Annotated in this window: 52 protein-coding genes and 1 tRNA gene (1 of these 53 cut by a window edge); 19 read left to right on the top strand and 34 right to left on the bottom strand. The window is 68.0% G+C overall.

The features are described from left to right. Nucleotides 1-1,224: the 5' portion of an ABC transporter substrate-binding protein gene (locus tag FJQ57_RS11565; RefSeq protein ID WP_139980304.1), read on the bottom strand. The gene continues 6 nt to the left of window position 1, outside the view; 1,224 of the gene's 1,230 nt are visible here — the first part of the coding sequence; it begins with the start codon at nucleotides 1,222-1,224; the stop codon falls past the left edge of the window. A 318-nt stretch (nucleotides 1,225-1,542) separates the two neighbouring features. On the opposite strand from FJQ57_RS11565, the gene FJQ57_RS23595 reads away from it, so the two are divergent. Beyond that, nucleotides 1,543-1,677 carry a hypothetical protein gene (locus FJQ57_RS23595; protein ID WP_281284258.1) on the top strand — a complete coding sequence of 45 codons (135 nt, stop codon included), beginning with the start codon at nucleotides 1,543-1,545 and terminating at the stop codon, nucleotides 1,675-1,677. Between the two features lie 1,208 nt (nucleotides 1,678-2,885). Here the strand turns inward: FJQ57_RS23595 and FJQ57_RS11560 are convergent. Continuing rightward, nucleotides 2,886-3,173 carry a winged helix-turn-helix transcriptional regulator gene (locus FJQ57_RS11560; protein ID WP_139980302.1) on the bottom strand — a complete coding sequence of 96 codons (288 nt, stop codon included), beginning with the start codon at nucleotides 3,171-3,173 and terminating at the stop codon, nucleotides 2,886-2,888. Beyond that, the gene (locus FJQ57_RS11555) at nucleotides 3,170-3,574 is read right to left on the bottom strand and encodes a VOC family protein (protein ID WP_139980300.1); all 405 of its coding nucleotides are present in this window, start codon (nucleotides 3,572-3,574) and stop codon (nucleotides 3,170-3,172) included. The genes FJQ57_RS11560 and FJQ57_RS11555 overlap by 4 nt, the downstream gene beginning before the upstream one ends. A gap of 640 nt (nucleotides 3,575-4,214) precedes the next feature. Between FJQ57_RS11555 and FJQ57_RS11550 the strand changes: the two genes are divergently transcribed. Then, nucleotides 4,215-5,294 (top strand): glycosyltransferase family 4 protein, encoded by a 1,080-nt coding sequence (locus FJQ57_RS11550; RefSeq protein WP_170219394.1) that lies wholly within the window; start codon nucleotides 4,215-4,217, stop codon nucleotides 5,292-5,294. Between the two features lie 297 nt (nucleotides 5,295-5,591). Here FJQ57_RS11550 and FJQ57_RS22490 read toward each other — a convergent pair. From FJQ57_RS22490 to FJQ57_RS11495, 12 genes are all read right to left on the bottom strand, one after another. Further along, nucleotides 5,592-5,669 (bottom strand) — tRNA-Pro (locus tag FJQ57_RS22490). Between the two features lie 194 nt (nucleotides 5,670-5,863). Further along, nucleotides 5,864-6,004 carry a hypothetical protein gene (locus FJQ57_RS22485; RefSeq protein WP_170219393.1) on the bottom strand — a complete coding sequence of 47 codons (141 nt, stop codon included), beginning with the start codon at nucleotides 6,002-6,004 and terminating at the stop codon, nucleotides 5,864-5,866. Nucleotides 6,005-6,706: 702 nt separating this feature from the next. Then, a complete protein-coding gene (locus tag FJQ57_RS11540; protein WP_139980297.1) occupies nucleotides 6,707-7,006 on the bottom strand; it encodes a putative quinol monooxygenase in 300 nt (99 codons plus the stop codon). A gap of 266 nt (nucleotides 7,007-7,272) precedes the next feature. Then, nucleotides 7,273-7,680: a RipA family octameric membrane protein gene (locus FJQ57_RS11535; RefSeq protein WP_139980295.1), complete on the bottom strand. Its 408-nt coding sequence runs from the start codon at nucleotides 7,678-7,680 to the stop codon at nucleotides 7,273-7,275. A 399-nt stretch (nucleotides 7,681-8,079) separates the two neighbouring features. Continuing rightward, the gene (locus tag FJQ57_RS11530; protein WP_139980293.1) at nucleotides 8,080-8,817 is read right to left on the bottom strand and encodes a GntR family transcriptional regulator; all 738 of its coding nucleotides are present in this window, start codon (nucleotides 8,815-8,817) and stop codon (nucleotides 8,080-8,082) included. Further along, complete coding sequence (kce, locus tag FJQ57_RS11525) at nucleotides 8,817-9,728, bottom strand: 3,5-dioxohexanoate:acetyl-CoA acetone transferase (RefSeq protein ID WP_139980291.1); 912 nt, start codon at nucleotides 9,726-9,728, stop codon at nucleotides 8,817-8,819. Before kce ends, FJQ57_RS11530 begins: the two co-directional genes overlap by 1 nt. Nucleotides 9,729-9,736: 8 nt before the next feature. Further along, nucleotides 9,737-10,420, bottom strand: coding sequence for a histidine phosphatase family protein (locus tag FJQ57_RS11520; RefSeq protein ID WP_170219392.1), 684 nt, complete (start codon nucleotides 10,418-10,420; stop codon nucleotides 9,737-9,739). Then, nucleotides 10,417-11,721 (bottom strand): Tm-1-like ATP-binding domain-containing protein, encoded by a 1,305-nt coding sequence (locus tag FJQ57_RS11515; protein ID WP_139980287.1) that lies wholly within the window; start codon nucleotides 11,719-11,721, stop codon nucleotides 10,417-10,419. The genes FJQ57_RS11520 and FJQ57_RS11515 overlap by 4 nt, the downstream gene beginning before the upstream one ends. Before the next feature lie 79 nt (nucleotides 11,722-11,800). After that, entirely contained in the window at nucleotides 11,801-14,218 is a 2,418-nt protein-coding gene (locus tag FJQ57_RS11510) for a xanthine dehydrogenase family protein molybdopterin-binding subunit (protein ID WP_246081753.1), read from the bottom strand. Continuing rightward, nucleotides 14,211-14,747, bottom strand: a complete 537-nt coding sequence (locus tag FJQ57_RS11505) for a (2Fe-2S)-binding protein (RefSeq protein WP_246081752.1) — start codon at nucleotides 14,745-14,747, stop codon at nucleotides 14,211-14,213. The genes FJQ57_RS11510 and FJQ57_RS11505 overlap by 8 nt, the downstream gene beginning before the upstream one ends. Further along, nucleotides 14,744-15,634 carry an FAD binding domain-containing protein gene (locus FJQ57_RS11500; protein ID WP_246081751.1) on the bottom strand — a complete coding sequence of 297 codons (891 nt, stop codon included), beginning with the start codon at nucleotides 15,632-15,634 and terminating at the stop codon, nucleotides 14,744-14,746. The genes FJQ57_RS11505 and FJQ57_RS11500 overlap by 4 nt, the downstream gene beginning before the upstream one ends. 14 nt (nucleotides 15,635-15,648) lie before the next feature. Then, nucleotides 15,649-16,704, bottom strand: coding sequence for a zinc-dependent alcohol dehydrogenase (locus FJQ57_RS11495; RefSeq protein ID WP_139980285.1), 1,056 nt, complete (start codon nucleotides 16,702-16,704; stop codon nucleotides 15,649-15,651). Nucleotides 16,705-16,848: 144 nt separating this feature from the next. On the opposite strand from FJQ57_RS11495, the gene FJQ57_RS11490 reads away from it, so the two are divergent. Further along, nucleotides 16,849-17,679: a phosphoenolpyruvate hydrolase family protein gene (locus FJQ57_RS11490; RefSeq protein WP_139980283.1), complete on the top strand. Its 831-nt coding sequence runs from the start codon at nucleotides 16,849-16,851 to the stop codon at nucleotides 17,677-17,679. Nucleotides 17,680-17,793: 114 nt separating this feature from the next. Here the strand turns inward: FJQ57_RS11490 and budC (FJQ57_RS11485) are convergent, their stop codons facing one another. The 6 genes from budC (FJQ57_RS11485) to FJQ57_RS11460 form a co-directional block, all read right to left on the bottom strand. Then, nucleotides 17,794-18,564, bottom strand: coding sequence for a meso-2,3-butanediol dehydrogenase (gene budC / locus FJQ57_RS11485; protein WP_139980281.1), 771 nt, complete (start codon nucleotides 18,562-18,564; stop codon nucleotides 17,794-17,796). A gap of 61 nt (nucleotides 18,565-18,625) precedes the next feature. Further along, nucleotides 18,626-19,270 carry a CoA transferase subunit B gene (locus FJQ57_RS11480; RefSeq protein ID WP_139980279.1) on the bottom strand — a complete coding sequence of 215 codons (645 nt, stop codon included), beginning with the start codon at nucleotides 19,268-19,270 and terminating at the stop codon, nucleotides 18,626-18,628. Continuing rightward, nucleotides 19,270-20,052, bottom strand: coding sequence for a CoA transferase subunit A (locus tag FJQ57_RS11475; RefSeq protein WP_139980633.1), 783 nt, complete (start codon nucleotides 20,050-20,052; stop codon nucleotides 19,270-19,272). Before FJQ57_RS11475 ends, FJQ57_RS11480 begins: the two co-directional genes overlap by 1 nt. A gap of 11 nt (nucleotides 20,053-20,063) precedes the next feature. Further along, nucleotides 20,064-21,254, bottom strand: coding sequence for a glycerate kinase family protein (locus tag FJQ57_RS11470; RefSeq protein ID WP_139980277.1), 1,191 nt, complete (start codon nucleotides 21,252-21,254; stop codon nucleotides 20,064-20,066). 23 nt (nucleotides 21,255-21,277) lie between these two features. After that, nucleotides 21,278-21,796, bottom strand: a complete 519-nt coding sequence (locus FJQ57_RS11465) for a gamma carbonic anhydrase family protein (RefSeq protein ID WP_246081750.1) — start codon at nucleotides 21,794-21,796, stop codon at nucleotides 21,278-21,280. A gap of 5 nt (nucleotides 21,797-21,801) precedes the next feature. Next, complete coding sequence (locus FJQ57_RS11460; protein WP_139980273.1) at nucleotides 21,802-22,713, bottom strand: cyclase family protein; 912 nt, start codon at nucleotides 22,711-22,713, stop codon at nucleotides 21,802-21,804. Between the two features lie 225 nt (nucleotides 22,714-22,938). Here FJQ57_RS11460 and FJQ57_RS11455 point away from each other — a divergent pair, with 225 nt between their 5' ends. From FJQ57_RS11455 to FJQ57_RS11430, 6 genes are all read left to right on the top strand, one after another. Further along, nucleotides 22,939-23,847, top strand: a complete 909-nt coding sequence (locus FJQ57_RS11455; RefSeq protein ID WP_211348857.1) for a branched-chain amino acid ABC transporter permease — start codon at nucleotides 22,939-22,941, stop codon at nucleotides 23,845-23,847. After that, complete coding sequence (locus FJQ57_RS11450; protein WP_139980269.1) at nucleotides 23,844-24,893, top strand: branched-chain amino acid ABC transporter permease; 1,050 nt, start codon at nucleotides 23,844-23,846, stop codon at nucleotides 24,891-24,893. Before FJQ57_RS11455 ends, FJQ57_RS11450 begins: the two co-directional genes overlap by 4 nt. Nucleotides 24,894-25,051: 158 nt before the next feature. Continuing rightward, nucleotides 25,052-26,233, top strand: a complete 1,182-nt coding sequence (locus FJQ57_RS11445) for an ABC transporter substrate-binding protein (RefSeq protein WP_170219391.1) — start codon at nucleotides 25,052-25,054, stop codon at nucleotides 26,231-26,233. 29 nt (nucleotides 26,234-26,262) lie between these two features. Next, entirely contained in the window at nucleotides 26,263-26,985 is a 723-nt protein-coding gene (locus FJQ57_RS11440) for an ABC transporter ATP-binding protein (RefSeq protein WP_211348856.1), read from the top strand. After that, nucleotides 26,978-27,721, top strand: coding sequence for an ABC transporter ATP-binding protein (locus FJQ57_RS11435; protein ID WP_139980263.1), 744 nt, complete (start codon nucleotides 26,978-26,980; stop codon nucleotides 27,719-27,721). The genes FJQ57_RS11440 and FJQ57_RS11435 overlap by 8 nt, the downstream gene beginning before the upstream one ends. A 271-nt stretch (nucleotides 27,722-27,992) precedes the next feature. Beyond that, nucleotides 27,993-28,295, top strand: a complete 303-nt coding sequence (locus FJQ57_RS11430; RefSeq protein WP_139980261.1) for a hypothetical protein — start codon at nucleotides 27,993-27,995, stop codon at nucleotides 28,293-28,295. 184 nt (nucleotides 28,296-28,479) lie between these two features. On the opposite strand, the gene budC (FJQ57_RS11425) is transcribed toward FJQ57_RS11430, so the two are convergent. From budC (FJQ57_RS11425) to ctaF, 5 genes are all read right to left on the bottom strand, one after another. After that, a complete protein-coding gene (gene budC / locus FJQ57_RS11425) occupies nucleotides 28,480-29,250 on the bottom strand; it encodes a meso-2,3-butanediol dehydrogenase (RefSeq protein WP_139980259.1) in 771 nt (256 codons plus the stop codon). A 35-nt stretch (nucleotides 29,251-29,285) separates the two neighbouring features. Next, nucleotides 29,286-30,860: an alkyl hydroperoxide reductase subunit F gene (gene ahpF, locus FJQ57_RS11420; RefSeq protein WP_139980258.1), complete on the bottom strand. Its 1,575-nt coding sequence runs from the start codon at nucleotides 30,858-30,860 to the stop codon at nucleotides 29,286-29,288. Continuing rightward, entirely contained in the window at nucleotides 30,860-31,423 is a 564-nt protein-coding gene (ahpC, locus tag FJQ57_RS11415; RefSeq protein WP_139980256.1) for an alkyl hydroperoxide reductase subunit C, read from the bottom strand. Before ahpC ends, ahpF begins: the two co-directional genes overlap by 1 nt. 68 nt (nucleotides 31,424-31,491) lie before the next feature. After that, nucleotides 31,492-32,949: a Fe-S cluster assembly protein SufB gene (gene sufB / locus FJQ57_RS11410; protein WP_139980254.1), complete on the bottom strand. Its 1,458-nt coding sequence runs from the start codon at nucleotides 32,947-32,949 to the stop codon at nucleotides 31,492-31,494. A 78-nt stretch (nucleotides 32,950-33,027) separates the two neighbouring features. After that, nucleotides 33,028-33,423: an aa3-type cytochrome oxidase subunit IV gene (gene ctaF / locus FJQ57_RS11405; RefSeq protein ID WP_139980252.1), complete on the bottom strand. Its 396-nt coding sequence runs from the start codon at nucleotides 33,421-33,423 to the stop codon at nucleotides 33,028-33,030. Nucleotides 33,424-33,678: 255 nt separating this feature from the next. Here ctaF and FJQ57_RS11400 point away from each other — a divergent pair, with 255 nt between their 5' ends. Beyond that, nucleotides 33,679-34,575, top strand: a complete 897-nt coding sequence (locus FJQ57_RS11400; protein ID WP_139980250.1) for an AraC family transcriptional regulator — start codon at nucleotides 33,679-33,681, stop codon at nucleotides 34,573-34,575. A gap of 262 nt (nucleotides 34,576-34,837) precedes the next feature. Here FJQ57_RS11400 and FJQ57_RS11395 read toward each other — a convergent pair whose 3' ends face one another. The 6 genes from FJQ57_RS11395 to FJQ57_RS11370 all read right to left on the bottom strand — a co-directional run bounded on the left by FJQ57_RS11395 (nucleotide 34,838) and on the right by FJQ57_RS11370 (nucleotide 42,435). Beyond that, nucleotides 34,838-35,593 carry an SDR family oxidoreductase gene (locus tag FJQ57_RS11395; protein ID WP_139980248.1) on the bottom strand — a complete coding sequence of 252 codons (756 nt, stop codon included), beginning with the start codon at nucleotides 35,591-35,593 and terminating at the stop codon, nucleotides 34,838-34,840. Between the two features lie 1,073 nt (nucleotides 35,594-36,666). Then, nucleotides 36,667-38,031 carry a DHA2 family efflux MFS transporter permease subunit gene (locus tag FJQ57_RS11390; RefSeq protein WP_139980246.1) on the bottom strand — a complete coding sequence of 455 codons (1,365 nt, stop codon included), beginning with the start codon at nucleotides 38,029-38,031 and terminating at the stop codon, nucleotides 36,667-36,669. 300 nt (nucleotides 38,032-38,331) lie between these two features. Next, a complete protein-coding gene (locus FJQ57_RS11385; RefSeq protein ID WP_139980244.1) occupies nucleotides 38,332-39,045 on the bottom strand; it encodes a GntR family transcriptional regulator in 714 nt (237 codons plus the stop codon). A gap of 453 nt (nucleotides 39,046-39,498) precedes the next feature. Further along, entirely contained in the window at nucleotides 39,499-40,311 is an 813-nt protein-coding gene (locus FJQ57_RS11380; protein ID WP_246081773.1) for a metallophosphoesterase, read from the bottom strand. A gap of 816 nt (nucleotides 40,312-41,127) precedes the next feature. Then, nucleotides 41,128-41,523: an AsnC family protein gene (locus FJQ57_RS11375; RefSeq protein WP_139980240.1), complete on the bottom strand. Its 396-nt coding sequence runs from the start codon at nucleotides 41,521-41,523 to the stop codon at nucleotides 41,128-41,130. A gap of 639 nt (nucleotides 41,524-42,162) precedes the next feature. After that, complete coding sequence (locus FJQ57_RS11370; protein ID WP_139980238.1) at nucleotides 42,163-42,435, bottom strand: helix-turn-helix domain-containing protein; 273 nt, start codon at nucleotides 42,433-42,435, stop codon at nucleotides 42,163-42,165. 686 nt (nucleotides 42,436-43,121) lie between these two features. Here FJQ57_RS11370 and FJQ57_RS11365 point away from each other — a divergent pair. From FJQ57_RS11365 to FJQ57_RS22480, 4 genes are all read left to right on the top strand, one after another. Continuing rightward, the gene (locus tag FJQ57_RS11365) at nucleotides 43,122-43,622 is read left to right on the top strand and encodes a hypothetical protein (RefSeq protein WP_139980236.1); all 501 of its coding nucleotides are present in this window, start codon (nucleotides 43,122-43,124) and stop codon (nucleotides 43,620-43,622) included. A 260-nt stretch (nucleotides 43,623-43,882) separates the two neighbouring features. Beyond that, nucleotides 43,883-45,085 carry a site-specific integrase gene (locus tag FJQ57_RS11360; RefSeq protein ID WP_170219389.1) on the top strand — a complete coding sequence of 401 codons (1,203 nt, stop codon included), beginning with the start codon at nucleotides 43,883-43,885 and terminating at the stop codon, nucleotides 45,083-45,085. A 70-nt stretch (nucleotides 45,086-45,155) separates the two neighbouring features. Beyond that, nucleotides 45,156-45,350 carry a helix-turn-helix domain-containing protein gene (locus FJQ57_RS11355; RefSeq protein ID WP_139980232.1) on the top strand — a complete coding sequence of 65 codons (195 nt, stop codon included), beginning with the start codon at nucleotides 45,156-45,158 and terminating at the stop codon, nucleotides 45,348-45,350. Then, nucleotides 45,335-46,114: a hypothetical protein gene (locus tag FJQ57_RS22480; protein WP_170219388.1), complete on the top strand. Its 780-nt coding sequence runs from the start codon at nucleotides 45,335-45,337 to the stop codon at nucleotides 46,112-46,114. The genes FJQ57_RS11355 and FJQ57_RS22480 overlap by 16 nt, the downstream gene beginning before the upstream one ends. A gap of 18 nt (nucleotides 46,115-46,132) precedes the next feature. Here FJQ57_RS22480 and FJQ57_RS11345 read toward each other — a convergent pair whose 3' ends face one another. Next, complete coding sequence (locus FJQ57_RS11345) at nucleotides 46,133-48,361, bottom strand: TerD family protein (RefSeq protein ID WP_170219387.1); 2,229 nt, start codon at nucleotides 48,359-48,361, stop codon at nucleotides 46,133-46,135. A gap of 340 nt (nucleotides 48,362-48,701) precedes the next feature. On the opposite strand from FJQ57_RS11345, the gene FJQ57_RS11340 reads away from it, so the two are divergent. The 5 genes from FJQ57_RS11340 (at nucleotide 48,702) to FJQ57_RS11320 (ending at nucleotide 55,377) form a co-directional block, all read left to right on the top strand. Next, on the top strand, nucleotides 48,702-49,439 hold the full coding sequence (locus FJQ57_RS11340) for an NPCBM/NEW2 domain-containing protein (RefSeq protein ID WP_139980226.1): 738 nt from the start codon (nucleotides 48,702-48,704) through the stop codon (nucleotides 49,437-49,439). 70 nt (nucleotides 49,440-49,509) lie between these two features. Further along, nucleotides 49,510-50,145: a potassium channel family protein gene (locus FJQ57_RS11335; RefSeq protein WP_211348855.1), complete on the top strand. Its 636-nt coding sequence runs from the start codon at nucleotides 49,510-49,512 to the stop codon at nucleotides 50,143-50,145. Nucleotides 50,146-50,229: 84 nt separating this feature from the next. Beyond that, nucleotides 50,230-51,480, top strand: coding sequence for a hypothetical protein (locus FJQ57_RS11330; protein WP_139980224.1), 1,251 nt, complete (start codon nucleotides 50,230-50,232; stop codon nucleotides 51,478-51,480). A 22-nt stretch (nucleotides 51,481-51,502) separates the two neighbouring features. After that, nucleotides 51,503-52,849 carry an SNIPE associated domain-containing protein gene (locus tag FJQ57_RS11325; RefSeq protein WP_139980222.1) on the top strand — a complete coding sequence of 449 codons (1,347 nt, stop codon included), beginning with the start codon at nucleotides 51,503-51,505 and terminating at the stop codon, nucleotides 52,847-52,849. 1,754 nt (nucleotides 52,850-54,603) lie between these two features. Continuing rightward, a complete protein-coding gene (locus FJQ57_RS11320; protein ID WP_139980220.1) occupies nucleotides 54,604-55,377 on the top strand; it encodes a hypothetical protein in 774 nt (257 codons plus the stop codon). 134 nt (nucleotides 55,378-55,511) lie between these two features. On the opposite strand, the gene FJQ57_RS11315 is transcribed toward FJQ57_RS11320, so the two are convergent. Beyond that, a complete protein-coding gene (locus FJQ57_RS11315) occupies nucleotides 55,512-56,588 on the bottom strand; it encodes a DUF3644 domain-containing protein (RefSeq protein WP_342775388.1) in 1,077 nt (358 codons plus the stop codon). Nucleotides 56,589-56,715 lie beyond the last annotated feature (127 nt).

Below are 56,715 nucleotides of genomic sequence, written 5' to 3'. Positions count from 1 at the left end.
GACGGGCTTGAACATGCCGTCGACGAGCTCGCCCTTGGGGACGAGCGAGAACTCCTGCGACTCGGGGCTCGGGAAGTGGTCGTCGGGGCTCCAGGAGTGCTGCTGCCAGAAGACGAGGTCCACGTCGAGGTCGCCCTCGAGCTGCTCCTTGACCTTGCCGGCGTCCGTGGAGCCGGCTTCGCTGGCTGCGGCCGCATAGAGGTTGACGATGTCGTAGAAGATGAACGGCGACTGGACTGACTCCCGGACGCCGTCGAGCTTCTCCATCTGCTCGAAGAACCCCGTCAGCGCTTCGCTCCGCTCCTCAGGTGCCACGTAGACCTGGCTGGCGAACACCTCGGTGTAGAGGTTCTCGTTCTGCTCGTCCGTCGCCCACTCGGACGGGCCCCCGTCGGTGCTGTTGATGCCGAACCCGCCGATCGTGGGGATGTCCGTCGCACCGACGACCGAGCGTGCCTCCACCAGACGCTTGACCGGGTCGCCGATCGCCTCGAAGAAGACCGCGTCCGGGTTGCTCGAGATGGCCCGTTCGTAGGCGATGGAAAGGTCGATCTCGTCGAGCTTGAACTCTTCGATGCGCAGATCGACTCCGGTGCCCTCCAGACGTTCGGTGATCGCCTCTCCCATGGACTTCCCGTAGGGGTCATTTCCCAGGAGCGCGACGACGGACTCGGCCTCGAGCCCGGCGAGCCCGTCAGCGAGCCCGGCCTGCTGGTCGAGCGGGACTGGGGTGTAGCCGAAGTGGTAGGGGTACTCGTCGGGCTTGTTCAGCTCCGGCGAGGCCGCGTTGTTGATCGAGACGATCTTCTCGCGGGTCAGGAGCGGCGTCAGGGCGAGCGACTCGACGCTGGAGACGCCTGGGATCACCAGATCGGGTTTGTCGCCTTGCGAGAGTCGGCGCTGGAGCTCACTGACCGCACGCGTCGGGTCTCCGCCTGTGTCCAGCACCTCGAGGGTGACGGTCTCGCCATTGACGCCGCCAGCGTCGTTGACCTTCGCGATCGCCGCTTCAAGGCCCTGCGTGACGTCCCCGACGATCGTCGCCGTCGGGCCGGACTTCCCAGCGACGAAGAGGATGCTGACTTCGCCGCCCCCCTCTGCCTCCCCGCCGCCCGGCGCGCCGCAGCCGGCCAGGACGAGCGCTCCGGCTGCTGCCAGGAGAGCTGTCTGCTTGAACCCGTCGAGGCCTGCTGCCATCCGGGAGGTGAGTCTGTTGCGGTTCATCGACAGTTCCTTCTGGTCCTCTGCCCGAGCGGGTGGGATGTGACTCCGCGCACACTATTCCGAAGTTGACGTCAGTATCAAGTAAATCCTCCGCTGACCCGGCTGCAGCCGGTCCTGCTCGCGCTGGGTCCGAGCTCCGAAGCCGCCTGCGCAGCGCATGAACACCTGACCCAGACCGACCTCGCGGTCGCTCGGTGCGAGGCCGAGCGCGAACGGCTCGACCGCCTCGCCGCCGAGTACGACACCGGCTTCACCCGCCATGTCGTCCCCGCGCTCGACCGCGTCAGCGAGCAGTTCTGGGCCGGCGACCCGGACAGCGTGCTCCCCGACCTGTCGGACCTCATCCGACGGTTCGACGGCACGCCTCAGTTCGCCTCGCTGGCCGAGTTCGAGACCTTCATGGACGACCCGCTGACCACCCTCGTCCTCGACCTCGGCGGCCCCGCCCGGTAGCTCGCCAAGGCCCCGGACACGACCGGAAACGACCGGCCATGACCGGTCACGGCTGGTAGTTTCACCGGACCTTCACCGGACCTTCACCGGACCTTCACCGGACTTCGGCCCACCTGGGCCTCCAACAGCAAAGCCCCCAACCGCATTTTTCGCAGGTCAGGGGCTTGTGGTGGAGCCGCCTGTCGGAATCGAACCGACGACCTGTTCTCCGCGGGTGGGGGTGACGGACACCTCAGCCCCAACAGGGCCGCGAGGCGTCTGACCTGCACAAACTCATGATCGTGGTCGCTCCTAGGTACCGACGACGACTGGGCATCACCGGCTCCTACTGGGAGTTTCACCGGACTTTCACCGGACCTCCGCCGAGGTCGGGAATCCCTAGTGGGCGCACGGCACTCCGTCACTGATGACCGCCTCGCGCGCGGCCGGCAGGGCGGGCGTCCAGGGATGCGCGTCTCGCCGTGGGCCGGGTGCCGACAGCGCACCTGCTCCTCCCACGCGGCCGAGCGATGTCGCACCTCGTGCTGGCTGCCGCAGCCCGCCTCGGTTGTGCCCGGAACACCCTTGCCCCACCTGCTGCCGATCTCACGTCACTGGCCGCCTGTCGGTCCCTCGACCGCTGTCGGACAGGGTGCGATGGGGCCATGGAGGGAGACGTCGCGGGGGCTCTTTGGTGTTCGTTGACCACGGCTAGGACGACGTCCTTGGGGTGCGCTCACGCTTGGCCCTCTCGGGTGAGGAACGCCATGTCGATCCATTCAGCGCGCCCAGCGGCGCCACCACGCGCGACGTGCCCCCAATTCCGACATCGCCGCTCTGAGGCGTCGTGCGGCTGCAGCGGCACACCGGCTTAGTCGCTCCCTCTTGACACCCCTGGTGGCGCTGGCCGCCCCCGGCGCTGGGGGGCTCGCAGTCCCTGCGTCCGCCGCCCCGTCCGCCAGGTTTGTGCCCGTGTCCACTACTGCTGCCGCTGGGCGTGACATGTACGCCCACGCTGCCGGTACGCCGTGGTGGTCCGTTCGTCGGCTGGCTCGGACGAGCCACACCCCGACAACGGTGACCAGCCGGCAGCAGTCCATGGAAGAGCCACGCCACCCTGACGGGCAGCCGCACAGAGAGCCATCAACCAGCCACCTGGACCGCAGTCTGGCCAGACCTCCGGCCCTGAGGTCGAGTCTCTAGTCGCCGCGTAGCGGGCTCTGTCACGGTCACGGTCGCGCTTCCTGAGCACCCCAGGAACTGAGCGCGACGATCGCGTCCCTCAGGGCGAGCCCGCGATCAGTCAGCGCATAGGCGCGTGTGTTGTGCTTGAGAGGCAGACGGGACAAGACGCCGGCCGCTTCGAGCTCCCGCAAGCGGGTAGCGAGCATGTTCGTCGGCACCCCGAGGGTGCGCTGCAGGTCGCTGTAGCGCTGCGGCTCGTCGAGCAGCTGTTCCACGATGAGCAACGCCCAGCGTGCCCCGAGGACCTCCAGTGCCGCGGCTAGGTCGCTCACGCTGTCGGATCGGCGTCCGGCTTCATCCAGAACGGGGAGTAGTGGTAGCCGTCGGGATCGTCGAACTGGCGCTGGTACATGAAGGAGTAGTCGTCGGTGTCACCGATCCGCCCGCCGGCATTACCTGCGCGCTCGGTGATCTCGTCGACCGCCTCGCGGCTGGCGAGGTCGAAGGAAACGGTGACCTTGGAGGGGGTGTCGAGTCCCCCGACGAGTTCCTCGGCGCCGCCGACGCTTGCGTACATCTCTCGGCTGCCGAGCATGACGTACTGCCCGGGGGCGATCGCGAAGCACGACACGTTGTGGTCGGACATCTCGGGGTGGAGGGCCCAGCCGAGAGCTTTGTAGAAGGCGGTCGAGCGTTCGACGCTCTCGACGGGGCAGGTGATGAAGAGGCTCATGCCACCGATGCTTGTAAAAAACAAGTGCCCCGTCAAGGGCCACTGCCCGCGCGCGCTCCTGGTTCAATCACCCGAGGGGCCTGCGGCCCTACCGGTGGACCACGTTGGACGGCTCGCGGTCAGCTGCGTTCACGGGTGTCGCCGAGCGGCCAAGACCACGCGCAGTGACCGTGAGCGGCGGGCGCACGCACCACGAGTCCCGCCCGACCATGTCGATCACGACAGCGAACGGGATCGAACGTCACAGAACTGGGCCGAGGTGGATGCTGAGCTCGGCGTTGGCGCCGGTCATCGAGGGTCCTGAGTCGGATTCGGCAGACGACCTCGTGCCTGCGCTCCGCCGAGGCGCAGCACCTCGCGTCGGGGTCAGGTACAGCCGAGCCGCGGCGTGTGCGGTACGTCGCCCGGACTGCCGTCACGACGTCGTCGACTACAGTCAGCGGTGGACTGCGAGCGGCAGACCCACGTCGGCGGACTCGTCGGTAGAGGGCCTGGTGTCGGCAGCGACCCTCAGGTGGAAGCAATGCACTCACTGCCCGCGCCAAGCCCACGCCAGGGCCGTCCGATCTCGTTCGTCTGGTCACCGGGGAAGGCGTTGCCGGCCGGCACGGGCGGGTCAGAGAACTACACCGTCGGGCAGGTGCGAGAGCTCCGGCGGCGCGGTGTCCCCGCCCGGGTCGTGACAGTCGGTCTCGGCGTCGACGACGGCCGCGCGGGGTTCGACGTGCCGTTCCACACGCTCGCGACCTGGGGCGAGGTGGGCGACCTCGACGACACCGTCGTCTTCGTCAGCGAGGCGCCGCCCGTGACCACCCGGCACCCGGCCTACCAGGTCCTGCACGTCCCACCCCCCGGTATGACGGATGAGCAGAGCGCACTGCGAGTCGCCACCAGCACCCGAACGCTCATCGCGACCAGCAGGTACGCCGCGGGCCTGTGGGCCGAGTTCCTCGACGTCGACGTGCAGATCATCCACGTGGTACGCCCCTTCGCCGAGCCGGTGTTCGCCCGGACCGCGCGACCCGCGACCGTCGGCCGTCGGGTGCTGTACGCCGGCCGGTTGGCCCCCGAGAAGGGCATCTACACATTGCTGTCGATGCTGCACCACGAGCTGCTGCTGGCCGAGCCCGCTCTCCACGTCACAGTCACCCGCGCCGGCGCCGACAAGATCCAGGGCGCGATCATCGAGCAGGTCGTCGCGGCCCACCCCGGTGTGCACCTGGTCGCGGCCCGCACGACCCCGGCATCGATGGCGCAGTTGATGGTCGAGCACGACGTGGTCGTGATGCCCTCCAACAGCCAGTACTGGCACGAGACCTTCGGCATCGTCTCCCTCGAGGCCCAGCACGCCGGCTGCAGGGTCGTGGCCTCCGACGACGGCGGACTCCCCGAGACCGACTGCGGTGCCCTCGACCTGGTCGAGCCCGACAACGCTCGGGCACTGGCGCACGGCGTCCTCGCCGCCCTGGACCGCGGTCCCGTCGACGCCGCAGTACGCGCCGACAGCGCGCTCCTGTTCACCGTCGCCCAATCGGTCGACGAGATGTTGGACGCGCTGGACGCACCAGTGCTGGTAGCGCCGGCGGCGGTGATCTCGCACCTCGAGGAGCTCGTCGCCCTCCCCAGCGCGGACCTGGCCGGATCATCAGGAGGGGCTCCTCGCAGCCGCAGCCGCAGCCGCGACTCGGACCTCAGCCCCGGGCGGCCTGCGGCCCACTAGCGCACCGGCATCGGCTGGCCCTCCAAGGGGATCCGGTCACGACGAGGCCCCCGCATCGCTCAGGGTGTCGCAAGCCGTCGTCGCAGCGCGCGCAGCCCGGTCTCTTGCGGCCTCCGGGCTGCTCGCCTGGTCGCCAACGAGACCCGCCACCGCCGCCGGAACCGGACCCGCGACGATGACGCCGCCCGACGGATGGCCAACCTGGCGACGCAGGCTCGCGATCTCCTGGTTCCGTCGGCCTGCTGGGCCCCAACGACGAAGCCCCCGACCGCCTTTCCGCAGGTCGGGGGCTGGTGGTGGAGCCGCCTGTCGGAATCGAACCGACGACCTATTCTCCGCGAGTAGCCATAACCGTGGCACTGGCCGGCAAGCGGCCGATAGGCCCCTGACCTGCGGAAACGCAGGTCACGGCGTGGCTTCGACTACTGGTGACAACCGGGGGGAACCGGTTCCTACTGGGAGTTTCACCGGACTTTCACCGGACCTCCGGCAGGGCTGGCCTCTCCCTTCCGCCTTAGCCGCTTGGTGCGCCAGGCCATGCGATGCGGACTGAGCCCGATCATGAGTGGCTACGACGCGAGCGTCGAGTCGTGGTGGGCCAGCAACCGGGTCGAGCCATGGCGGGCGTCGATGCGCTGTTTGGGCCAGCCGCCAGAAAGCTGCTGCCGCTCGACCCGCGCGCTGCCGTCGTTGCCAACGTCGTCCGGCACTGGCCGCTCATGGGCGACAACGTGAAGCGCTCAGCCCGACAGCTGCCACCTGAGACGCACCGCCACCTGCGGGACCTGCCGCAGGACGAGCTGGGCCGGCAGCAGCCAGCACGTCACCCGGGTCCTGACCGTTTCCACACGAACCGCGCCGCCCCGGCCACGCTCGAGCTGGGCGCACCGGAGCCAAGGTGGGCGGGCCCGCGGCTAGGCGTCGTTGACGGGAAGGCGTAGGCCCCAGCGGCCCCGCTGCTCGCCGCGCGCCCAGGCCGGCGTCAACGAGCTGCTTGATGTGGTGCGAGGCCGTGGGCTGGCTGAGGCCCACGGGGTCGACGGGACGAGGATGGCGTCCCGCCTTCATCTTGCAGCGGTCAGGGAGAGCAGGCGGACTCGCGTGGGATTGCCCAGCGCTCTGACCGCAACCGAGAACCTTCTAATCCGTAGGGCTCAGATGGGGTGCCAGTCGTCGCCTCGACGCGCCTGCAGACGACGACTGCTCTGCACCGAAAGTACCAGGTCAGACGGCCATTTGGGCTGTGTCGTTGGATGCCGCCTCGTGTCGGGGCAGGACGTGCGTCGCAACACTGGTGCGCCACTAATGAGCCGTATTTGAGCCGCCACGAGGCGAATCCGACCGATATTGATGCGCCCGGTATTGCCGATGGTCGGGCTTTGGCATGTGAAGGGTTCGCGCCGCGGCCGGGGCTACCCCGGGGTCTTCTCGGCCAGGATGTCGATCTTCTCGATCTGGGGCTCGGAGAACAGCACACCGGTGTTGGGCCCGAGCGCTTGGCCGACACCACCGGCGAGGTGAGCATCGCGCGCCTCGTCATCGGGGAACACGTCGTAGACGCCGAACGTCGTTGGGCCGAACTGAATGGCGAACCAGGCGACGGTGCCCGGCTCGTCCATCACGATCGCGCGTGCACCCTTAAGGAACTCAGAAAGTTCCGCCTCCTTGCCTGGCAAGGCCTCAAGACGGACTAGAAGGGCTTTGGTCAACATGGACAGACTCCCTTGTCGCGATGAACGCGGCCACGGAAGAACTAGCCACACGAGGAACCTACTCCTCCGAGTACCCGAGCAGGGCGTTGCTGACCGGGTATCTGCAGCGTCTTGTCCGCCCGACCACCACGCCCTTTGAGTCTCCGCCCGACCATGCCGCACAGCGGGCTCCGCCCAACCATGCCGCACAGCGGGCTCCGCCCGACCCGACCATGCCGCGCTGCGGGCTCCGCCCGACCATGCCGCGCTGCGGGCTTGGCTGTGGGTCAGAACAACACGATGCCGATCGACGCGAGATCAACGATCGCCACAGCGACGAGCAGGAGGTAGACGAGTTGCGTGACCGAAGCTCTGCGCTTGCGGCCCCCCATCGTTGCCGTGGTGTCGGTCTTCCACCCGAGAGGGAGTTCGATCGTCTCTTCGATACGCCGGACCCTGTCACGAGCAGCCCGGTAGTAGTCATGCTGGACTCGTGTAACCAGCGCGGTGAGGATCGCCGCGAGAGCGCCTAGCGCAAACACCGGGATCGCGCCGCTACTCGTGCGGGTCGACAGGAGCACCCCAAGACCAGCGACCGCGACATTGAACGCCAGGAGGTACTGCGTACGGCTCCAGTTGTGCAGGACCTGGAAGCGATACTCCTCGACTGCCAGCTTGTAGAGCTCGAGCTTCACGTCGGGCTCGTCTGAGCCGCCCTCATGGGAGGACGAGTCCCAGGAAGCGGGGAAGGCAGTCATCTGCGCCACCGTACCTATGGAGTTGGGGGGCGTGAAGGTCGCCGTGCCGTCAGGACGAAGAAGCCGTCGCCGGGACTCCTGGTTGAACGGCTGGAGTCGGGCGTCCAATCACCCGACCATGCCGCACAGCGGGCTCCGCCCGACCATGCCGTACAGCGGGCTCCGACGCAGTGACAGCTGACGGTGTCGCGCAATGCCTCGCGACTCGACCCGACGAAGGGGAGCGGGAGACGCGTAGGGCCGCCGACGAACTTGACCAGCTGGCTTTGACAGGTCGAAGACCCCGCTGAGCGCCGTTCGTCGACGACCACGGCCTAGGACGGGTCCCGCTGACGATCAGACTTGTGCGTCGAAATGGTCTCGGAACAGCGCACTGACGTTGAGCTGGTGGTCACGGGCGTGATGGGCCGCGAGCAAGGCGTCGCCCTGCTCGAGTGCATCGAGGATGCGTCCGTGCTCACTGATGATGGAGCCGACGTCGGCGGTCGGCAGGGTGAGCGTGATGAACGTACGCGCGAAAGGCTCGAGCTGGTCGAAGACGTGCTCGATCGCCTGATTACCGGAGGTGTTCGCGATGACGCGGTGGAATCGGGCATCGGCTTGCGTCATTGCTCCGTGGTCGCCGGCCCCGTAGTGCTCTTGCATCTCCCTGTAGGCGTCACGCAGTGTGTCAAGCGTCGGTTGGTCCATCACCGGCGCTGCCAGCGATGCCGCGAGCGCGTCGATCTCGGACCTCACCACGCTGATGTCAGCCAGTTCTTTGCTGGTGGGGAGCCGGACACGTGCACCCCGTCGTGAGTGGATCGTGATGATCCCGATCGCCGCGAGGTCGCGAAGAGCCTCTCGCACTGGAGATTGGCTCGTGCCCAATTCTTTGGCCACTTGGAGCTCGACGATCCGCGCGCCCGGCTTGTAGTACCCGCGCATGATCCGGTCGAGCAGCAGTCGCTTGACCGATGAGGACAGCAGCTCACCACCGACGGCGACATCCGCCCCGCCCGCGACCGCAGCTGTTGTGCGGACTGCGACCTGCTTGTCCAGTGCTCGGAGAGTCGCTTTAGGCGCTGGCACCATCACCGCAACGCGGACCGCAGTTGGAGCCGCTGTCGGGCCTCGGCCGGGGAGGCCACGCTGCGCGACAACACCTTCGCGGCCTCTGTCATCCGGTCCACCTGTGCCTTGCTCGACTCCGCAAGCTTGCCGGGCCCGTCCCACAGGGAGTCCTCGAGCCCGACTCGCACATTCGCTCCGAGAGCGAGCGCGATCGTTCCCACCCGGATCTGCGCAGCCCCGGCTCCCAGGGTCGACCACTCGAACTGGTCCCCGAAGAGTCGTTGCGCGGTCCTGCGGAGGTGCAGCAGGTCCTCGACGTCGGAGCCGATGCCGCCGAGCAGGCCGACGACGGTCTGGATGAAGAGTGGTCCTTGGACCAGGCCACGATCGAGGAAGTGCGCCAGGTTGTACAGGTGGGCGGTGTCATAGCACTCGAACTCGAAGCGGGTCCCTTGGTCGGCGCAGCTCTTCATGATGCGTTCGATGTCGGCGAACGTGTTCTTGAAGACCAGGTCCTTGTTGCCGAGGTGGGTGCGTTCCCACCCGTGCTTGAGATCGGGAAAGCGGTCGAGCATGGGGAACAGCCCCATGTTCATGGTGCCCATGTTGAGGGAGGCGAGCTCAGGAGCCAGTTCGATCGCAGGCCCGATGCGCTCGTCGACCGTCATGTGGGGGCTGCCGCCGGTGGTCAGGTTGATGACGACATCGGAGCGGGAACCGATCTCTGCCAGCAATTCGCGGAACAGCCCGACGTCCTGGACCGGGTGCCCGTCGTGGGGGTCGCGGACGTGCAGGTGCACGATCGCGGCCCCGGCCTCGGCTGCGCTGAGCGCCGCTTCTGCGATCTCGTGCGGGGTGACCGGCAGATAGGGAGACATCGACGGTGTGTGAATGGCGCCGGTGGGGGCGCACGTGATGATGGCGTCGGGCACGAGCCCTCCTATGAGGTGGTGGGAGCGGACGTCGCGGGAGCGACGTCGTCGATGACGATCGAGCAGGGGGCCACGGTGAACTCGTACCCGTGCACGTGGACCGGCTCGCCGGGGTCGGCGCCGGTGAGGTCGAGGCCGACCGAGCGCAGCACAGGTGAGTGCGTCACCGCGACGACGGTCTTGCCGCGCCAGGTCGGGACGTCGAGCAGGCTCCGGGCGAAAGCAGTCATACGTCGAGCGACCGTCGCAGCGTCATCGCCCGGTGGCGATGGGTGCGACACCCAGAACCCGACGCGTTCGGGGTGCTCGAGCCACTCACCGAAGAACGGGGCGGAGGCGACCTCGGCTGCGCCCATCTCGAAGGTCTGCTGGGCGAAGGCTTCAGCACTGCTGACCATGGTGACGCGGTCACCGCCGAGGTAGAGGTCGGGGTTGCGCAGAGCGAAGGAGTCGAGGGGTTCGGTCGCGCGTTTCTGACCCAGACCCTCGATGAGACCGGCAGCAGTCTCGCGGGTCCGGCGGGTGCCGCCGTAGAGCACGGCAGCGACGTCGTCCCCGCGCCGGGCGAGCCACCTGCCGGCTAGCCGCGCCTGCTCGTGGCCTCGGTCGGTGAGAGGCACATCGCCGCGGTGGCCGTCGACGTGCGCATGCCGGAGCAGGAGGAGGGTGACTGGATCGGCGCTCACGATCACTCCGCCGTGACGAGAACGGCCTCCGGGCTCGTCCCCGTGTTCGCCTCGGCGGACGCCTGCGGCCGGGTGGCCCATTGCTTCATGAAGAGCTCGAAGACGGCGTCGGCGAAAACCTCGTCGTTGATGTTGTTGTCCATCTCCAGCAGCTCGACTCCCTCGTCCAGATTGGCGCGGATGGAGTCGAAGAGGGGCGACACGTCGACGCCGTGCCACTGGCTGCCCTCCTTGAAGTAGTTGTCCAGCCCGCCCAGCGGCAACCCGACGGCTTTGGGGCCCGGTGCGCGGTTGACGTGGTCCGCGACGTACTCGCCGAGCTTGACGAGTTCCTCGGTGGTGGCCAGCAACGAGGTGATGTTGGGGTTGTGGACCAAGACGTTCCGCTCGGGGGTGTTGAACTCCGGCGGGATCGTGTCGACGGCACCGAAGTTGAAGCACTCGACTGCACCGGGCACGACGACCTGAGGGATACCTGTGCGAACCGCCGCCTCCATGCGCTCGCACCCAGGGTCGAAGATCCCGTGGTTCCAGTGGTTGAGGAGCTCAGCCAGGGTGTAGTCGATGAGTCCGTCGATGACGCCCTTGTCGATGAGGTGCTCCATCCCGGCTCCCTCCCCGACGGCGTGGAAGGTGACGACTTCGAACCCCTCGGCCTCGAGGCGGCTTCGCACTCTCATCACGCCGGGTGTCGTGACCCCGAACATCGAGATCGCGATGAGCGGCTGGCTCGCCTCGGCCTGCTCGCGGGTGTAGCTGTGCCCCTTCGCCATCCCGGCTGCGGCATGCGCAGCATTGGCGAGAACCATCTTCGAGATGGCGTTGAGACCGGCGATGTCGGTGACGGCGTTGGCCATCAGCATGTCTGAGTGACCTACGTACGGACGGGTGTTGTTGGAGGCCATGGTGCTGACGATCAGCTTGGGGAAACCCATGCCGAGGTCCTTGAACGCACCGCTGAGCAGGTCAGTGCCACCGGTACCGCCGAGTCCGATGACGGCATGGATCCGGTCCTGTTCGACGAGCTCGTCGAGGACGAGGCGAAGACCCTCGCTCATCTTGGTGATCGCCAGGACGCGACCACCGGCGCCCTCGACTCCGGAGTCGAAGTCGCTCAGGTTGATGCCTGCGCGAAGGGCGACGGTGGCTGCGTCGATGTCGGGGGTGAAGTGTGGTTCGCCGAGCACGCCGCAGTCGACGACCAGGACGTCGACGCCGGAGGCGAGGAGGCAGTCACGCACGTAGGCGTACTCGGTGCCTTTGGTGTCCAGGGTTCCGGCGAGGCAGACGACGGCGTTGCGTTCCATGGTGGTTCTCCGATCGGTAATTGGGTGTGCTCGGTAGAGGTGCCGCCGTTGGGCTGGCACCGTTGAGACGCGAGGTGGATCAGGTGGTCGTCTGGTCGAGGGCTTGTTGCAGAGCCGTCCAGACACGCTCGGGGGTCAGCGGCAGGTCCCGGATGACGACTCCGGTCGCCTGGCTTGCCGCTGCCCCGAGCGCTCCGGCCGTGCACAGGAGTGCGCCCTCGCTGATTCCCTTCGAGCCGTAGGGCCCGGGTCCGTCGTGATTCTCGATGCCGTGGGTGACGAGTTCGATCGGGACGTCCTTGAACGTGGGGATGCGGTAGTCGAGGGCGCCCAGGTTGCGGATGAGGCCGCGGTCGTCCAGGAGTAGTTGTTCCATCTGGCTGTGCCCCAAGCCCATGATCGATGCGCCCTCGTCCTGGGACACGACTTGAGTCGGGTTCAGTTCCGTTCCGACGTCGCTGACTGAGATGTGCTTGTGCAACAGGAGTTCGCCGGTGTCGAGGTCCACCTCCACCTCGATGGCTGTGCAGTTGAACTCGTAGAAGGCGGCGTCGCCGCCCAGCGGGTGGCCCTTGCGGCCGCGCATCCTCGCGATCCCCTGCCCGACGAACTCGCCGCCCAGCGATCCCAGGGCGATCCTCGATGCCTCTAGCAGCGGCAACGGACCTTCGGGCGTGACCAGCAGGCCCGGAGCCTCCGACAACGTGTCCTCCTCGCTGCCGGTGCTGTCGGCGTACAAGCTCAGGATCCGCCGACGGATGTCCCGACAGGCATCGAGGACGGCGTTGCCCATGAAGACCGTGGAGCGGCTCGCCGAGGTCTGCAGGTCGAACGGGACGACGCCGGTGTCGCCGCTGACGACGGTGACCTTGTCGAGGCCTGTCCCCAACTCGTCGGCGACGATCTGCTGCCACAACGTCCGGGCGCCCTGCCCCATGTCGGAGGTGCCGGCATAGGCGATGGCGCTGCCGTCGGCGAGGAAGCGGACCAGGCTCTGCGAGAGTCCCGACGTCGCGCCAGGCTTGATCGCGACTGCGATGCCGCGGCCACGGCCAGCCGGCAGCGGCGTGTCCCAACCGATGAGCTCAGCCGCCTTCTCCAGCGACTGGTGCCAGTCGCCGTCGGCGGTCGCCTCGTAGGGCCCGCGGAAGAAGGCTTCCCCTCGGTGGATCAGGTTGCGTCGGCGGATCTCGAGGGAGTCCAGACCCAGTTCCCTGGCGCCAGCATCGAGCTGTGACTCGGTCGCCCAGGCCACCTGCGGGCAGCCGAAGCCACGGAAGGCCGTGCTGGGCGTGGTGTTGGACATGACGGCTCGCGAGGCGGTCCGAACGTGAGGGATGCGGTACGGGCCAGCTCCCACGTAGCTGCCCTTCGTCATCACCCGCGGGGCGACATCGGCGTAGGCGCCGATGAGGTAGTCGCACTCGAGCTCGTGGAACACCAGGCAACCGTCCGCGGTGAAGCCGGTGCGGGCGACGACCCTGCAGCCGGCACGGCGCATCGTCTGGAACGTCTGCTCCAACGAGAGGACCAGGCGGCAGGTACGTCCCGTCTTGAGGGCGAGGAAGGCCAGGAGCGGCTCGAACTTCGGAGTCTGCTTGCCGCCGAAGGCTCCTCCCGGGTCCGGAGCGAACACCCGGACCTTCGCCAGCGGCAGCTCGAGGAGCGTGGCGATGGTCCGCTGGAGCAGGTAGGGGTGCTGCACGGGTGAGTGGACCTCGAGTCCGCCGTCTTCCGTGGGTGTGACGACGGTTCCGCCGGGCTCGATGGGGAAGTGCGTGACCATGGGGAAGGTGTAGGTGTTCTCAACGACGACGTGGGCCTGTGCGGCGGCGGTGGCGACGTCTCCCCACTCGTAGAGCGCGGTCTCCAGGATGTTGGACTCGCGGTGCTCGTCGTCCGCGGGTCGCGCGGACGGATCGACGACCAGTGCCGCGTCGGGCGCGGTGGCTTGGTCGAGGTCGAAGACGCCGTCGGTCTCTTCGTAGGAGACCTCGACCGCCCGAGCGGCTGCCTCTGCCTGATCGAGGGTCTCCGCGACGACGGCGGCCACTGCTTCGCCGTGGAAGCGGACCTGGCCGTCGGCGATCACGGGCCTGTCCTGGTGCGAGACGCCGAATCTCGGCATGGGTTGCGGGAGGTCAGCGGCGCTCATCACCGTCAAGACGCCAGGCATGACGGCCGCGGCAGCGGTCCGCACGTCGGTGATCGTGGCGCAGGCCACCGGCAGGGTGACGAGGGCGACGTGCGCCGTGTCGGGGAAGGTGAGGTCGGAGAGGAACTTCTGCTTGCCTGTGACCCGGTCTGCGCCCCCGTACCGCAACACCGAGGTTCCGACGTGGTGAGCCTGATCGCCATCTCCGGTCGTGCGCTCTCCTCCCGCCAGTGCCACGGCCATGGCTCCTGCGGCGTCGGAGTCGAGTGGGGCACCTGTCATGGCCCGGTCGTCGTCGATCGTCGTGGTGGACACCTCGGTGCGGCTCGCGTGCTCAGTCATGGTGGCTTCGCTTCCGGGCCGTCATCTGCACGGCCGCCACGATGCGCTGGTACCCGGCGCATCGGCACAGGTTGCCCGACATGCCCTCACGGATCTCCTCCACCGTCGGGCTCGGGTTGCCTCTCAGGAGGTATTCGGCCGCCACGACTTGGCCCGGGATGCAGAAACCGCACTGGACGGCGCCAGCCTCCAGGAACGACTCCTGGAGATCACTCAAGCCGCTGGGGGTGTCGAGCCCCAACCCCTCGACCGTGGTGATCGTGGAACCGTCGGCCTCCGCGGCCAGCATCAGGCAGCTGTTCACACCCACGCCGTCGACCAGCACGGTGCAGGCCCCGCACTCCCCTTCCGCACAGCAGGTCTTGGTCCCGGTGAGGTCGAGCTGGTAGCGCAGCGCATCCATCAGGGTGCGGTGCGGGGGAACGGAGAACCGAGCCCGTGCGCCGTTGACGGTGCACTCGACCTCGTTGAGCTCATCGGGCACCACGGCGGCGTTGCGGACGCTGTGTCTCGAGTCCTGGGTCGTCACGAGTCACCCTCCTGCGTCAACCGGATCGGTTCCCGCGCATCGCGTCGCCCGGCAGCGCAGAGGACTGCTCGCCTCGCGAGCACCCGCAGCATCGCCGCCCTGTAGGTCTGCCCCGCGCGAACGTCCTCGATCGGGGTTGCCGGGCTCAGCAGCTCATCGACCATGTTCTCGACTTCCGCCTCGGACCACAGCGCGACAGGTCCGGTAGGCCCGCCGAGCAGCGTCACGGGTCCCACAGCACCGAGTCCTGCGGTGGCGCGTCCGTCGCGCTCCACGACTGCGGCCACGCTGACGGTCGCCAGGTCGACCCCACGCCGTCGAGTCATCCGCAGGAAACACGACGAGCTGCCGTCGGCCGGGCGAGGCACTCGGAGGGAGGTGACCATCTCGCCCGGCCCGCACAGCGTTCGACGCGAACCGAGGAAGAAGTCGCGCAGCCGGACCGTGCGTTCACCGCTCGTGGAAGCGATCGTGACGGAGGCGTCGAGCGCGACCAGGGGTGGCGCCGTGTCGGCGGCTGGGGAGCCGTTGGCGGAGTTGGCTATCAGGCTCGCGCGGTTGCGGATCGCCACCGACCCGACCACCAGTGCCGCCTCAGCGAGGCTGGGGAACCACTCCCTCACGGTCGGATCGGCGGCAACGGCGGACATCGTGACCGTGGGACCGAAGGTGATGGCCCGGGATTCGACGTCGATCGGGGGACGCAAGTCGCGAACGCGTTTGATGTCCACCAGCAGCGAAGGTTCGACCGTGCGATGGCGTAGCGCGACCAGCAGGTCGGTACCACCGACCAGCACTCGCGCGGTTCCGGCCTCACCAGCTAAGGCCGCCACAGCTTCTGCCGTGGTCGTGGGGCGGTAGTAGCGCATGGTCGCCTCCGTGGTCATGTTGCGATGCCCGGTCAGGGGTTGACGATGATCTTGATGGCGCCACTGGAGCGGTCGTTGAACGTCGCCAGCGCCTTGTCGTAGTCCGCCAGAGCGAAGTGATGGGTGATGAGCTCCTTCGCGCGCATGCGTCCGTTGGCGATGAAGGGGATGACGCGACGCATCTCGCCGGCCGAAGCCCGGGAGCCGACGAGTTCGAGCTCGTCGAGCACCAACGGCTGGCACTTCAGGGCGACGTCCTCGGTGGGGATGCCGACCATGGCGCAGCGTCCGCCTCGCCTGAGCATCGCCATCGCCCAAGTCAGGGTCTCCGGCACGCCTGCGCACTCAAGGACAACGTCGGCCCCGAGACCACCGGTCAGCTCGCGGACGCGTGCCACCGGGTCCCCCTGCAGCGTGTCGACCATCTCGAAACCGAGGGTGCCGGCCCGGGCGAGGCGATGTCCGCGACCCACCATGATCACTCGAGCGGCCCCGCAGATCAACGCCGCGTCGCCGGCCAGGAGTCCGACAGCACCGGCTCCGGTGACGGCGACGGTGTCGCCTGGCTTGATGTTGCCGCGGCGAGCGACGTGCAGGGCAATGCTGGCGGGGTCGGCGAGCGCGCCCTCGTCGAAGGTCATCTCGTCCGGAAGCGCGAAGATGCACTTCACGTTGTGGACGGCGTAGGTGGCGTTGACGCCCTGGACGTTGTGGCCGTACTGCGAGTGCAGCCCCGGCTTGCCGTAGTTCTCGCACAGGTTGTACTGACCCTCGACGCACTTCTGGCATGCGCCGCACGCGTTGTGGCTCGTGCCGGCGACTCGGTCGCCGACCTTCCAACCGAAGGTGTCTGCGCCCGGGCCGAGGGCGACGATCTCGCCGGCCCACTCATGACCGGGGGTGAAGGGGAACCCCGTCGGCCAGAACCCCGGGTAGTCGCCGTTGATGAGGTGGGCGTCGGTCCCGCAGATCGACACCGATCGCACCCGGGCGAGCACCTCGTTGCGGCCGGGTTCGGGGATCGGGAGGTCGGAGACTTCGAGAACGTTCGGCTCCTGGACGACCAGCGCCTGCATCATCTGCGTCATGTTTCAGCTCCAGCTCAAGGGCCGGTCTTGATCCGGCGCTTCGTTTAATCGATAATCGAAGGTAACCGGCGTCACACCGAGCCGTCAAGCCGCTTGGCGAGACGACTCGACTGGTGCACAACCCCGAGCAGAGAAGGTCAGGGCATGAGGCGAGCAGAGGCGTTGGCCGGGATCAGATCGACCATCACGGCAGGCCGCCCCGTCATCGGAGGCGGCGCAGGCACAGGCTTGTCGGCCAAGGCAGCCGAGGCCGGCGGGATCGACCTCCTGATCGTCTACAACTCCGGCCGCTACCGGATGGCCGGTCGCGGCTCGCTCGCCGGGCAGCTGGCGTACGGCGATGCCAACGCGATCGTGGTCGAGATGGCCGCCGAGGTGCTCCCCGTCGTACGGCGGACCCCAGTCCTGGCCGGCGTCAACGGAACCGACCCCTTCCGGCTCGTGGGGCCTTTCCTCGACTCCCTCAAGTCCATGGGGTTCGCCGGGGTGCAGAACTTTCCGACGGTGGGTCTCTTCGACGGCAACTTCCGGATCAACCTCGAAGAGACCGGCATGGGTTTCGATCTCGAGGTCGAGATGATCAGACTCGCGCACGAGCGGGACCTGCTGACCTGCCCGTACGTCTTCGATCCTGACCAAGCGGTGGCCATGGCACACGCCGGCGCCGACGTCCTGGTGCCGCACCTCGGCCTGACGACCAGTGGAACCATCGGCGCACGTACCGCGGTCACTCTTGACGAAGCGGTCGAACGTGTGCAGGCGATGCGAGACGCCGCCGTCGCGGTGAACCCTGATGTGATCGTCTTGTGCCATGGGGGCCCCATCGCGGAGCCCGAGGATGCCGCCCACGTGCTGCGGAACACCACAGGCGTCGTCGGCTTCTTCGGAGCCTCCTCGATCGAACGGTTGCCGGCCGAGCGAGCGATCCGTGACCAGACCGCGGCGTTCAAGGCCATCGACTTCACCGCGCTCTGAGCCAGCATCCCCCCGCCGCCGGGACGTGCTGGACGCGGCTCTGGCAGGCCGCCCAGCCGCAGGATTGGCAACACGATGGCGGCCGGGCAGCGACGGCCTCCCCGCGTCACGCGCTCAGTGGGCCTGCCCGGTGCTCGCTGACGTGCCCCCGTCAACGGCGAGAAAGGCTCCGGTGATGTAGGCAGCGTCATCGCTGGCCAAGAACAGCACCGCTGGGGCGATGTCGTCGGGCCGCCCGGGCCGGCCCAGGGCGATGCGGTTGACCGCAGCGTCGAGAGCATCCTGGTCGTCCTCGATGGCGCTCGTGAGGTCGGTGATCGTCAGTGCGGGCGCCACCGCGTTGAGCCGGACGCCACGCGGCCCGTAGTCCAGCGCGAGCGACTGCACGAGGTTCAGGACGGCGGCCTTGGTCGCGTTGTACAGCGACTGTTCCCAGTCGCCTCGGATCCCGGAGACGGAGCCGACCGCGACGAGGTTGCCGCCGCGCCTCTCCAACTCGGGAAGCCCGTGGCGCGCCACATGGATGAAACCGTCGATGTTCGTCTGGCGGATCGTGCGCCACTCGTCCAGGTCGTACTGGTCGAACGGGCCCTTGGTGTAAGCAGCGGCGTTGTTGACGATGACGTCGAGCGAACCGAAGTGCCCGACGACGCGGCTGATCATCTCGGCGGCAGAATCGTCTTGCGAGACGTCAGCCTCGACGGCGAGCACACGTGCTGGCGGGTAGTCCGCGACGACCTCGTCGAGCTTCTCTCGGCGGCGTCCGCTCACCGCGACGTTGGCCCCGTTGGCCAGGAATGCCTCGGCGATGGCGCGGCCGATTCCGCTCCCGCCGCCGGTGACGAGCACCGTCTTGCCCTCGAACGCGTAGTCGTTGGTCGTCATAGTGGGTCGACCCTCTTCCCGGTGTGGTGTTGCTCGAAGTCTGTTCTGGTCCCTGTCCCTGTCAGCTGACGCTGAGCGGGGGTCCTGTCTTGGCGCGCACCTCGTCGACGCTCACTCCGGGGGCGAGTTCGACCAGGTGCAGGGTCCCGCCGTCGTCGAGCGGCTCGACGTCGATGACCGCGAGGTCGGTGATGATGCGCTGCACGACACGCTTGCCGGTGTAGGGCAGCGAGCAGCGCTCGACGAGCTTGTGCTCGCCGTCGCGTGCGACGTGCTCCATCAAGACGATGACTCGTTTGGCACCGTGGACCAGATCCATCGCCCCACCCATGCCCTTGACCATCTTGCCCGGGATCATCCAGTTCGCGATGTCGCCAGCGGCTGAGACCTGCATCGCCCCCAGGATGGCCGCGTCGATCTTGCCGCCCCGGATCATCCCGAAGCTCGTGGCAGAGTCGAAGAATGACGCCCCCGGTCGTAGCGTGACGGTCTCCTTGCCGGCGTTGATGAGGTCTGGGTCCTCGTCGCCGTCGAACGGATATGGCCCGACTCCGAGGATGCCGTTCTCGGACTGCAGGACGAGTTCGACCCCCTCAGGAACATGGTTCGGCACCAGGGTGGGCAGCCCGATGCCGAGGTTCACGTAGGAGCCGTCATGCAGTTCTGCGGCTGCTCGGGCGGCCATCTCGTCGCGAGTCCAGCTCATCAGGTCTCCTCGGGGCGGGCGTGGACGGTCCGCTTCTCGATCCGCTTGTCCATGGCCTGGTCAGGGGTCAGCGCCACCACGCGCTGCACGTAGACGCCGGGGGTGTGGACGCTGTTGGGGTCGAGCTCCCCAGGCTCCACGAGGTGCTCCACCTCGGCGATCGTGATGCGGCCGCACATGGCCGCCAGCGGGTTGAAGTTGCGGGCGGAGTCCTTGTAGACGAGATTTCCGTGTCGGTCGCCCTTCCAGGCCCGCACGAGTCCGAAGTCGGCGACGATGGCCTCCTCGAGCACGTAGTCGCGGCCGCGGTAGTCGCGGGTCTCCTTGCGGGGTGAGGCGACGAGGACGTTCTCGGGGCCGTTGCCGCGACCGTCGTAACGCCACGGGAGGCCGCCTTCGGCGACCTGGGTCCCGCCGCCGGTGGCGGTGAAGAACGCTGCGATCCCTGAGCCTCCTGCGCGCATCCGCTCGGCCAGCGTGCCTTGCGGAGTCAGCTCGACCTCGAGCTCTCCGGCGAGGTACTGGCGAGCGAACTCCCTGTTCTCCCCGACGTACGACGCCACCATGCGCCGCAGCCGCCCTGCGGAGAGGAGGAGCCCGAGACCCCAGTCGTCGACACCCGCGTTGTTGGAGACGACCTCGAGGTCGTCGACCCCGGCGGCGAGGAGCGCGCGGATGAGCTCAGAGGGTATGCCGCACAGGCCGAAGCCGCCGACCGCCAACGTGGCGCCCGACGCGATGTCGGCTACCGCCTCGGCCGCCGAGGCGACCACTTTGTCCAGTCCTCTGCGATTCAGCATGCGTCCTCCACGACGTCGACGGTGCTTAAGGTGGCTTCTCTCCACTCGGCCGGGGTGAGCGGCACGACGGGTTCGATCGCGCCGGGTCTGTCCAGGCGGGGCATCCAGTCGTCGGCCATCCGACCGGCCACCTCCTCGAGCAGACGGCGGGCCTCTCTCATGCACACCTCGGGGTCCGGTTCGAGGTCGAGCAGCGAGTAGACGGCGCGGATCCCCGCTGAGCTCGTCTCGGACTCGCTGAGGAGGTTTCGTCCGGCGATGGCGATCACCGTGCACCGTTCATCGGCGGCGATCCTGGCGGCGCCGATCGGCCCTTTGCCCCGCAGGCTCTGCTCATCCAGGGAGCCCTCGCCGACGACCATGAGATCAGCGGCACGAACTGCGGCTCGTAGCCCGGTGAGTCTTCCGATCAGGTCGATGCCCGACACGATGCGCGCTCCCGCCAACGCGACCAGGCCGAAAGCGAGGCCGCCTGCGGCGCCCGCTCCTGGCAGCGACCGGGCGTCGGCGCCGGTGTGGCTGCTGATGCGTTCGGCCCAGTCTGTGAGGCGGTCCTCGAGTTCGACGACCAGGGCCTGGTCTGCGCCCTTCTGGGGCGCGTACATGGCCGCTGCACCGACTGGACCTGTCAGGGGGTTGTCGACGTCGCAGGCCACGACCAGGTCGATGTCACTCAATGCCCTGCTGAGGCCGGCCCTGGTGGCCTCCGGCCGGTGCGGCGTCCAGCCGAGAGCAGCGACGTCGACGCCCAACGCCTCGAGTGCGCCGGCTCCGCCGTCGGTCGTAGCGCTGCCTCCGACCCCGACCACGATCTGTCTCGCGCCGCGCACTGCAGCATCGAGCACGAGCTCGCCCACCCCGAACGTGGTGGCCTGTCGGAGGGTGGCAGGGGTTGGCGGCCCGGGCAGGAGCATGAGCCCGGCCGCGGAAGCCATCTCGACGACGGCCAGGTCGTCTCGCACGGCGTAGGTTGCCCGGACCGGGCTGCCCAGCGGTCCCGTCACATCCACGCTCACGGCCGAGAAACCGTGCCGGAGGGCGAGTGCGACGGTGCCCTCACCACCGTCGGCGACCGGATGCTCCACGACGTGCGCCGTCGGGTCTTGGCGACGGATCGCCGCCGAGACGATGGCAGCTACCTCGCTGGACTCGAGTGAGCCCTTGAACTTGTCGGGGGCGACCACGACACGAAGTGGTGCTGGCCTGGTCACAACGCCGCCCGGTACTGCTCTGCGAGCCGTACGTAGCTGGCGGCGTTCTCGACGACGTCCGCACGTTCCTCCTCCGTCAAGGCCCTCCGCGCCCTGGCAGGCACACCGGCGATGAGAGTTCCGGCCTCGAACTGGGCGCCCTCCAGGACCACAGCACCCGCTGCGACCAGACACTGCGGTCCGATCACTGCACCGTTGAGGATGACAGCCCCCATCCCGACAAGGGTTGCCTCACCGATCGAGCAGCCGTGGACGACTGCTTGGTGGCCGACCGAGACGTGCCGTGCGACGGTGACCGGGAAGCCCGGATCAGCATGGATGACCGTGCCGTCCTGGATGTTGGACTGCTCCCCGATCGAGATGGTGTCCCCATCGGCGCGCAGGACAGCCCCGAACCAGACGCTGGCACCTTCTTCGATCGTCACGGCGCCCGCCAGGACCGCCGAAGGCGCGATCCAGGCGCGACCGTCGATGGCCGGGGTCTGCTGACCGAGCGTGATGCGACGTGTGCACACAGCGATCAGACGATCGCGACGGGGTCGAGCATCGACCCGGTGGTGCCGGCGATCTTGAGGGGAAGCGCCACGAAGAGGAACTCGTAGACCTTGTGGCGTGCGAGCTCCTCGAGATAGATGCATTCGAACAGGTAGATCCCGTTCTCGATCAGCAGAAGCGTGTGGACCGGTTGCGGGTTCGCGGGCGAACCGGGGTCGGGGGCGGGTTGCACCTCGAAGGTCTCGGTGTCGCTGCCCACGGCGACGACCCCCTGGTCGAGCAGCCATGCCGCAGCCGAGATGTCGGGACCCGCGGTGGTGTGGCGCGCCATCTTCTCCGGGTCAGGCCAGGCACCCAGGTAGCCGGTACGGATGAGGACGATGTCGCCGGCCCTGATGGTGACCCCCTCGGCCTGCGCGACCTGCTGGAGCTGCTCGGCGTCGACAGACTGGTGTGAGTCGAGCGCGTCCAGACCCAAGAAGCCGGGGACGTCGAGCAGGATGCCGCGGCGGATGAACGGCGGGAGCTTGCTGCCGTCACCGACAGTCGGGCCGCGGTCCCCCAGGTGCTCGCGGGCGTTCGCGCCGTCGTACCAGTGGTCGTCGTCACCGATCGTCATGTGGGCCAAGGCGTCGACGTGGGCGCCGCTGTGGGCGGTGCCGCTGACGACTTCGGCCATGTACTGCAGGTTGACCTCGTTGGTCGGACCCCACGGCTCGACACCGTCGCCACGGAGCCCTGCGGGAGTGCGGTACATGCTGACCTGGAACGGGGGGTGGGCTCCGAACAGGGGCATCCCGGTGAAACGCGGCAGCGCCAGCGAGAACACCTGACCCGTCGTGGGCAGCCGCAGGGCATCGAGCACCTCATGCGGCTCTTGGTCCGCCGCTGGGCCGGCCTGTCGATAGGTGCGCGGTTCTCTCGTCATGTCATCCATCCGTCGTCTCCTCCGTCTGCTCGATTATCGATAGTAAGGGACGAGCGTCACATCCGGAAGGGGTGCAGACCGCCCCTTGACGGCTGTGATGCCGATCACTACCTTCCCGATTATCGATTACCGATCATCGAGGAGATGCGCATGAGTCAGGTCGAGGCCGCGACCCCACGGTCCTCCTGGATTGCCGGGCCGCACCGTCTGAGCGGCACCGCGGCCGTCGTAGCAGTGGCCGTGCTGGCCTCCGCGGCCCTGGTCGTCCGCGACGGCTCGAACGACGGCCTGCTCCTGGCAGTCACGATCCTCAACGGGCTGAGCTCTGCCGGCCTCTACTTCCTCGTTGCCAGCGGCTTCACGCTCATCTTCGGCCTCCTGCGGGTGACCAACCTGGCCCATGGCAGCTTCTATCTGGCCGGCGGCTACATCGGGTGGACACTGCGAGACGCCACCGGCAGCTGGCTGCTGGCACTGGTCGGCGCAGCGCTCGCCGTAGCTGCCATGGGCCTGCTGTTCCAGCTGCTCCTGCTGCGGCGCGTCGACGGCGACCCGATCCGCGAGTCGCTGCTGACCATCGGGCTGTCAGTGGTGGTCGCGGACCTGACCCTCTCGATATGGGGCGGCTCGTCGCTGGACATCGGCGCACCAGCACTCCTCGACTCCACCTTCACTGTCAACGGGCTCGTCTACTCCGAGTACCGGCTGGCACTCCTCGGTCTGGCGATCCTGGTCGGCGCTGCCCTCTACGTGCTCCTCAAGTGCACCCGGCTCGGGATGACGATCCGAGCCGGCGTCGACGACCCCGTCATCCTCGCCACCACCGGGGTCAACGTCCCGGTGATGCTGAGCCTGGTCTTCGGCCTGGGCGCGTTCCTCGCCGGGCTCGGCGGGGTCGCTGGGGGGTCCTACCTCTCGATCTCCCAAGGCGAGGACGCCCGCTACCTGCTCGTGTCGCTGCTCGTGGTCATCGTCGGAGGGCTGGGCAGCGTCACGGGCGCCGCCGCCGGCGCACTGCTGGTCGGCCTCGTCGAATCGTTCGCCCAGGTGCACCTTCCGACGTACTCGGTGCTGGTGACGTTCGGGGTCATGATCGTGGTCCTCGCCTTCCGGCCCCAGGGACTGCTGGGAGCGTCTCGATGACCACGATGAGCAGCGGACTCATGGGCCGGAGCCGCCTCGAGGTACTCGAAGGTCGGTGGCGTCTCGTCCTGTTCGTCGTGGTCGCCGGCTTCCTCCTGGTGGCGCCCTTCGTCCTCACACCGTTCTTCTTCGTGCAGATCCTGATCCGCTCGCTGTGGCTGGGCACGGTCGCGGTCAGCCTCACGTTCTTGATCCGGTACGCCGGCATGATCTCGCTGGCCCAGACCGGAATCTACGGCGTGGCCGCATACGTGACCGCCAATCTCTCGGTCACTCGCGGCGTCGAGCCCTGGACCTCGGCCTGCGCCGGCATCACGGTTGCCGTCGTCCTCGCCGTGATGGTCGGCGCTCTCGCAGCCCGAGCCCGAGGCGTGTACTTCCTCATGCTGACCTTGGCCGTGGGTGTGTTCCTCTACTACTTCGCGCTGCAGTACCGGCCGTTCACGTTCGGATTCAGCGGCATCAACGGCGTCGCCGTGCCATCGCTCGGATCGATCCAGCTCAGCGATCCCCGCAACTTTTACTACGCGGCGCTGGTCGCAGCCGCGGTGTGTCTCCTCGGCTTGAGCGCATACTCCCGCTCACCGCTCGGGCTGGCACTGCAAGCAGATCGAGACTGCCCCGAGCGTGCACGAGCCCTCGGGATGGAGCCGCTGGTCGTCAGAGTCGTCGGGTTCGCCGTCGCTGGGGTCGTGGCGGCGATCGGTGGGGTGCTGTCGGTGTGGTTCAACGGGCAGGTCTCGCCCGGCTCCCTAGACGTCACCCGGACCATCGACGTCCTCGTGATTGCGGTTCTCGGCGGGGTAGCCCGGCTCGAAGGGGCATGGCTGGGCGCCTTGCTGCTCAGCGTCCTCACGGTGTACGTCAGCGACCTCACCGACTACTACACCACCGTCATCGGCCTGGTCTTCATCGGCGTCGTGCTCGCTTCCCCGAACGGGGTGCCGGGAGCGGCCGCCTCAGCCATCTCGGCACTCCGGCGGCTCGTCCCGCGCGCGCCGGCCCATGGATCCGTTCCACCCACGCAACAGGAGAAGCCGTCATGACCCGTTCCCGCACCACACGTTCCGTCGTGCTGTCACTCGCCGTGCTCAGCACCCTCGCCGCGGCAGGGTGCGGAAGCTCCTCGGACGATCCGGGCAGTCCCACCGGAGGCGGTATCGCAGGCTCCGCCCAGAAGGACAGCGGCGCCGCCACCGACGGCGTGATCAAGATCGGTCTGCTCTCGACCCTCGACGGGGCGTACGCCGCCCTCGGGCAGTCGGCCAACCAAGGCGCCAAGGTCGCCCTCGTGAACGCCGGCGCGACCCTGGACGGCACGGGCGACCGGGACGGCATCACGGGCCTCTCCATCGGTGGCCAGGACGTCGAACTCGTCATCGAGTCCTCCGACGCCACGCCCGACGCCGCACTCGCCGCGACTCGTCAGCTCGTCGAGAAGGACGCCGTCGACATCCTCGTCGGTCCGCTCTCGGGCGACGAGGGTCTCGCGGTGAAGGAGTACGCCAGGCAGCACCCCGAGGTCACCTTCGTCAACGGCACCTCCGGTGCCCAGGACACGACGCTACGCGACCCGGCTCCCAACTTCTTCCGGTTCACCACCGACGGTGCGCAGTGGATGGCCGGTCTCGGTGCGTACGCCGCAGACGACCTGGGATACGACAAGGTGGTCACCATCGGGGAGGACTACTCCTTCCCCTACGACCAGGTCGGCGGGTTCATGGCGCCCTTCTGCGCCGACGGCGGAACTGTGCCCGACAAGATCTGGGTCCCGCTCGGGACCAAGGACTTCTCCTCCTACATCGCCACCATCCCCAGCGATGTCGACGCCCTCTTCGTCGCCCTCGGTGGCGCCGACGTCCTGAACTTCACCAAGCAGCTCGACGAGTCCCCCCTGGCTGGCACGCCGATTCTCGGCGGATCGATCTCGGTCGACGGCTCGGTCATCGAGGGCCTGGGCGACCGGGCTGAGGGGATCATCTCCGCCGGTCCTGTCGCAGCTCTGGACACGCCCGAGTACCGGGCGTACGCCGACACCCTCGCCGCGACGTTCCCCGACGCTCCCCCGCCGGGACTCTTCGACGTCGGCTACTACATCGAGATGACCGCCACCCTCGACGCGTTGGACGAGGTCGAGGGCGTGCTGGACGACGGGCACGAGGCGCTCAATGCCGCACTGACGTCGCTGCAGCTCGAGACGCCTGTCGGCCCGGTGGAGCTGGACGAGAACCGTCAGGCCATCGCCAACAACTACCTCTTCGAGGTCAGGGGCGGGTCCTCCGAGCTGATCGAGACGGTCCCGGAGGTCAACCAGACGCTCGGGCTCGACCGCGACGAGTACATCGCGCAGCCCGCCAACGACCGCGACAACCCCAGCTGCCCGTGATGACGTCGCCGGCACTCTCCTTGCGCGGGGTGAGTCGCCGCTTCGGCGGACTTCTCGCGGTGCGTGAGGTCGACATGCAGCTCGAGGTCGGCACGAAGCGGGCCCTGCTCGGGCCGAACGGGGCTGGCAAGACCACCCTGGTCAACCTCATCGCTGGGGCTGTCCCCACGAGCGAAGGGACCATCGAGCTGTTCGGAGCCGACGTCACCGAGGAAAGTGGCCGGCGCCGGGTCGCCCGAGGGCTCGCCCGCACCTACCAGGAGTCGAAGTTGTTCTCGGGTCTGAGCGTCGAGGACAACATCGCTCTGGCGCTGATCGGGTCCGACGGTGGACTCTGGCGGCCAGCTCCCGGCGGTCGGGCCCAGCGGGCGCGTCGGGAGCGTGCGCGCGAGCTCGCCGCACGCGTCCACCTCACCCGTCTGATGGGCGACCGAGCGGCAGCGCTCTCCCACGGCGCGAAGCGCCAGCTCGAGCTCGCCATGGCCCTGGCCTCGCGGCCGAGGGTTCTCGTCCTGGACGAGCCGGCAGCCGGCTTGTCGCCGTCCGAGCGGGAGATGCTCACCCAGCTCCTGCACGACCTGGACCGCGACCTCACGCTGCTCCTCATCGAGCACGACATGAACGTCGCGCTCGCGGTGACCGACTCCGTCACGGTGATGGCCGATGGCCGCGTCGTCTTCGAGGGCACACCGGACGAGGTCGTCGCCAGCGACCTCGTCCACGAGATCTACCTGGGAGTCAGCCATGTCTGACAGCGCACTGACGATCGAGGCCCTCCAGGGATGGCGCGGGTCTGCGCACGTGCTGCAGGATCTCGAGCTCGAGCTGACCTCGGGTGTCTTGGCGGTCATCGGCCGGAACGGCATGGGCAAGACGACTCTCTGCGAGGCGATCACAGGCGTGCTCCGGGCTCCTGGGTCGCGCGTCGAGGGACGCATCAACGTCCACGGACGCCAGGTCGAACGACTCCCTGCGCACCGCCGATCCCGGCTCGGAATCGCCTACGTCCCGCAGGGGCGCAGGTTGTTCGGCTCCCTGACGGTCGAAGAGACCCTGAGAGTCGCTCAACGCCGCGGCGAATGGACCGTCGCGCGGGTGTGCGAGCTGTTCCCCCGACTGAGCGAACGACTCCAGACGCGCGGGACCTCCCTGTCTGGCGGGGAGCAGCAGATGCTGGCGATCGGCCGTGCCCTGCTGACCCAGCCTCGTCTGTTGGTGATGGACGAGCCCTCCGAGGGCCTGGCACCGATCGTGGTCGACCAGGTGATCGCAGCCTGCCACGGGCTGGCCGAGGCAGGGATGGACATCCTCGTGGTGGAGCAGAACCTGGCTGCTGCCACTGCCATGTCAGACCACGTCGTGGTCATCGCCAACGGACGAGTCGCAGCACATCTGTCCTCGCAGGAGCTCGTCGCCAGTGGCGATCTGCAGCGTCGCTATCTCGGGATCGGGATGGACAGTGCACCCGACGTCGCGTTCCCGGCGTGAGGCCGGCTGTCGCCGAGGTCGGTCCGCGGGCACGACCGCAACGTTCGGGCCGCCGCATCCCGGGTCTGTCGCTCCGCTCGGGAGTGGGCGCGGGGCACGTGCGGTGCGCCGGACTCGGCAGCTCAGCACCGAGGTCCGCAGCAGCAGCCGCAGCGACTGATGGCGGCCTGGCTGTGGTCGCTCACGGCGAACCCGCCGTCCGAGCTGGCTGCGCCCCGGCCACCTCCACCTCATCCATGTCGAACAGGCACCGACGCACCTCGGAGTTGTCATGAGCGCACTCGACGTCGCAGGGATCATCGGGCTCCTCATCGCGAGCCTGCAGATCCTTGTCTCCCTGCTCGCCGCACTCATGTCCTGGCCCAGTGCGGTGCGGAGGACGCTGGTCAGCGCCGACGCTTGGTGGTTGGTCGTCTGCTCGGCGACGGCCGTGGCCTGCCGCGTCGTCGGCGGGTCCTCGGTCGGCCTGTGGTCGGCACTGTTAGGCGCTCTTGCTGCAGCCGCTGCGCTGATGACCGTCGGCAGCGTCCGTCCCTCAGGTCCCGCCTCCGACTCAGCTGACACCGACTGGTGAACCTGACCAGATCGGGCTCTGCAGGCGCTCGATCACCGTCAGGGCCTCGGACCGACAACCAGTCGGTCAAGGGTCGAGCGTATCGGTCGGCAGCGACCCCGTCGTCCGGCAGCGCTGGACCGACCAGCTCCTGTGTGACGCACAATGGTGCGGGTCCCCGCCGCTTCCTGTGGGCGTGTGACCACTAGTGCGCCTGACCGGTCGAGGCGCTCGTGCCCCCGTCGACCGGAAGCCAGGAACCGGTGATGTAGCGGGCGTCCTCACTGGCCAGGAAGAGGACGGCGGGCGCGATGTCACTCGGCTCGCCGAGCCGTCCCAGAGCCACCCGGTTGGTGGCTGCACTCACGGCGGTCTCGTCCTGAGTGAACGCTTCGGTCATCTCTGTTCGCGTCGCCGCGGGGGCCACTGCGTTCAGACGCACGCCGCGTTCGCCGTAGTCGAGCGCGAGGGATTGGATGAGATTCATGACCGCCGCCTTGCTCGCGTTGTAGAGGGCCTGTCCCCAGTCCCCTCGGAAGCCTGAGACCGAGCCGACCGCGACCACGTTCCCGCCAGTTCGTTCGAGCTCCGGCAGTGTTCGGCTGGCGATGTGGACGAAGCCGTCGATGTTCGTCGCCCGGATCTTCTCCCACTCGGTCTCGACGAGGTCGACGAAGTCGCCGTTGGCGTAGGCCGCAGCGTTGCTGACCACCACATCGAGGCGCCCGAACCGTTCGATGGTCGTGGTGACCGCGTCGTCCACGGACACAGGATCGGCGACGTCGAGCCGCACCGCCAAGGCGCGACCTTCGGGCGCGTCGGCCAGCGTGTCGTGCAGACGCTCGACGCGTCGGCCACCCACGACGACGTTGGCGCCGTTGGCGAGGAACGCCTCGGCAATGGCGCGGCCGATGCCGCTGCCACCACCGGTGACCAGAACGGTCTTGTCGGCGAAGGGGTAGGAATTGACGGTCATGCGTTTCCTTCTGGTGAGCTTTGTTGACGTCGGGCTCAGGCCGTCAGGGCCGGAAGCCGCACGAGGTACTCGAACGCAGCGAGGGACGCTCGGGCGCCCTCTCCGGCTGCGGTGATGATCTGCTTGTAGGGTCCGTCGGTGCAGTCGCCCGAAGCGAAGACACCGGTCATCGTCGTGCGGCCGTGACTGTCCACGACCACCTCACCCGCAGCGTTGCGACCGACCGCGTTCTCGAGCCAGTCCGTGTTCGGCACTAGGCCGATCTGCACGAACACACCGTCGACCTCGGTGACCTGACGGAAATCCTGGCTCCGTGACGACCAGGCGACACCGGTCACCCGTTCGGTGTCGCCGAGCACTTCGGTAACACGTGCGCCCGTGACGACGTCGATGTTCGGTCTTGCCGTTGCTGCCTCGACAAGGACCCGGTCAGCGTTGACCTGGTCGGCGTACTCGAACAGGGTGACTGAACGCGCCAGCGCCGAGAGGTCGATCGCGGCCTCGAGGCCCGAGTTCCCGCCCCCGACGACAGCGACGTCCTTGCCGGCGAACAACGGTCCGTCGCAGTGGGGGCAGAACGAGACGCCGCGATTGCGGTACTCCGCCTCGCCTGGCACATCGAGCGTCCGCCACCGGGCACCGGTGGCCAGCACCACGGTACGTGACGTGACCTGCGCGCCACTCTCGAGAATGACGGTGCTGGCTGCACGGTCTGCACCCGAGCTGTTCCGGAGCGTTCGCGCTCGCTGCCCGAGTGCGACATCGATCTCGTGGCTCCGAACCTGCTCCTCGAGGTCCCGGGCGAACCGCACACCTTCGGTGTGGCGCACCGAAGGAAAGTTCTCGATCCCAGCGGTGTCGAGCACCTGTCCTCCGAGGTGCTCCGCGACGATCGCGGTCCGTAGTCCCTTCCGTGCGGCGTACACCGCAGCCGTCGCCCCGGCGGGTCCACCACCGATGACCAGGACGTCGTACTCGTCCTGGTCCGCGAGCACCGCGCTGCCCTCATCGGGGACGTCGGAGCTCAGGCGCCACAGGATCTCGGCGAGGCCCATGCGACCGTGGGAGAACGCCGCTCCGTTGAGGTAGACGGTCGGGACGCTCATCACCCCGCGGTCCGCGACCTCGGTCGCGAAAGCAGAGCCCTCGACGGCGGTGTGGGTCACGTTGTCGTTGAGGGCGGCCAGCGCGTTCAGCGCCTGGATCACTTCGGGGCAGCTCTGGCAGCTCTGCGAGAAGTACGTCTCGAAGTGCAAGGGGCCTGCGAGCCGAGAAGCAGATTCCAAGAGATCGGCTTCTCCCTTCACTGCTACTCCTCCAGCCTGGAGGACGGCCAACAGCAGCGACGAGAACTCGTGTCCGAGCGGGACCCCAGCGAACGCGACCCGCGCAGTAGCGCCGGTGGCAGCTACGCCGAACGACGGGACTCGGCGTGAGTCAGCGGAAACGGTCTCGCTCACTTGCACGAGCGGGCTTTCTGCGAAGTGCGCCAGCAGCTCGCGTACCTGGTGCGACACGCTGCCCTCGTCCAGGGCAGCGGTGATGGTGACCGGTCTGGTGAGCAGTTTGAGGTAGGTGGCGAGCCGGGACCGAGTTGCTTCGTCGAGCATCAGATCTTGCCGACGAGGTCGAAGGTGGGAGCTAGGGTCTCGCCGCCTTCGTCCCAGTTCGCGGGGCAGACCTCACCGGGGTGGGCAGCGATGTACTGGGCTGCCTTCACCTTGCGGAGCAGTTCGGCAGCGTTGCGACCGACACCGTCGTCATGGACCTCGACGACCCGGATGACTCCGTTCGGATCGATGACGAACGTGCCCCGCAGCGCTTGGCCCGTCTGCTCGACCAAGACATCGAAGGCGCGGGTGAACTCATGCGTGGGATCGGCCAGCATCGTGTACTGGACCTTGCCGACCGCCGAGGACGAGTCGTGCCAAGCCTTGTGGGCGAAGTGGCTGTCGGTCGACGCCGAGTAGAGCCGGACGCCGAGCTGCTCGAACTCGTCGTGGTGGTTGGCCAGGTCCTCGAGCTCGGTGGGACACACGAAGGTGAAGTCTCCGGGGTAGAACATCACCACGTTCCACCGTCCTGCGAAGTCGTGGTCGCTGACTCGGATGAATTCGCCGTTGCGGTAGGCGTTGAGTTCGAAGGGAGCGATGGTGGAGCTGATCTGGGGCATGGCGTGACGCCTCTCGTTGTCGTGGACCCTGACGGGCCCCGTGATGCACGTGCTGGGGCGGTTGCGAGCTAGCCGATGGCACCGTCCATCTGTAGCTCGATGAGGCGGTTGAGCTCGAGGGCGTACTCCATCGGGAGCTCCTTGGCGATCGGCTCGACGAAGCCCCGCACGATGACTGCGCGGGCTTCGTCCTCTCGGAGACCCCGGGACATGACGTAGAAGAGCTGGTCCTCGCTGATGCGCGAGACCGATGCCTCATGGCCCATCGACACGTCGTCCTCGCGGATGTCGACGTAGGGGTAGGTGTCAGACCGGCTGATCGAGTCGACCAGGAGGGTGTCGCAGATGACGTTCGACTGACTCCCCCTGGCCTCCTCGTTGACCTGGACGAGTCCGCGGTAAGACGTTCGACCGCCTCCTCGAGCGACGGACTTGGAAAGCACGTTCGACGAGGTCCGGGGCGCGGCGTGGACCATCTTGGCGCCGTTGTCGAGGTGCTGGCCGGGCCCGGCGAACGCGATCGAGAGCGTCTCGCCCTTGGCGTGCTCGCCCATGAGGTAGACGGCGGGGTACTTCATCGTCACCTTGGAGCCGATGTTGCCGTCGACCCACTCCATGGTCGCGCCGGCCTCGCAGACCGCGCGCTTGGTGACGAGGTTGTAGACGTTGTTGGACCAGTTCTGGATCGTCGTGTAGCGGCAGCGGCCGCCCTTCTTGACGATGATCTCGACGACCGCGGAGTGCAGCGAGTCGGAGGAGTAGATCGGCGCGGTGCAGCCCTCGACGTAGTGCACGTAGGCGTCCTCGTCGACGATGATCAGCGTGCGCTCGAACTGGCCCATGTTCTCGGTGTTGATCCGGAAGTAGGCCTGCAGCGGGATGTCGACGTGGACGCCCTTGGGCACGTAGATGAACGAGCCGCCCGACCACACCGAGGTGTTGAGCGCGGCGAACTTGTTGTCACCGACGGGGATGACGGTGCCGAAGTACTCCTGGAACAGCTCGGGCTGCTCGCGCAGGGCGGTGTCGGTGTCGAGGAACAGCACGCCCTGGGCCTCGAGGTCCTCGCGGATCGAGTGGTAGACGACCTCGGACTCGTACTGCGCGGCGACGCCGGAGACCAGGCGCTGCTTCTCCGCCTCGGGGATGCCGAGCTTGTCGTAGGTGTTCTTGATCTCCTCGGGCAGGTCGTCCCAGGTGGCGGCCTGCTTCTCGGAGGAGCGCACGAAGTACTTGATGTTGTCGAAGTCGATGCCGCCGAGGTCGGAGCCCCAGGTCGGCATGGGCTTGCGGTGGAAGAGCTTGAGGCCCTTCAGGCGCAGGTCGAGCATCCACTGCGGCTCGTTCTTGAGCGTCGAGATGTTGCGGACGACGTCCTCGCTGAGGCCGCGCTGGGCGGTGGCGCCGGCGACGTCGGTGTCGGCCCAGCCGTAGGCGTATCCCGTCGTGCTCTCTGCCAACACCGCAGCGTTGCTCGTGACGTCGTCCCCGCTCCGGGGCTTGGTGGGCTCCGCGGTGCTCGTCATGGCTGCTCCTGTTCTTGCTCTGGTTTCTCGGTGAACGGCCGGACACGGCTCACAGCCGTTGGGCCCGGCGTGCTCGATCTAGTGGGCATGGACTCCGACGTAGTACTCGAAGACCCAGAACAGCGCTGCCGGTACGGCCAGCCCGGCACCCACGACCACGAGCCACCAACCAACGGCGACGCCGAGCGAGATGACGCCGATCGCGCCGGCGGCGTGCAGAGGAGCCCAGCTCTGTGCCGGGAAGAAGCCGAGCTCACCGGCACCCCCCGACATCTCGGCCGTAAGGTCGTCGTCCAACTGGATCGACAGCCGAACGTGCGTCAGGAGCGAGTACCCGAACAGGAGCAGCGCCACGAACGTGACGAATGACAGACCAGCGGTACCGGCCGCTTCGCGGGCTGTGAACCAGTACAAGGGGATCATCGGTCCCCACACGGACGCGCAGATCGCTGACATCCACACCAGCGGCCTCATCGGCGGTCGTCCGGCTGGGTCTTGCCGTGGTGGCCTGGCCAGACGATCCCGGCACAGCAGCCGCCGACCAACGCTGCGACGACGATGACGGCGGCGACGAGGAAGCCTGTCATCGGATCGTGCTCACGAACGGGATGTGCATGTCTTGAGACTGGCGCCCAGTAGGTACGAGTAGTTGACCGATTCACCGGTGCTCTTGGACTTCCTCCGTGGTGACAGACTCTGGTGTCAACGGCTGCCGACGACGGGGGTGCCATGAAAGAGCCAACGCGGTCGGTGCCGCTGTTCGGACCCCTCGACCCGGGCCCGATGCGGCCGGCGGTCAAGGTCGCCCCCTTCGACAGTTCGCACACCCGTGTGGGCGTCGGCGCCCACGCCCATCATGATCTGGAGATCCTGTACTTCGCGGAGGGCACGGGTTCGCACCGGATCAGCGGCCATGACCTGGAGATCGAGCCAGGGACCCTCTTCCTAGTCCCACCGCGCCTGGCCCACGACCTCGGCGGGATGGGTGACGCCCGGGGATGGGTCGTCGAGTTCTCGCCGAGTGCGATGGCGTCGATTCCCGAGATCGCGGGCTCTCTGCCGCTCTGGCGCGCCAACCCGATGCTCAGCGCGTTCCTCGTCTCTGAACAGGACCCGCCCCTCGGTCGGCTGGCCGTACCTGCCCATCGGCGCTCGATGCTCGAGAGCCTCCTCACCGACATGCAACGCGAACTGGAGACCCGTGACGACGGTTACCGGATCGCGAGCGCAGCCCAGGTCGTCCTGCTCTTGGTGAATGTCGCACGGCTCGCCGCGGATGTGACGAGCCAGTACAGGCGCAACAACCAGCCGCTGCTCGCCGCGTGCTTCGAGGCTATCGAGAAGGGGTTTCGCAACCCGTTGTCGACCACTGACGTAGCGCGCTCGATGAACGTCTCTGCGACCCATCTGTCCACGCTCGTCAAGGAACGGACAGGCCGCACGGTGTTGGAGTGGATCACGGAACGGCGCATGTCCGAAGCGCGACAGCTCCTGCTCACCACAGATTTGCCTGTGGAGATGGTGGCACGGTCCACGGGGTTTCCTGATCCGACGTACTTCAGCAGGAGGTTCCGTCAGGTGCACGGGACCTCTCCCAGGGCTTGGAGGAGTCAAGCCGCTGGCTGAGCGTCGTGGGCCTTCCGCCCGGGGCTCACTGGCCGTCTCGCCTGGCGACGCACCTCGAAGGGTTCTTCGGTCATCGACGGCGGACAGCGGCGCTGGGCTGTGTTTGGTGACCGGCTGCTCTCCCGTGGTTCCGCGAAGGAGGCGAGCCATCCGCTGTCGACGGTCAACGCACCACGACGGACCCACCCTTCATCGAGCCGGAGCAGGCTCTCAGTCCCTCCTGGCGGGCGCGGCCCCCGAGGACAGGTGGCACTGGAGCCGCCTAGACGAGTAGCCCGCCCCCATCCAGGGTCAACGTGGTTCCGGTGACATGCGGATTGTCGAGGAGGAACGCGACCGCGTGAGCGGCGTCAGCGGGTTCGCCGACGCGTCCGGCCGGGACGGAGCCGGCGGTCGACTCGAAGAAGGCACGACGCTCGGCCTCGGGCATTTCGCTCCAGGACGGGGTGTCGAAGATCCCGGGGTTGAGCACGTTGACCCGGACGGGTGCCAGCTCGATGGCCAGCGAACGGCCGAGCCCCTCGATGCCGGCGTTGGCTGCCGTCACAGCTGCCGTTCCCGGGCCAGGTCGGCTTGCCGCGACTCCGGAGAAGAGCACCACACTCGCGTCCGCTGCGAGCGCAGGCGCTACCTGGTGCACCACGCGCCAGTAGCCCATCAGCTTGCCTACCACTGTGCTGGAAGCCTCTTCAGCGGAGAACTCACGAAACGGCTTGTACTGCAGGTGAGCGGCGCTGAGAACCAGGTGATCCACCGTCCCTCCCGCCAGTGCCGAGATGACAGTGTCGAATCCGTCTTCTGTCGTGATGTCGCTGGTGACGACTGAAGCACCAGCGGCCCGTAGCTCCTCAGCGGACCGGCCGGTGGAGTCACGGGTGGTGACGATGACGTGTTCCCCCCGATCGAGGAGCAACTGGGCGACGGCGCGGCCCATACCACTGGTGCCGCCCACGACCACTGCGGTCTTCGCGGTGGCTGCGGTGTCGGTGTCGGGGTGGGGAGGGAGCGAGGTGGTCATGGAAGTCCTGTCGTTCTAGTAGTTGTCGGGTGTGGCTCAGGGCGATCGTGTCGAGCGCGGCGGAGCTCGGGTCACCGCCGCGGGCGTGCTCCGCCACCACCGGTGCGTTCGGAGTCGGGTCGCCCTGGTCGGCCACGTGGTCGATGGCGACCACTTCGTGCGGTGACAGGACGAAGGTGGTGGCACGCCGTGCCCCGCCCTCCGCCTGCACCAACTTCGTCGTGAGGAACGCCTCGTCATGTCGCAGCCTGCTGGACCTCAACGCCCGGCCGCCCTGCACCTCGCTGCTGTAGCAAGTGGCTTCTGCGGGGCGATCGCTCTCTCCTCGCCTGCCGGTCGACGACCAGGCGTCCAGCTCGGTTCATGTGCGACCGAGGACGACACGGCGGTCGCCGAGAATGGGGAGATGCGGGAGGCGGTGACCTTCATGAAGCGAGGCGACGCTCTCCGTCCTCGGCTGACGTCGCCTTTCCGAATGTCGCTGTCACGACGCGGGGTTCGTCGGACCGTCCGGCTCCGCTCGTCCCACGAGCCTCGTTCGACCGATCCTCGGCCCGATAAGCGGCGAGGATCCCGAAGAACAAGAGTGCTAGCACCGAGACGGCGCTTGTCACGAACCACATCATTTCTGCGTTGTCCGACATCGTCGTTTCCCTTCCTAGTTCGGCGTACACCTCAACGGTCTCGCCATCGCGGGCTCAATGGCTGGACGATCCGACGCGAGACTTGAACTAACAGTTCCGGCGAGGCGGCCACGAGCCGTCGTACCCAGCGTCGGCGGGCCGCGCGCGTTGTAGGACTTGCGCGGTGGGCGGTCGAACGAAGATGCGGGACGGACTGCGGTCCGAGCGGGCCGAGATTGCGGACAAAGCCGTCTGCGACCGGGCGCTCCTCGGGCGCCCGTCGGAGCTGCTGGGGGTGGTGGCTCAATGGAAGGTTGCTGCCGGTCACCGCCGCTGCGGTGTCGTGCCGACGGGAGGCCACCGTCCGCGCGTCACATCGCTAGTGCTGCCGCTGCGATGCCTCGATGGCGTTCGTCGTCGCACTCGCCAGCGACGCGCTGACATGTGCCCTCACAGAGCTTCGACCCGACGGGCACCTCGCCCACGACGGTTCACCATCACGGCGGCGGCGCCGGCGAGTGTGACTGCGCCTGCTAGTGCCAGAGCCACCGAGTACCCGCCGCGTCCCGCCTGCCAGGCAATCGGCAAGGCCACCAGGGAGGTACCGACGGCCAGTCCGAGCTGGCGCACGGTCGAGAGCAGCGACGTTCCCTGGGGCAGGTCTTCGTCAGCAAGCTCGGAGAAGGGCATCGTCTGCTGGGGCACGATCATGAGTCCGAAGGAGATGCCGGCGAGCAGAAGCAGTGCGGCGTACGAGAGTTGCGTCGCCCCGTGAGCCAGACAGGCCAGGCCTGCGGTGCAGACGGCGCTACCGACGATGCCGATGGCCAGCACCACCTGGTCTCCGTAGCGGCTCACCAGGCGTGGCCCGAGCGGTGTGGCGATCAGGATCCCGACCGCGTGGAGGGCCATGATCAAGCCCGTCTGGGTGGCGTTCAGTTCGTCTTCCCCCTGCAGGAGCAGCGGAAGAGCGAAGAGGAGACCGCCGAACCCAGCGGAGCTGGTGAACATCGTGAACTGGCCCAGCGCGAAGCTTCTTCGCCGGAACAGGGTGAAGTCGATGATCGGCGACGCCTGGTCCGACGGTCTCCGAACCAGCAGGAAGAGGGCCAGTACCGCGACGAACCCCGCACCGACGACGTAGGGGCTGGCTCCGTCGTCTGCCAGCCAGGTGAGTCCTAGCGTCAGACTGACGACCCCTGCCGAGACGGCGACCAAGCCGCCCAGGTCGAGGCGGTGACGCGGGTCGGACGGTTCACTGCGAAGCCACGCGACGCCGAGGACGAACGCGGCGGCACCCGCCGGAAGATTGATGATGAACGCCCATCGCCAGGACGCCGCGTCAACGAGCAAGCCCCCCAGTAGCGGGCCGAGCGCAGGAGCGATCGCTGCTGGCGCGGCGAACAAGGCAGAAGCCTTCGCCCGCTCGTCCTCTGGGAAAGCGCGGAACAGCAGCGCCATCCCTACAGGCACCAGGAGGCCCCCACCGACGCCCTGCAGCGCTCGAGCAGCAACCAGGGCCCCGAAACTCCAGGAGACCGCGCCTAGCAGTGATGCGAAGGTGAAGACCGCGACCGCGAACTGGAAGGTCCGAGGCGCTCCGAACCGTTGGGCAGCCCATCCACTCGCTGGCATCACGACCGCCAGGGACGTCAGATAGGCCGTCACGACGAGAGATATCGCGCCGCTGTCGGTCCCGAAGTCACGTTGGATCGTCGGGAGCGCGACGTTCACGACGGTGAGATCGAGGAGGTCCATGAACAGTGCGACGATCGCGATCGTCGCCACCTTGTACTTGTAGTCGATGCCGACCATGCCCACCCTCCAGATGAGACCCGACGTGCAGACGTACCTTGAAGGTGCCGCCACACGATCGGCACAAGAGGCGTGCTCCCGCTGGCGACTCGAGATGTGGGTCGAGCTGGGCCTAGGTGCTCGGCTCTGCGGATGGCCCTGCAGGCTCGTCAGCTCCGTCTAGGAGCGTCGGATTCACGGACCCGACTGGGTCGAACGAGTGAGACCTGCGCACCCGTCAGTTGCGCAGTCGACCCACGCGATCTCGCCGCCTCACAAACGATAATCGATAGGAATCTCCGCGGTCAACTGTCTCACTCGCTACACAGCGCTCTCGCTGCTGGTAGCGCCATCGGAATTCTCGCCGGCGTCTTCGAAGTGATCGCGGAAGAGGGCGCTCACGTTCAGTTGATGATCCCGCGCGTGTCGCGCGGCAGCGGAGACGTCACCGACCTCCAGCGCCTCCAGGATCAGCTTGTGCTCGGTGACGATCGAACTGTGGTTCACCTTCGGCAGGGTCAAGGTGATGAAGGTCCGGGCGAACGGCTCGAGCTGATCGAAGACGTGCTGGATGGCCTTGTTGCCCGAGGTCGTGGCGATCAGCCGGTGGAACCGCGCATCGGCCTGCGTCATCTCCACGTAGTCGCCGTCAGCCTGGTGCCGCTCCAAGTCCAAGTACGCCTCTCGCAGTTCGCCGAGCACATCCTCGTTCAGCAGCGGCATGGCCAACGTCGCCGCCAGTGCGTCGATTTCTGACCTGACCAGGCTGATGTCAGCCAACTCCTTGCTCGTCGGCAGTCGGACGCGAGCCCCGCGGCGGGAGTGAATGGTGACGATTCCGATAGCAGCGAGGTCTCTCAGCGCCTCCCGTACGGGCGACTGGCTCGTACCCAATTCCTTGGACACCTGGAGCTCGACGATCCGCTCTCCCGGCTGGTAGTGGCCCCGGATGATCCGGTCCAGCAGAACCTTCTTCACCGAAGTCGACAGCAGTTCCCCGCCGAAGCCTGGTTCGACGCCGTGGCCTTGGGTCACGAGAACTCCTAAGTCGTTTAAAGAGGGATGATTCTAAGGCTCGCGGATCAGCTCCTGGGCCAGCGGCCGGCCAGTCGGCCCGACGTCGGGTCGCTTCGGCTAGGGAGCCGCGCCGCGGCGGAAGGTCGTCGCTGCTGGTGCCATGGCGTTCAGCATGGCCTCAGTGGCCGTGAGTGAGCCACCCGGGCCCCATCCGAAGCGTCTAGAGCGCCTAGCGGCGTCTGCTCCTTAAAAGGACGCCGCACCGAAACCTCGTGGCGCCCCACCCGTCCTTGAGGCGACCTGGTCATGCGCGACGGCTGACGTCTGCTCGCGGCGCCTGTCGGCACAGCAATACTCCGCGTCAGGGCTGGTGCTGCTTGCACCCGTCGTGTCCTATGGCCAATTCGCATTCCGGGCCGGCCGACCCCTCAGGAGTGAACCCGGTCAGCAGGCGAGGGGTGTGTGCTGCGCCTACAGCTCGGCGACGATCAACGAGCCGCCTTCGAACACACCGCCGTCGATCGCGGTCGCGCGCCCGTCGGCGTAGACATAGGGGCGCGTACAGGCCACGGGGTCCAGGCCGAAGACGCCGCCCAGCGTGCTGTGGCCGTGGACGACCCGGCGTGCACCGAGAGCCCGCAGGAAGCGGCTCACGCGTCCGGGACTCCGGAACTCCCCGCGTCTGGTCAGCAACTGGTGCAGGAACGTCCAGTCGTCCTCGCTGCGGCCGGCGAGAACACTGCGTCCCACCTCATTGATCTGTTGCGCCGTGGTTCCGAGCTCGGCATAGCCATCGGAGTCTGAGTGCACCATGACCGTGTCGTCGTCGAGGTCGATCAGCGGGAGCTCGCTTAACCACTGGACCTGCTCGTCGGTGACTGACCGCAGCTCCTCGTCGTTTCCTCCGTATCGGCGCCAGAACGACAGCCAGGACGTCGAACGACGGTCGCGGGCCTGCCTACTAAAGTGCAGGGCCGCCAGGAATTGCAGCTCATGGTTTCCGAGAAGAGGGGTGACCTGACCGCCCGAGGACCTGGCCTGGATCTCGAGCCGGCGTACGAAGTCCACCACCCCTAGACCGTCAGGTCCACGATCGAGGTAGTCCCCCAGGAACCACAAGCGCTCGCCACCGCCGGACCAGCCCCCGCCTGAGGCCAGGCCGTACTCGACCAACCTGTCCTGCAGGGCATCAAGGTGACCGTGGACGTCTGAGATTGCGAGGCGACGTGTCGGGTCCGGTAAGGGTGAATCAGCTGCGATGAGGTCCTCCACTGTTGATCGCATTCTGCATGGCCCGCTGCGCACCTCACGGTGTCGAGCAGGTCCAAGTCCTGAGAACGCCGTCACCGCTTCGAATCTTCCGCGTTCCACACCCCGTGGCTGGCCCGCGACTCTTTGCAATCGAAGGCAACAGTGTTGAGATCGAGCCGCTCACTCAATGTGTTCTGCGGCCCTTCAGCTAGGCAAGCCGGAGGTTGTGCTGCCCCACTTCTGATTCGTCCTCAGAAGGTTCCACAGCAGCTTCCGTAGGGGTTTCCCGGGTCGCCGTTGAGCATCCCCTTCCCGCGTCCCGGTCGCTGCTACCGGCCGAGAGCAAGCGCGCACTTGCTGGTTCTTCGTCGCTCAGCGGTGCAGCCCGGTGTCAACACAGCGCGTCTGCGTAGCTCGGCTGGAGGCGTTTGCCCCTGGTCCGCGGGCGTTGCTCCCGATCCGCTGCCAGGTCTGGGTGAGGGACGGTGGTCCTGCTTGAGGAGCCACCGCGGCTGGTCGTCGTGGACACAGTCCACCCGCACCGCGCGCAGGGAGCGCTCGGAGGACTATTGAGCGCCTCGGTGCGTGCGCGCGGATTTAAGCTGCGGCCCTCGCGGCCCCCATCCGCACCGAGGACAGACAGCGCGGCGCCTTCCCGCCATAGCGGTGGGAAGCAGGCTCTTGATCGAGCCGGCGACGACACCCGGCCCTGAGTGAGCCCGGGCAAGGGTGAACTTGCCTGCTTCTCGCTCCCGGGAACAGCGCACGGTTCACCGGTCGCCCGCCTGGAGACAACCAACCCCACACCTCGGGTTGTGGGGGCACAACTCCGGTTGTGCGCGCTGGGGACTAGGCAGCCTCGACGTCGCCAACTGAAGGCAGGTCCTGGGCGTTAACCGACACGGAGTAGCCCACGTAGACGCCTTCGGTGTTGTAGTGCGCGAACGTCTTGGGTGCCGCCGGCTTTGTCTTCACCCCGGTCGGCTCGTCGTCGACTTCGTCCTCCCGGGCGCACCCGTAGCGTTTCGAGACGGCCTGCTGGGAGACGCCCAAGGCTTCCCCAATCTCTCGCCAGGTGCGCCGGTGGAAGCGGGCTTGGCTGACGGCTCTGAGCTTGGCCGCCTCCTGCCAGTCATGGAGCTGCTCCAAGAGGCGGAGGACGGCGATCTCATCCGGCTCCTCGAGTAGCGCGTGAATGATGAACTGCAGGTCCCGGGGGTCACCCGCGGGTGGGGCATCGGTCATGTTGCTGCTCTAACGGATTCCTCCGTCATGGCGGCCGTGACGAGTCACGTGCCGACCGCACAACCACACATGCGACAGGCGTTGCCGTATTCACCCCGCGCCTCGGGTATCTCGAGAGTGCGGGACAGATCGAGGCCAGGGTAGTCAGCCTCGTGCTCGCCGTGCGTCGTTCGGGCATCCGCGAACCCAGGTGTCCCAGTCCTCCAGGGCGTGAAGTATCCCGACGCGTGCCACGTCGGCCTTGAGGACCTTTGGCCTTCCGCCCCTGCTCGCCTCCCCCGAGGCTGGTCGGTGCACCTCATCAGCCAGTGCGGCGAGATCCTCCCAGTCATCCTCGAGCGCGAGTACGCACTCGACCGTCCACGTAACGGCGAGGGCCTCGCGGTCGGGGGCGACACCTTGGCTGCGTACTGTCGGGACCAGCGGACGCCAGGCCGCCACCCGGGGTCGCGCTACCCGATAGGCGGTCTCGGTGAACGATGACAGCGTGAGCGACAGTGTCTCGGGCGACGGCGAGCGGTAGACCTTCCTAGCCGCCCGGTGTGCCGCCCGCAGAGTGTCGACGTCCGACACGGGCCACAGGAACTGCACGGCCCGACCGCGCGTCATCGGGTCGAAGCCGACGTTGTGCGCGACGGGTCACCCGGCCGGGGGCGGTTCCTCCACACCGTCCCACGGCCAGACGTCCCGCAACAGGTCACGGACATTGGTGTCCATCGCGGCCGCGACGAGATCCAGTGCCTCGAGCGGTGGCAGACGACGGCCCTGTTCGTAACTGCTCAGTGAGTACGCCGACAGCGAGGTCCGGAAGCTGAGCTCGGTGATGGACAAGCCGAGCTCGGTGCGACGTGCGCGGAGGGCACGGCCCAGTAGGACACGGCCCACCTGGTGTCTCTCGAGCTTCTCCGGCACGGCCCAACGCTAGTGCCTGCCGCAGCGCAGAGACGGCGTGCCCCGCAGCGCTCATTCCCCGATCCCTTTCAAGGTTGAACGCGTAGGCACAGTTCCCGCGTTCCAACGACAGCGCCATGGGTCTCGACCTCTGCGTCGCGCCGCCTCGACCAATTCAGCGAGCACGACGCTCGGCGCGGTTGCGAGTCCTTCGTGCAACGTCGTGGCCGCAGCCGCGTCTGCGACACCGGCAGCGAGGCACAGGCACACGAAGTAGGGCGGCAGCCCGCTCTGTCGCCATGCGGCCGGCGGGGACGCGCCTTCAACATCGCCGAGAGCCGAGTACGACGCCAAGACCTCCACGAACTCGGCCTGCCACGGCGTGAAGCCGTGCCGCGCCCATTTGCAGGCCTCGCGATCGTCGTAGCCGTCGTGCGCCCACCAAGCTGTTGCGACGTCCAGCGGAAGACCGAGACCGAGCCATCTCTCGAGCCCGCTCGCGTCCGCCTCCCGGAAGCGAACGGCCCACGGCGCTTGGAGCCGGCCGGCCGATCGCCGGCCCGTGCCAGCGGTCGCGCACCTGGCTCGTCGTGGTCTAGACAACTCAGCACCTCTAACGCTTGGCGACTTTGACGATGCGTACTTTGTGTAAGCACCATCGTACCCATTGCCGTGGCGCCCACGCCACTAGTCACGGAGGAACCACCATGCCGAGTTCGAACTGCTCCAACACCAACAGCACCGCCGCCAACCACGTCGCCGACGTGCTCAACCGCGACGGGTTCGCTGACCTGATCGCCGTCGCCTGGGCTCTGCTTCTCCCCGGTCAGACCCCGACCCAGGTACTCACCACCGCTCGGAAGTGGAAGGCGTTCGGCTTCGACGACACCGACGCCGTCGACTGGCACCGCGCCGGCCTCACGCCAGACTCCGGCTGGATCTGGTACCACGTCGACTTCACCCCGCGCGGGGCCGCGTTCATGATCGAGCGCATCACCGCTGGCGACGTCGACGACACCGCGCAGACCTGGGTTGTGGGCGGTCTGCTGCCCTCCGACATCTTGCTGGCGGTCGCCTCCGGCTGCCGCACAGTAGAAGCGGCCCAAAGGCTGATCCGCGACATCGACGCCGGAGCGCGCGACCGCGGCACCCTCGTGCTCCGCGCCGCCGTCAGCGGCGTCGACCTGCCCGCCCTCACCCGCCGATGAGCACGGCCGCCAGCACCCCCACGGACGGCGGCGCGGTCATCATCGACCTCGCCGCCGCCCGCGGCCGTGGCCGTACCCGCACCGTCATGGAGCGTGAAGGCGCCGCGGCACCCGCCATCGGCCTTCTGACACAACCCGCTCTATGCCCTGCTCCAGCATCGTCGGATCCAGCCGATAGACGACGCATGGACACCACACCCCCGCCGTCACCCAGCAGCCCTCCCGCCCCACGGAAGCCCCGACCACCCGGCTCCGCCGTCATGCCGACTGTCCCCGGACGTCCCCGTCTCGCGCCCGGCGGCGAGCACGGCGAGCCGTGGACCGAGCGCCTCAAGAACGGCACCTACCGTGCCCGCGTCCGGCTGCGTGATCGCGACGGCAAGGCGCGGGAGGTGACCGCCAGGGCCACCACCAAGAGCGGTGCGCTACGAGAGCTGCAGCGCCGCATCGACGCACGACAGCAGGTCGTCACCTCTCAGCAGGGCGTGACCGCAAACATGACGGTCGCGGACCTCGGCGCGTACTGGTTGCAGCACCGGTCGCGCCCTGGCCGGCAGCGCTCACGCGCCGCGGTCAAGCCGCAGACCCTCGCGGGCTATGCGTCTGTGCTTCGGCTGTTGATCGAACCGCACATCGGCGGCGTGCGCCTGAGCGAACTCAGTGTCGGCCTGCTGGAGAACGTGCTCGGCGACATCGAGGACTGCGGCATCTCCACCGACCAGATGCGTACCGTGCTTCAGCAGTGTCTCGACCTGGCCGTCCGTCACGAGGCCCTGGCCTCCAACCCCATGCGGCTGGTCGACAAGCCGGCCCGCAACGACCACGAGGTCCAAGCCCTCACCATTGACCAGGTCCATGACCTGCGCGTCCTGGTCGACCCCGTCGTCCGGAAGCAGCCGGGCAAGCGCGGACCCAACCGGGACCTCGCCGATCTCATCGACCTCGGCCTGGGCACCGGGTGCCGCATCGGCGAACTGCTCGCATTGACGTGGGACCGGTTCGATCTCGAGAGCAGCACCCCCACCGCCCGCATCGACGGCACCATCGTCGAACCGCGCGCCGGGTACGTCGACTCCTTGCACCGGCAGGACTCGACCAAGACCGGGGGCGTCCGCACGCTCGTCCTACCCGACGCCGTCGTGGCCCGCCTGCAGGAACGCCGGTCCCAAGTCACATCCATCGAGCCCACCGACCCCGTCCTCGCCTCGAGCAAAGGCACGCTCTTGTGGCCGAACAACCTCAGGACCCGGCTGCGTGCCGCCGTGGCTGGGACCGATCTGGAAGGCACCACCCCGCACACCCTGCGCCGGACCGTCGGAACCTTGGTGGCACACGAGCGTGGTCTTGACGCCGCCCGCGACCAGCTCGGGCATTCGGACGGCAGTGTCACCTGGAAGTCATACGTGGCGTCAAGGGATCAGGCCCCGGACCTGCGGGACCTGCTCGACCAGTTCTTCGACTGATCGGCCCTTCCGGCGGGGTACCCAACCGGTTGTGACCGGCTGGCCGGTGGCATCCGTTAGGGAGCACCACATGGAAGAGCTGCTCACCACCGCCGACGTCGCGCGAGTCCTCGGCGTCCCACCCCGCACCGTCCAGTCATGGAGGCACGCCCGACGAGGCCCGGTCTTTCTCCGGGTCGGAACCGGGGTGCGCTACCGGCAGGCTGACGTGGAGGCGTGGATCCAGGAGCGCCTGGACGAGACACGCCTGTGGATGGCGAGCTGACCGTGACCACCAAACAACTCCGGGTCGCTCAACGCGACCGCGACGTGCTCCACCTGCTGGCCGACCTCGGTGCCTGCACCTACTCACAGTTGGGGCACCTGGTGGGGGCCTCGCACGACGCACTCCGACAGCGACTCCCCCGCCTCGCCACGGCAGGGCTGCTGACCTCAGGCAAGACCTACCGCGGCAGCCAGCGCCTTCGGGTCTGGCAGCCGACGACGGCCGGGCTGAGGAGGGTTGATCGGGTCCTGAGCGCCACCCTGGTCGACGCAGCCGCCGTGCATGCCGCGGTGGACCGCGTCGAGCTGGCCATCTCGCTGGCCCCGGCCGAGGCCCGGTTCGCCGGCCGCGTCGCGGCTACTGGTCTGCTCAGGTCTCAGCGACTCGCCGCCGCCTTGAGCAGCCGGGGCACACCACCGTCTCAGGTGATTCCGAGCCCGGAACTGATCATCGGACGCAGCCACGGCCAGCGGCCGCCGTCGGCACCCGACGGGGCCATCGCGGTCGAGACCGTCCTCGACCCGGCCGTGAACTGGACCGACCGGCTCGCCCTCTACGAGGACCTCGGGTTCGGCCACCTCGTGGTCATCACCGACGACCCGCACACCAGGACCATCCTCGAGCTCCCCGGCGCCTTCGGCACCCGAGTGCTCCTCACCGTCCGCGCACCGCAGTTCTCAGCCACCCCCATCAGCGACAAGCCGCAGTGGACCACCCCTGGCATCAAGCCCCGTGGCAGCGACGGCGTACGACCGCCGTCCTGAGGGCGGTGCGGCGCTCGGCTACTTCTTGGTGTCGGCCCACGGACGCAGGTGCTGCACGACGTCGGCGTAGAACGTGGTGCTCACCGTCTTGACGGACCCGATCAGCGTCCCGGTGCCGGCGGCGCGCTTCGAGCCGAGCGGCACATCCATGGAGACCGTGAACGCACGGATCTCGCGCTGGTCCTCCGGCAGCAAGCACGACGGGTCCTGCCGCGCCTTGCCCAGCAGAGCCGCCGTCGACGTCGACCGCGGACCGGCGAGGTGGGCCTCGATCCGGATCGAGTCCTTCGCGTGCTCGGGCAGCTGCCGCAACAGCCAGTTGACCCGAGTCAGGGCACGCGTCTCTCCACGAGGCGCCGCGACGGTGACGGAAGCGCTCGCACGGTCAGCGCGCAGGTCGGCGCCCACCACGACGACATCGACCGCGCCGGGCACCTTGAGGCGGCCGAAGAGCAGCCCGGAGTCGGCCAGCTGTTGGCGACGGCTCGCGTGGTCGGGAGTCTCGCGCGGCGCCAGCGCCTGCACCTCGACGCCGAGGAGGCCGGACAGGTGGTGGCCGAGGTGCTGGACGAGCTCGTCGAACCGGGCACTCACCTCACCGGTGGCCTTGTCGGAGGCACGCGCAGTCTTGGCCTTCACCGCGTCGCGGACCTTGACCCAGCTGGGTCCCATGTCGCCGAGGCCGCCCATCCCAGAGCGGGCATGGGCCATGTAGCGGATGAACTCCTCCAGCACCGCACCCTGGGTTGGGTCAGACACTCCTCGGTGACGGGCGGTCAGGACGGCCTCGGCGCGGATCTGGTCCCACGACAGGTGGTGCAGGGCGACCTTGCGTAACTTGCGGCGGTCGATGGCGACGGGGTGGTCGGCGTCGCCGCCGGCGAGCTCGTTGCTGATGGTGATGACCGCGTCGTAGCCCTTGGTCCGGGCGATCTCGACGTACCGGTCTATCTGGGTGGCGTCGAGCTTGCCGTTCGACGTCTTGACCTCCACCAGCGCGGTCCACTCCTTCTGACCACGTGCGACCCGGAGGACGCCGTCGGGACGGTAAGCCTCTTCGTCCTGTCCGAAAGGCACCTCGATGAATGTCGTGAGCGCACCGCGCGGCGCGCCGCACTTCGACGTCAGCGCGGCACCGAACTCACGGACCATGCCCATGACGGCCAACAGCGCCGAGGTCGCCCTCCGTTCCTGCTCCTCCCCGCTGCCGATCCCGGCAACGGGAAACAGTCGTGCGGGCTGCCAGTCGTTGCCGTCGGACGCGGGGATGGAGGCGTCCCAATCGGCCGGGAGGCGAGGCGCCCTGGTTGGACGTCGGACGGAGACCCCGCGCCGGACGGGCTTGACGGACTCGGTCTCGACGGTCGGTGCCGCCGGGGACGACGTCGTTGCCTCTGCGGTCGAGCTCTGCTCGTCCGCCGGCGGAGCATCGACGACGTCAGGCACCTGGACCCCAGCGGAGCCGCCGCCGTCGGCGTCAACGGGTGAGGCATCGGTGCCGACGGTGCCCGCCCCGCCCGTCAAACCGCCGTCGGCCTCGCCGGCCACGTCGGCCAGGCGATCCGGGACATCGACTGAGGCGCCCTCGCCGGCATCGGAGCCACCGTCACCGCTCCTGTCGTCGCTGTCGTCACCGTCGGTGTCGTCGGCGGCGACCTCGACACCGTGGGCAGAGACCAAGGCACCGAGGCCGTCGGCGTACCCCTGGCCGACCGCACGGACCTTCCAGTCACCGTTGCGGCGGTAGAACTCACCGAACAGCAGGGCCAGCTCAGTGGTGGCGTCGGTGATGTCGAAGACGAGGAGGTCGACCGCATCGGACGTGCGCTGGACCCGCATCCTGATCGCCGCAGCGTCCCCGAAGGTCACGCCCGCGCCGGCGTCGAGACTTGCCGAGACCACGATCCGATCGACCTCGTCAGGCACGTCGTCGAGCTCCAGGGTGACCACGTCGGAGGACCACCCCTCCTCGGCCTCGACCGTGCCCGGCTCGGGGCGCAGCTTGTCCCGCAGGTGCACCGCCCCGCTGAGCGCGATCGGCTGGTTGTAGAACACGAAGTCCGAGCTGCTGCGCACCTTCCCGTCCGCGCCGAGCAGCAGGACGCTGACGTCGGCGTCGATCACCTCGTCCGCCTGGCCGCGGCTGTCGAGGTAGACCGTAAGCCCACCGAGCTCGGCTCCCACAGCGGCGAGCGAGACGTTGCCGCCCTTGGTCAGTCGCGTCGGCTCGGCAGTCACGTCGTTCATCGGGTGATGGTCACACGACGGCCCGGGGCAATGTCGCGGTTCAGCCGGTCGCCGGGTCCGTCGGCGGTTACGTCTTGCCCGGACCGGCGAGCTGAACCCTGGTTCGGCTGCGGGTGTCGGCCGTGCCGGATACGGTCCGTGCGCCAGCCGTCCCCCACCGTGCCGCGCATCTGGAGAACCCATGTCACCCCGTCCTCCCTTCAGGACTCTCGTCCTCACCATGCTCACCGCCGCCGCCGCGGTGAGCACGTCTCTCGCCGTCGCGAGCGAGGCGGACGCCACCACCGCGCCCACCGCCGCAGCTCACTCGAGTGCGGTCGCTCCGACGAGCAACCCCGAGGTGACGGCGAAACGCAAGCCGTCCATCCGGGTCGCGGCACCGGCCGCGCTCGTCGAGGGCACCCGGTACGCCGTGGTCGTCCGCTCCACGGGGCTGCGACAGCGGCTGCGGACTCTGCAGCTGCAGCGCCGCACGGAGGACATCTACGGCAACGACGTCTGGGAGACGGTGCGGAAGACCCGCTCCGCTCGCGCGATGACCTTCCGCACCGTCGCCGGCGAGGCCGACCTTGACCGCTATCGCGCCGTCGCCACCCTGAAGCGGGGGCGCCCGCTGACCTCCCGCGCCGCCGTCGTGCGGGTCTCCCACTGGTACCCGCTGGTCAACTTCGACTCCTACTACGAGACCGGTGGCGTGAATGCCAACGCCTACAACCAGTTCGCGATGAACGGCACCAGCTATGCCTCGAGCTGGTACACCTACGGCGGCTACCGCTCCTGGGAATCCCGGTACACCCTGGGCCGCAGGTGCACCCAGATGCGCGGCACCTTCGGCGTCACCGACCGCTCCGCCGACGGCACCGCCGGCACCGTGCGCGTCCTCGCCGAGGGCACCGTGGTTGCCTACCAGTCACCGACCCTCACCCCCGGCGCCGTGACCACCAGGACGTTCCCCATCGCCAACGCCTACCGCGTCAGCATCGTCGGCACCGACGTCACCGACACCGAGGCCCACCCAGACCTCACCTCGTTCCCCGCCGTTGGCGACCTCCAGGTGCTCTGCCACGGGATCGCCTGACCACACCGCGCGACTGCCCCAGGATGAGCGGGTTCAGACCCGAGTCGAACGCTGGGCGCGCCGTACCGAGGTGCCCCTCATCCTGCTGGCCCTCGCCTTCCTCGTGGCCTACGCCTGGCCCGTCCTCGACCCCCGCCTCGACCCCACCACCCGCGACGCCCTCGACGTCGCCGGATGGGCCGTCTGGGTCGCCTTCACCATCGACTTCGCCATCCGGCTCGCCCTGGCCGACCACCGGCGCACCTACGCCGCCCGGCACTGGTACGACGTCGCCCTCATCGCCCTGCCCCTGCTGCGACCCCTGCGGCTGCTCCGCCTGCTCGCCTTCGCCCGCATGCTCAACCGCGGCGTGGCCACCGGCCTCGCCGGCCGCGTCACCGCCTACATCGTCGGCGCCGCCGTCGCCGCCGTCGGCCTCGGCGCCCTGGCCGTCCTCGACGCCGAACGCCCCGACCCCGCCGCCAACATCCGCACCTTCGGCGACGCCCTGCGGTGGGCCACCACCACCGTCACCACCGTCGGCTACGGCGACCTCTACCCCGTCACCACCACCGGCCGGTTCGTCGCCGTCGCCCTCATGCTCGTCGGCATCGCCGTCGTCGGCTCCGTCACCGCCGCCGTCGCCACCTGGTTCGTCTCCGCCGTCAACGTCCCCGGCAAGGACCCCGCCGCGGACGAGCAACGCGACCTGATAGCGACGGCGTGATCCGACCTTCGCCAAACCATGTCCGCAACGGACGGTCCGACCTACCCTCGATCGGACGTCAGCCGGACCAACGGGAGGGTCACGATGGCACGACGACGCGGGTTCTTCGCCGAGCTCCAGCACCAGGCAGCCGTCGCCGAACGCAACAGGCAACGCGCCGCCGCAGCAGAGTTCCGGCAGCACCAGCAATGGCAACGTGAGGCCCAGCGTCTCGCCGCCGCATCCCAGCGCGCCCGCGAGCAAGCCGCCCGAGCCGACGCCCGCACCCGCGCCGCGCTCGAGAAGGAACAGGCCAAGCTGCACGCCGAAGCCCAAGCCGCTGAGGCGGAGGCCATGACGGCCGAGGTGACGGCGCAGCTGAAGGAGATCGACGACGTCCTGCTCGCCACCCTCGACGTCGACGACTACGTCGACCTCGGGTCGCTGCGGGCCACCCCTGAGCACCCGCCGTTCACCTCCCCACACCAGACGCCGCTGCGGGCGCCCGCGCTGACACCCGTCGAGCCCCTCCCGGCGTACCACCCACCGCCCGGCACAGGGAAGCGCACCGGTCGCCGGGCCCAGGACTGCTACCGAGCCGACCGGGCCTTCATGAACGCCTTCTACTGGTGGTGCGACCGCAGGACGGCGGCCATGCAGGCCGACGCTGCCCGCCTCGCCGCCCACGCCGAGGCCGAGCGACAGCGGCTCGCACGTGTGCAGGCGGACCGAGAGACGTACGACCAGCAGTGCCGCAACCGCATCGCCGAGACCGACCGACGCAACGCCGACCTCGACGACCTCATCCGACGGTTCGCCGCCCGCGACCCCGCCGCCGTCGAGGAGTACTTCTCCATCGTTCTGGGCAACTCCGCCTACCCCGACGACCTCGACATCGACCACCAGTTCACCCTCGACGCCCGCGCCCGCGAGCTGACCATCACCGTGGAGCTCTCCCACCCCGAAGACCTGCCCACCGACAAGGCCTTCCGCTACGTCAAGGCCCGCGACGAGATCACCCCCGTCGCCCAGACCCAGACCGAACGCCGCAACCGCTACGCCGCACTGGTCGCCAACGTCTCGATGCGCACCATCCACGAGCTGTACGAAGCTGACCGCGCCGACCACCTCCGCACCGTCTCCCTGGCCGCCGGCGTCCACCACACCGACCCCGCCACCGGCCGCAGCACCTTCACCACCCTGCTCGCCGTCGCCGTCGACCGCGCCGACTTCGAGTCCCTCATCCTGGACCGCGTCGACGCCGCCGCATCGCTGCGCCACCTCGGCGCCGTCATCTCCCGCTCACCCGCCGCCCTGACCCCCATCGGCACCAGCGCCGGTGTCCGCACCCGCTGAACTCCGACCAACCTCGACCACCATGAGCCCACTCGACCTCACCAGAGCCGACGCGCCCGAGCCACTGCCGTTCCACACCCCACCCGACAACCTCGGCTACTGCGCCGAACGCCCCGGCTGGGCCATCGGCACCCCCCGACCACCCGGCTACGACCCAGCCCGCCACACGCCATCAGCGCGACCGAAGCTCACCGACACCGACGCCGAACAGCTCCACGCCGTCCAGACCAAGCTCGCCGCCCGCGAGGACGAGCTCACCACCCTCCGCGCCGCCCTCGCCACCGCACGCGCCCGCGAACGCAACCTCACCCAACAGCTCACCGCGACCGGCGAGACCCCGCTGGCCGAGCTCGACGACGACGTCGTCCTCCAAGAAGTCGGCATCTACCGCTACCACCACCCCCTCGAGGACGCCGCGGCGTACAAACAACACCTCGACGAACTCAACACCCGCATCAAGCAGTGCATCAAGGACGGCGACGCCGTCGAGTCCTCCGACCGGTTCGTCTTCAACAACTCCCTCGCCCAGGGCCGCAAGATGACCGCCGACCTCTCCCGACTCATGCTGCGCGCCTACAACGCCGAAGCCGACACCTGCCTACGCACGATGCGCGCCGGCAACGTCACCACCGCCAAGACCCGACTCGAACGCACCCTCACCTCCATCTCCAAGCTCGGCGCCCTCATGGAGCTGCGCGTCTCACCCGCCTTCCACGCCCTGCGCATCGAGGAGCTCGAGCTCACCGCCGACTACCTCTTCCGCCTCCAGGAAGAACGCGAACAGGCCAAGGAGGAACGCGCCCGCCTCCGCGAGCAGCGCCGCGAGGAAGAGAAGCTCCAAGCCGAACGCGCCAAGCTCGACAAGGAACGCCTCCACCAGCAAAACGCCCTCGACGAGCTCCGCCGCCAAGGCCGCGACGACGAAGCCGCCGCGATCGAGCACCGCCTCGCCCAGATCGACGACGCCATCGCCCAGACCGACTACCGCATCGCCAACCAACGCGCCGGCTACGTCTACGTCATCAGCAACGTCGGCGCCTTCGGCCCCGGCATCGTCAAGATCGGCCTCACCCGCCGCCTCGAACCCCTCGAACGCATCGCCGAGCTCAACGGCGCCTCCGTCCCATTTCCCTTCGACGTCCACGTCCTGTTCTTCTCCGACGACGCCGTCACCCTCGAGAACCAGCTCCACACCGCCTTCGCAGCCCGACGCCTCAACCTGGTCAACCAACGCCGCGAGTTCTTCTTCGCCACCCCCGCCGAGGTCCGCGACGAACTCGTCAAGAAGGTCGGCAACCTCCTCCAGTTCGTCATCAGCCCCGAAGCCCTCCAGTACCACCAGAGCCGACCCGGCTGGCAGCGAGACTGACCCACGCCACCACTCTCCCCCTTCGCGCGGAGCGTCGCCTAACGTCGTTCCTCCCTCGTCGAGCCCAACAGAGGGCCAACCCTGACCTCGAGACCCGGCATCCGGGGTCGCCGGTTTGCCTGCCCCTGGCCCCCCGGTTCACCCGCGCCTCCGCCGGCCCGCCCCGGTGGTCCGGGTCGCCGGAGAACCGGAACACGCGGCAAACCCGCGCACCCCGCGAACCCGCACGCCCGGCACACCCGGCACACCCGGCACACCCGGCAAACCCCCACACCGGCAAACCCGCACCCCCGGCAGACGCACACGGGGAACCCGTCCACGCGCGCTATCCGCGAGCCCCTCCGCCAACCCGACCCCACCCGGCGGCGGTGACGACCGCGACGCGCGAGACGCAGTGGCAGACGCTCCAGCGAGGAACGAGCGAGAGCGCGGCCACCAGTCCCCGCTCGGCGCGGACGACACCGCCGCGGGCCAGGGGGGCTGCGAGACGCTCCGACACCCCCGCGCCGGGCGAGGAACGAGACCGAGCGCCGGGTGTGTCGCGTGCGGCGAGCCGCCCGCCTGGCCCGTCCGATCCCCGCCGGGGCCGCCTGTCGCGTTCGAGCACGCCCGCCGTGGTGTTCGCACACCGTGTCGATGTAAAGCCGGTCGTGCAGATGGCGGACCTGGCAAGTCCGGCCCGCTGGGCTCTTCGGTGTAAAGACCTCGACACCGGTCGTGTAAAGCCCCCACGGCCGCTGGGTGTAAGCCCCCAGCGCTTCTGCCGCGTAAAGCCATTGATGGGCTTTCGGGTTGACCGGAGCAGTTCGGGGACCACGATGCAGCGGCTTGCGCTGGCGACCAGCAACTCTGTGGAGAGTCAGAAGGCGCACAGGGCCTCACACAGGCTTCTGACCTGCACGAATGAGCGGCCCTGGCCAGTCGAGCCTTTACGCGCACTGACGGCTAGAAGTAAAGCAGTCCCCGAGGCAGCGCTACCGAGGCCGGTCCGGCAAGAGGCAGGCAGATCGGGGCCGCGAGCGGAACGCCATCCCGCTCAGGGCGCGACTGTCTCTCGCTCGCTCGAGGAGCCTCCGAGATGGCCAGCAAGGGGTCTGCCATCCAGCCTGAAGCTCTTTACATGCCAGACTCGTTCAGCCCGGTTCGGGTGCGGTGTCGCGCGGGGCCGCGATGCGGGCCAAAGGGTCCGCGGCCTCTTCGAAAACCCGCGGACCATATACCTTCAGTTGGGCTCGCGCGTTCAGTGAGCTCGCCAGGCCCGCCGTCCTAGATCCGTCAGACCCGCGGGTCGCACCTTCTACCTGGCCGACTCGCCCCCCTACCCACCGCGGGTCAAACCCCCTACCCACCGCGGGTCAAACCCCCTACCCACCGCGGGCCAAACCCCCTACCCACCGCGGGCCAAACCCCCTACCCACCGCGGGCCAAACCCCCTACCCACCGCGGGCCAAACCCCCTACCCACCGCGGGCCAAACCCCCTGCCCACCGCGGGTCAAACCCCCACCCGGCCAACGGGGCACAACTCCCACAACGGAGCCAGTGAGTCTTGGCCTCAGACCGGTCGTGACCACCCACGCACGGCTCCTCGATGGGCGGTACCGGCCGCACCCCACGACCCCTCGGAACCCCGCCGCCAGTGACGAGAGGTCCCGTCGCGCCCGGTCGCCTTCATGGCCCCTACCGGGCGCCTTCATCGGAGGCGCCTCGTCGTTAGGAACCGCTCGAACGTGCCAACCACTGCCTCGGAGCGAACATGGACACCTCGAGCTTCAGACGTCTGACAATGAAGAGTCTGGGCGGCTACGGTTTCCTCACTACCCGCCAGATTGCCAAGCTCACCGGAGTCGGCGCTCAGGACGAGCTGACTTTGAGCGTGGTCGAAGGACGCCTTCGCAGGATGTGGGGCTCAGGGCTCGTGCGGCGCGTTGATTGCTGCCCCCTCGGCACTGCTTGGGCTGCGACGACGAACGGGTTGCGATCAGACCGGATCGACCTCCCGACCGTCGTGGAGATCGGCCGCGCAACGAGTCGCCACGGTCACCTCACCGCCGAGGTGGGGATCGACTATGCGATCGACGGATTCGAAGTCACGACCGAACGGGAACTCCGACACTTCGAGAATGGACGCCGTGCGGAACTAGCGCACGGATACATCAACGGTCGCACGGCGCTGCTCATGCCAGACGGCAGCACCGCTCGCCGGGGCGAGTCAGGAACACGTGAGTGGCGCGAGGCTTGGAGAGTGGAGTTCCGACCGGACCTCGTCGTGACTAGCCCCACCGGGATCAAGACCGCGGTCGAGGTGGAGCTCAGCACGAAGACCAAGCAGCGACTTCTTAAGAAGACCGTTTGGTACGCGCAGGGTGGCGCGCAGGTCGACCAAGTCACCTGGCACAGCGACAACAAGTACACGCTTGCAGCTCTCGAGCGAGCGAGCGATGAGATGGCATGCCCTTCCGGCCCCTTGGTCCACTTCGAGCAGATGTCCGAGGAAGGCGTGGCTCAGGCTCTGCACGGGCGCTCGTAGCACTGGTGCCGCACACCGCCCACATTGACGTAGTTGAACACCTCGTCCACCTGCGCAGGGTGTGTCGCAGCGGGATCTGAACGTTGCGCCGTTCGCTATCACAGCCCCTGGCCGAGCGACCAGGACGAGTCGACTCAGGCGGACGACGACGCCCCTGCCGCGGGCGGGGCCTTCTTCGCGGTAGCCAACTTCGTGACCTTCCGCCGGGGAGCCGAACCCACCGTCTCCCTGAAACCGTCCTCTGTTGCGAGAAGCTCCACGAGCTTTTGCACGTACGCCGGGGTGTACACGTGCTGCTTGATCGCCTCGACGTAAACGCAGTAATGCGCCACCGTCTTCTCCGGGTGGTTGCTCTTGCCGTCAGGACGGACCTTGAGTTTCTTCCAGGTACGTGCGAAGTGGTTAGTTCTGAACTCGAAGGGAATCTGGTCCTCGACAGCTTGAGCGGCCGCCTTTGGCAACATCTTGTCGAGCAGCCCGACCTCCCGCTGTTTCTCGTTCACGAACACCGTGCCCGCCTTGCCCGCCTTCTTCAGCTCCTCGAGCTCCTCTTCGGTCAGGTCGCTCTGGCTGACGAACGTGACCGCCATGTCGGCCTCGGTCTTGGGGCCCTTGATCGGCGTCAGCAGCACCCGATAGGCGAACTTCTCGGATCCAGCCACCGCGGGGTCGAGGTCGGCTTCGAATTTGCTGATGTAGTTCCTGGCAGCTTGCGGAAGCTTCTTGCGTGCCTTCGCGTGGACCTCCACGCCCTCGGGCGTCAGAGCCTGGACGAACACCGGGAACCGGAGCTCGTCCGCCAGGCTGTACGTCTTTCCGAACCGCTTTATTAACTCCGCCTCGAAGTTGATGACGTAGGCGTGGGCATGCGGTCCGGTGGTCGCCATGAAGGCATCCTGGAAGCGGTGCTCGATCTTGTTGCGGAGCCCGATGAAAAAGGTGATGTTCTCCCGCGTTGGGTCGGCATCGGAGAACTCCCGTTTCAAGCACTCCGAAAGATCCCAAGTCTTCCGGGTGCCGTCCGGGTTCCGCACGTAGCGCCCGTTCTTCTCACGGAAGAAGATCGGCTCGTGACGGCGTATCCGGTCTGCGTGAAGAAGGTTTTGCCATGCAAGATGCATGTGGACGACGAAGTCGAGGTAGCTCCTCCGGTCACCGGGACGGTTGTAGAAGTCGATCGCCAAGCACGCCTGACGTCTCGCCTCCTGCATCGTGTGGTGCCACTGCGGCCTCGGTGCCATCAACCATCTCCTCAGCGGGTGTCCACGATCCGCTCATTCTCGTAGAGCAATGGGCCTGGTCCTCGTAACCGGAGAAGTGTGTCTCGACCTGAGAAGT

Source organism: Nocardioides litoris (genome assembly GCF_006346315.1).
Lineage (GTDB): Bacteria > Actinomycetota > Actinomycetes > Propionibacteriales > Nocardioidaceae > Nocardioides > Nocardioides litoris.
Note: the sequence above shows the minus strand (reverse complement) of the source record. Positions and strands in the feature narration are given on the sequence as shown.

What these genes read in the sequence shown, in the direction of transcription:
- FJQ57_RS11400 (WP_139980250.1), top strand. Translation starts at nt 33,679, where the DNA reads ATGAAAGAGCCAACGCGGTCGGTGCCGCTGTTCGGACCCCTCGACCCG.
- FJQ57_RS11530 (WP_139980293.1), bottom strand. Translation starts at nt 8,817, where the DNA reads ATGGTGCCAGCGCCTAAAGCGACTCTCCGAGCACTGGACAAGCAGGTC.
- sufB (WP_139980254.1), bottom strand. Translation starts at nt 32,949, where the DNA reads ATGACGAGCACCGCGGAGCCCACCAAGCCCCGGAGCGGGGACGACGTC.
- FJQ57_RS11430 (WP_139980261.1), top strand. Translation starts at nt 27,993, where the DNA reads ATGAGCGCACTCGACGTCGCAGGGATCATCGGGCTCCTCATCGCGAGC.
- FJQ57_RS11360 (WP_170219389.1), top strand. Translation starts at nt 43,883, where the DNA reads ATGCCGACTGTCCCCGGACGTCCCCGTCTCGCGCCCGGCGGCGAGCAC.
- FJQ57_RS11390 (WP_139980246.1), bottom strand. Translation starts at nt 38,031, where the DNA reads ATGGTCGGCATCGACTACAAGTACAAGGTGGCGACGATCGCGATCGTC.
- FJQ57_RS11555 (WP_139980300.1), bottom strand. Translation starts at nt 3,574, where the DNA reads ATGAGCCTCTTCATCACCTGCCCCGTCGAGAGCGTCGAACGCTCGACC.
- ahpC (WP_139980256.1), bottom strand. Translation starts at nt 31,423, where the DNA reads ATGCCCCAGATCAGCTCCACCATCGCTCCCTTCGAACTCAACGCCTAC.
- FJQ57_RS11375 (WP_139980240.1), bottom strand. Translation starts at nt 41,523, where the DNA reads ATGACCGATGCCCCACCCGCGGGTGACCCCCGGGACCTGCAGTTCATC.
- FJQ57_RS11365 (WP_139980236.1), top strand. Translation starts at nt 43,122, where the DNA reads ATGCCGAGTTCGAACTGCTCCAACACCAACAGCACCGCCGCCAACCAC.
- FJQ57_RS11380 (WP_246081773.1), bottom strand. Translation starts at nt 40,311, where the DNA reads ATGCGATCAACAGTGGAGGACCTCATCGCAGCTGATTCACCCTTACCG.
- FJQ57_RS11395 (WP_139980248.1), bottom strand. Translation starts at nt 35,593, where the DNA reads ATGACCACCTCGCTCCCTCCCCACCCCGACACCGACACCGCAGCCACC.
- FJQ57_RS11540 (WP_139980297.1), bottom strand. Translation starts at nt 7,006, where the DNA reads ATGTTGACCAAAGCCCTTCTAGTCCGTCTTGAGGCCTTGCCAGGCAAG.
- FJQ57_RS11515 (WP_139980287.1), bottom strand. Translation starts at nt 11,721, where the DNA reads ATGGAACGCAACGCCGTCGTCTGCCTCGCCGGAACCCTGGACACCAAA.
- ctaF (WP_139980252.1), bottom strand. Translation starts at nt 33,423, where the DNA reads ATGAGGCCGCTGGTGTGGATGTCAGCGATCTGCGCGTCCGTGTGGGGA.
- ahpF (WP_139980258.1), bottom strand. Translation starts at nt 30,860, where the DNA reads ATGCTCGACGAAGCAACTCGGTCCCGGCTCGCCACCTACCTCAAACTG.
- FJQ57_RS11500 (WP_246081751.1), bottom strand. Translation starts at nt 15,634, where the DNA reads ATGACCACGGAGGCGACCATGCGCTACTACCGCCCCACGACCACGGCA.
- FJQ57_RS11480 (WP_139980279.1), bottom strand. Translation starts at nt 19,270, where the DNA reads ATGAGCTGGACTCGCGACGAGATGGCCGCCCGAGCAGCCGCAGAACTG.
- budC (WP_139980259.1), bottom strand. Translation starts at nt 29,250, where the DNA reads ATGACCGTCAATTCCTACCCCTTCGCCGACAAGACCGTTCTGGTCACC.
- FJQ57_RS11495 (WP_139980285.1), bottom strand. Translation starts at nt 16,704, where the DNA reads ATGACGCAGATGATGCAGGCGCTGGTCGTCCAGGAGCCGAACGTTCTC.
- FJQ57_RS11490 (WP_139980283.1), top strand. Translation starts at nt 16,849, where the DNA reads ATGAGGCGAGCAGAGGCGTTGGCCGGGATCAGATCGACCATCACGGCA.
- FJQ57_RS11450 (WP_139980269.1), top strand. Translation starts at nt 23,844, where the DNA reads ATGACCACGATGAGCAGCGGACTCATGGGCCGGAGCCGCCTCGAGGTA.
- FJQ57_RS11330 (WP_139980224.1), top strand. Translation starts at nt 50,230, where the DNA reads ATGGCACGACGACGCGGGTTCTTCGCCGAGCTCCAGCACCAGGCAGCC.
- FJQ57_RS11345 (WP_170219387.1), bottom strand. Translation starts at nt 48,361, where the DNA reads ATGAACGACGTGACTGCCGAGCCGACGCGACTGACCAAGGGCGGCAAC.
- FJQ57_RS11355 (WP_139980232.1), top strand. Translation starts at nt 45,156, where the DNA reads ATGGAAGAGCTGCTCACCACCGCCGACGTCGCGCGAGTCCTCGGCGTC.
- FJQ57_RS11315 (WP_342775388.1), bottom strand. Translation starts at nt 56,588, where the DNA reads ATGCAGGAGGCGAGACGTCAGGCGTGCTTGGCGATCGACTTCTACAAC.
- FJQ57_RS11460 (WP_139980273.1), bottom strand. Translation starts at nt 22,713, where the DNA reads ATGGATGACATGACGAGAGAACCGCGCACCTATCGACAGGCCGGCCCA.
- budC (WP_139980281.1), bottom strand. Translation starts at nt 18,564, where the DNA reads ATGACGACCAACGACTACGCGTTCGAGGGCAAGACGGTGCTCGTCACC.
- FJQ57_RS11325 (WP_139980222.1), top strand. Translation starts at nt 51,503, where the DNA reads ATGAGCCCACTCGACCTCACCAGAGCCGACGCGCCCGAGCCACTGCCG.
- FJQ57_RS11320 (WP_139980220.1), top strand. Translation starts at nt 54,604, where the DNA reads ATGGACACCTCGAGCTTCAGACGTCTGACAATGAAGAGTCTGGGCGGC.
- FJQ57_RS11510 (WP_246081753.1), bottom strand. Translation starts at nt 14,218, where the DNA reads ATGACTGAGCACGCGAGCCGCACCGAGGTGTCCACCACGACGATCGAC.
- FJQ57_RS11435 (WP_139980263.1), top strand. Translation starts at nt 26,978, where the DNA reads ATGTCTGACAGCGCACTGACGATCGAGGCCCTCCAGGGATGGCGCGGG.